The 57185-nt window shown below is 54.8% G+C and carries 54 protein-coding genes and 1 riboswitch (1 of these 55 running past the window's edge); of the genes, 26 read left to right on the forward strand and 28 right to left on the reverse strand.

The window, feature by feature from the left end; all coding sequences use genetic code 11:
• Window positions 1-324: 324 nt before the first annotated feature.
• Both murI and btuB read right to left on the reverse strand, forming a co-directional pair.
• Window positions 325-1176: a glutamate racemase gene (gene murI / locus P3C52_RS00005; RefSeq protein WP_275553204.1), complete on the reverse strand. Its 852-nt coding sequence runs from the start codon at window positions 1174-1176 to the stop codon at window positions 325-327.
• The gene (btuB, locus tag P3C52_RS00010) at window positions 1121-2986 is read right to left on the reverse strand and encodes a TonB-dependent vitamin B12 receptor BtuB (protein WP_275553526.1); all 1866 of its coding nucleotides are present in this window, start codon (window positions 2984-2986) and stop codon (window positions 1121-1123) included. Before btuB ends, murI begins: the two co-directional genes overlap by 56 nt.
• A gap of 70 nt (window positions 2987-3056) precedes the next feature.
• A riboswitch (cobalamin riboswitch) is annotated at window positions 3057-3240 on the reverse strand.
• Window positions 3241-3361: 121 nt separating this feature from the next.
• Between btuB and trmA the strand changes: the two genes are divergently transcribed.
• On the forward strand, window positions 3362-4462 hold the full coding sequence (gene trmA, locus P3C52_RS00015; RefSeq protein ID WP_275553205.1) for a tRNA (uridine(54)-C5)-methyltransferase TrmA: 1101 nt from the start codon (window positions 3362-3364) through the stop codon (window positions 4460-4462).
• Here trmA and P3C52_RS00020 read toward each other — a convergent pair.
• From P3C52_RS00020 to fabR, 3 genes are read right to left on the reverse strand one after another with little or no spacing between them, the layout of a single operon-like run.
• On the reverse strand, window positions 4459-4731 hold the full coding sequence (locus P3C52_RS00020) for a hypothetical protein (protein ID WP_275553206.1): 273 nt from the start codon (window positions 4729-4731) through the stop codon (window positions 4459-4461). The two genes, trmA and P3C52_RS00020, sit on opposite strands and share 4 nt — an antisense overlap.
• A 59-nt stretch (window positions 4732-4790) precedes the next feature.
• Window positions 4791-5138, reverse strand: coding sequence for a YijD family membrane protein (locus tag P3C52_RS00025; RefSeq protein ID WP_275553207.1), 348 nt, complete (start codon window positions 5136-5138; stop codon window positions 4791-4793).
• Window positions 5113-5796 carry an HTH-type transcriptional repressor FabR gene (gene fabR, locus P3C52_RS00030; RefSeq protein ID WP_275553208.1) on the reverse strand — a complete coding sequence of 228 codons (684 nt, stop codon included), beginning with the start codon at window positions 5794-5796 and terminating at the stop codon, window positions 5113-5115. The genes P3C52_RS00025 and fabR overlap by 26 nt, the downstream gene beginning before the upstream one ends.
• Before the next feature lie 193 nt (window positions 5797-5989).
• Here fabR and sthA point away from each other — a divergent pair, with 193 nt between their 5' ends.
• Window positions 5990-7390, forward strand: a complete 1401-nt coding sequence (gene sthA, locus P3C52_RS00035; protein WP_275553209.1) for a Si-specific NAD(P)(+) transhydrogenase — start codon at window positions 5990-5992, stop codon at window positions 7388-7390.
• On the opposite strand, the gene oxyR is transcribed toward sthA, so the two are convergent.
• A complete protein-coding gene (gene oxyR, locus P3C52_RS00040) occupies window positions 7373-8290 on the reverse strand; it encodes a DNA-binding transcriptional regulator OxyR (RefSeq protein ID WP_275553210.1) in 918 nt (305 codons plus the stop codon). The genes sthA and oxyR overlap by 18 nt on opposite strands.
• 140 nt (window positions 8291-8430) lie before the next feature.
• Between oxyR and P3C52_RS00045 the strand changes: the two genes are divergently transcribed.
• On the forward strand, window positions 8431-9165 hold the full coding sequence (locus tag P3C52_RS00045; protein ID WP_275553211.1) for a redoxin family protein: 735 nt from the start codon (window positions 8431-8433) through the stop codon (window positions 9163-9165).
• 126 nt (window positions 9166-9291) lie between these two features.
• Here P3C52_RS00045 and argH read toward each other — a convergent pair whose 3' ends face one another.
• From argH to argC, 4 genes are all read right to left on the reverse strand, one after another.
• Complete coding sequence (argH, locus tag P3C52_RS00050) at window positions 9292-10665, reverse strand: argininosuccinate lyase (RefSeq protein WP_275553212.1); 1374 nt, start codon at window positions 10663-10665, stop codon at window positions 9292-9294.
• Between the two features lie 85 nt (window positions 10666-10750).
• Window positions 10751-11962, reverse strand: a complete 1212-nt coding sequence (locus P3C52_RS00055; RefSeq protein ID WP_275553213.1) for an argininosuccinate synthase — start codon at window positions 11960-11962, stop codon at window positions 10751-10753.
• A gap of 25 nt (window positions 11963-11987) precedes the next feature.
• Window positions 11988-12764 carry an acetylglutamate kinase gene (gene argB, locus P3C52_RS00060; RefSeq protein WP_275553214.1) on the reverse strand — a complete coding sequence of 259 codons (777 nt, stop codon included), beginning with the start codon at window positions 12762-12764 and terminating at the stop codon, window positions 11988-11990.
• A 13-nt stretch (window positions 12765-12777) separates the two neighbouring features.
• Entirely contained in the window at window positions 12778-13782 is a 1005-nt protein-coding gene (gene argC / locus P3C52_RS00065) for an N-acetyl-gamma-glutamyl-phosphate reductase (RefSeq protein WP_275553215.1), read from the reverse strand.
• Window positions 13783-13958: 176 nt separating this feature from the next.
• On the opposite strand from argC, the gene argE reads away from it, so the two are divergent.
• Entirely contained in the window at window positions 13959-15107 is a 1149-nt protein-coding gene (argE, locus tag P3C52_RS00070; RefSeq protein WP_275553216.1) for an acetylornithine deacetylase, read from the forward strand.
• A 243-nt stretch (window positions 15108-15350) separates the two neighbouring features.
• Window positions 15351-18002 carry a phosphoenolpyruvate carboxylase gene (gene ppc / locus P3C52_RS00075; protein ID WP_275553217.1) on the forward strand — a complete coding sequence of 884 codons (2652 nt, stop codon included), beginning with the start codon at window positions 15351-15353 and terminating at the stop codon, window positions 18000-18002.
• A gap of 142 nt (window positions 18003-18144) precedes the next feature.
• Here the strand turns inward: ppc and metF are convergent, their stop codons facing one another.
• The 3 genes from metF to metB form a co-directional block, all read right to left on the reverse strand.
• Window positions 18145-19047 carry a methylenetetrahydrofolate reductase gene (metF, locus tag P3C52_RS00080; protein WP_275553218.1) on the reverse strand — a complete coding sequence of 301 codons (903 nt, stop codon included), beginning with the start codon at window positions 19045-19047 and terminating at the stop codon, window positions 18145-18147.
• Window positions 19048-19458: 411 nt separating this feature from the next.
• Window positions 19459-21894 carry a bifunctional aspartate kinase/homoserine dehydrogenase II gene (locus tag P3C52_RS00085; RefSeq protein ID WP_275553219.1) on the reverse strand — a complete coding sequence of 812 codons (2436 nt, stop codon included), beginning with the start codon at window positions 21892-21894 and terminating at the stop codon, window positions 19459-19461.
• Between the two features lie 3 nt (window positions 21895-21897).
• A complete protein-coding gene (gene metB / locus P3C52_RS00090) occupies window positions 21898-23058 on the reverse strand; it encodes a cystathionine gamma-synthase (protein ID WP_275553220.1) in 1161 nt (386 codons plus the stop codon).
• Window positions 23059-23333: 275 nt separating this feature from the next.
• Between metB and metJ the strand changes: the two genes are divergently transcribed.
• On the forward strand, window positions 23334-23651 hold the full coding sequence (gene metJ / locus P3C52_RS00095) for a met regulon transcriptional regulator MetJ (protein ID WP_038629044.1): 318 nt from the start codon (window positions 23334-23336) through the stop codon (window positions 23649-23651).
• A 91-nt stretch (window positions 23652-23742) separates the two neighbouring features.
• Here the strand turns inward: metJ and rpmE are convergent, their stop codons facing one another.
• Window positions 23743-23955: a 50S ribosomal protein L31 gene (rpmE, locus tag P3C52_RS00100; RefSeq protein ID WP_085069375.1), complete on the reverse strand. Its 213-nt coding sequence runs from the start codon at window positions 23953-23955 to the stop codon at window positions 23743-23745.
• Between the two features lie 216 nt (window positions 23956-24171).
• Between rpmE and priA the strand changes: the two genes are divergently transcribed.
• From priA to rraA, 7 genes are all read left to right on the forward strand, one after another.
• A complete protein-coding gene (priA, locus tag P3C52_RS00105) occupies window positions 24172-26367 on the forward strand; it encodes a primosomal protein N' (RefSeq protein ID WP_275553221.1) in 2196 nt (731 codons plus the stop codon).
• 194 nt (window positions 26368-26561) lie between these two features.
• Window positions 26562-27584, forward strand: coding sequence for a DNA-binding transcriptional regulator CytR (gene cytR / locus P3C52_RS00110; protein ID WP_275553527.1), 1023 nt, complete (start codon window positions 26562-26564; stop codon window positions 27582-27584).
• A gap of 177 nt (window positions 27585-27761) precedes the next feature.
• Window positions 27762-28679 carry a cell division protein FtsN gene (gene ftsN, locus P3C52_RS00115; RefSeq protein ID WP_275553222.1) on the forward strand — a complete coding sequence of 306 codons (918 nt, stop codon included), beginning with the start codon at window positions 27762-27764 and terminating at the stop codon, window positions 28677-28679.
• Between the two features lie 90 nt (window positions 28680-28769).
• Window positions 28770-29300 (forward strand): ATP-dependent protease subunit HslV, encoded by a 531-nt coding sequence (hslV, locus tag P3C52_RS00120; protein ID WP_103060717.1) that lies wholly within the window; start codon window positions 28770-28772, stop codon window positions 29298-29300.
• An 11-nt stretch (window positions 29301-29311) separates the two neighbouring features.
• Window positions 29312-30643, forward strand: coding sequence for an HslU--HslV peptidase ATPase subunit (hslU, locus tag P3C52_RS00125; RefSeq protein ID WP_275553223.1), 1332 nt, complete (start codon window positions 29312-29314; stop codon window positions 30641-30643).
• Between the two features lie 159 nt (window positions 30644-30802).
• On the forward strand, window positions 30803-31723 hold the full coding sequence (locus P3C52_RS00130; RefSeq protein ID WP_275553224.1) for a 1,4-dihydroxy-2-naphthoate polyprenyltransferase: 921 nt from the start codon (window positions 30803-30805) through the stop codon (window positions 31721-31723).
• Between the two features lie 96 nt (window positions 31724-31819).
• On the forward strand, window positions 31820-32305 hold the full coding sequence (gene rraA, locus P3C52_RS00135) for a ribonuclease E activity regulator RraA (protein ID WP_275553225.1): 486 nt from the start codon (window positions 31820-31822) through the stop codon (window positions 32303-32305).
• A gap of 108 nt (window positions 32306-32413) precedes the next feature.
• Here rraA and zapB read toward each other — a convergent pair whose 3' ends face one another.
• Window positions 32414-32653: a cell division protein ZapB gene (zapB, locus tag P3C52_RS00140; protein WP_275553226.1), complete on the reverse strand. Its 240-nt coding sequence runs from the start codon at window positions 32651-32653 to the stop codon at window positions 32414-32416.
• A gap of 440 nt (window positions 32654-33093) precedes the next feature.
• Between zapB and P3C52_RS00145 the strand changes: the two genes are divergently transcribed.
• The 3 genes from P3C52_RS00145 to glpX all read left to right on the forward strand — a co-directional run bounded on the left by P3C52_RS00145 (window position 33094) and on the right by glpX (window position 36599).
• Window positions 33094-33951 (forward strand): MIP/aquaporin family protein, encoded by an 858-nt coding sequence (locus tag P3C52_RS00145; protein WP_275553227.1) that lies wholly within the window; start codon window positions 33094-33096, stop codon window positions 33949-33951.
• A gap of 30 nt (window positions 33952-33981) precedes the next feature.
• A complete protein-coding gene (glpK, locus tag P3C52_RS00150; protein ID WP_275553528.1) occupies window positions 33982-35496 on the forward strand; it encodes a glycerol kinase GlpK in 1515 nt (504 codons plus the stop codon).
• Between the two features lie 92 nt (window positions 35497-35588).
• Window positions 35589-36599 carry a class II fructose-bisphosphatase gene (glpX, locus tag P3C52_RS00155; RefSeq protein WP_275553228.1) on the forward strand — a complete coding sequence of 337 codons (1011 nt, stop codon included), beginning with the start codon at window positions 35589-35591 and terminating at the stop codon, window positions 36597-36599.
• Window positions 36600-36602: 3 nt separating this feature from the next.
• Here the strand turns inward: glpX and emrD are convergent, their stop codons facing one another.
• Complete coding sequence (emrD, locus tag P3C52_RS00160) at window positions 36603-37781, reverse strand: multidrug efflux MFS transporter EmrD (protein ID WP_275553229.1); 1179 nt, start codon at window positions 37779-37781, stop codon at window positions 36603-36605.
• Between the two features lie 305 nt (window positions 37782-38086).
• On the opposite strand from emrD, the gene fpr reads away from it, so the two are divergent.
• Window positions 38087-38833 carry a ferredoxin--NADP(+) reductase gene (fpr, locus tag P3C52_RS00165; RefSeq protein ID WP_275553529.1) on the forward strand — a complete coding sequence of 249 codons (747 nt, stop codon included), beginning with the start codon at window positions 38087-38089 and terminating at the stop codon, window positions 38831-38833.
• Here the strand turns inward: fpr and P3C52_RS00170 are convergent.
• Window positions 38824-39276, reverse strand: coding sequence for a DUF805 domain-containing protein (locus P3C52_RS00170; RefSeq protein ID WP_275553230.1), 453 nt, complete (start codon window positions 39274-39276; stop codon window positions 38824-38826). The two genes, fpr and P3C52_RS00170, sit on opposite strands and share 10 nt — an antisense overlap.
• A gap of 101 nt (window positions 39277-39377) precedes the next feature.
• Here P3C52_RS00170 and P3C52_RS00175 point away from each other — a divergent pair, with 101 nt between their 5' ends.
• Together P3C52_RS00175 and tpiA are read left to right on the forward strand one after the other, a co-directional pair.
• The gene (locus tag P3C52_RS00175) at window positions 39378-39980 is read left to right on the forward strand and encodes a DUF1454 family protein (RefSeq protein ID WP_275553231.1); all 603 of its coding nucleotides are present in this window, start codon (window positions 39378-39380) and stop codon (window positions 39978-39980) included.
• A 124-nt stretch (window positions 39981-40104) separates the two neighbouring features.
• Window positions 40105-40869 carry a triose-phosphate isomerase gene (tpiA, locus tag P3C52_RS00180; protein WP_275553232.1) on the forward strand — a complete coding sequence of 255 codons (765 nt, stop codon included), beginning with the start codon at window positions 40105-40107 and terminating at the stop codon, window positions 40867-40869.
• On the opposite strand, the gene P3C52_RS00185 is transcribed toward tpiA, so the two are convergent.
• The 5 genes from P3C52_RS00185 to cpxP form a co-directional block, all read right to left on the reverse strand.
• On the reverse strand, window positions 40866-41657 hold the full coding sequence (locus P3C52_RS00185) for a CDP-diacylglycerol diphosphatase (RefSeq protein ID WP_275553233.1): 792 nt from the start codon (window positions 41655-41657) through the stop codon (window positions 40866-40868). The two genes, tpiA and P3C52_RS00185, sit on opposite strands and share 4 nt — an antisense overlap.
• A gap of 77 nt (window positions 41658-41734) precedes the next feature.
• Window positions 41735-42724, reverse strand: a complete 990-nt coding sequence (locus P3C52_RS00190; protein ID WP_275553234.1) for a sulfate ABC transporter substrate-binding protein — start codon at window positions 42722-42724, stop codon at window positions 41735-41737.
• A gap of 142 nt (window positions 42725-42866) precedes the next feature.
• Window positions 42867-43829, reverse strand: coding sequence for a 6-phosphofructokinase (pfkA, locus tag P3C52_RS00195; RefSeq protein ID WP_275553235.1), 963 nt, complete (start codon window positions 43827-43829; stop codon window positions 42867-42869).
• Between the two features lie 217 nt (window positions 43830-44046).
• A complete protein-coding gene (fieF, locus tag P3C52_RS00200) occupies window positions 44047-44943 on the reverse strand; it encodes a CDF family cation-efflux transporter FieF (protein WP_275553236.1) in 897 nt (298 codons plus the stop codon).
• A gap of 192 nt (window positions 44944-45135) precedes the next feature.
• Window positions 45136-45651, reverse strand: a complete 516-nt coding sequence (cpxP, locus tag P3C52_RS00205; protein WP_275553237.1) for a cell-envelope stress modulator CpxP — start codon at window positions 45649-45651, stop codon at window positions 45136-45138.
• 151 nt (window positions 45652-45802) lie between these two features.
• On the opposite strand from cpxP, the gene cpxR reads away from it, so the two are divergent.
• Genes cpxR through trmL form a run of 3 tightly spaced genes read left to right on the forward strand, consistent with a single transcriptional unit; the run spans window position 45803 to window position 48380 of the window.
• Window positions 45803-46501 (forward strand): envelope stress response regulator transcription factor CpxR, encoded by a 699-nt coding sequence (cpxR, locus tag P3C52_RS00210; RefSeq protein WP_275553238.1) that lies wholly within the window; start codon window positions 45803-45805, stop codon window positions 46499-46501.
• Entirely contained in the window at window positions 46498-47871 is a 1374-nt protein-coding gene (cpxA, locus tag P3C52_RS00215) for an envelope stress sensor histidine kinase CpxA (RefSeq protein ID WP_275553239.1), read from the forward strand. The genes cpxR and cpxA overlap by 4 nt, the downstream gene beginning before the upstream one ends.
• A gap of 35 nt (window positions 47872-47906) precedes the next feature.
• Window positions 47907-48380, forward strand: a complete 474-nt coding sequence (trmL, locus tag P3C52_RS00220; RefSeq protein ID WP_275553240.1) for a tRNA (uridine(34)/cytosine(34)/5-carboxymethylaminomethyluridine(34)-2'-O)-methyltransferase TrmL — start codon at window positions 47907-47909, stop codon at window positions 48378-48380.
• An 18-nt stretch (window positions 48381-48398) separates the two neighbouring features.
• Here trmL and cysE read toward each other — a convergent pair whose 3' ends face one another.
• From cysE to P3C52_RS00245, 5 genes are all read right to left on the reverse strand, one after another.
• The gene (gene cysE / locus P3C52_RS00225; RefSeq protein WP_275553241.1) at window positions 48399-49220 is read right to left on the reverse strand and encodes a serine O-acetyltransferase; all 822 of its coding nucleotides are present in this window, start codon (window positions 49218-49220) and stop codon (window positions 48399-48401) included.
• Between the two features lie 72 nt (window positions 49221-49292).
• A complete protein-coding gene (gpsA, locus tag P3C52_RS00230) occupies window positions 49293-50312 on the reverse strand; it encodes an NAD(P)H-dependent glycerol-3-phosphate dehydrogenase (protein WP_275553242.1) in 1020 nt (339 codons plus the stop codon).
• Window positions 50312-50773 (reverse strand): protein-export chaperone SecB, encoded by a 462-nt coding sequence (gene secB, locus P3C52_RS00235; RefSeq protein ID WP_275553243.1) that lies wholly within the window; start codon window positions 50771-50773, stop codon window positions 50312-50314. The genes gpsA and secB overlap by 1 nt, the downstream gene beginning before the upstream one ends.
• A gap of 52 nt (window positions 50774-50825) precedes the next feature.
• The gene (gene grxC, locus P3C52_RS00240; protein ID WP_275553244.1) at window positions 50826-51077 is read right to left on the reverse strand and encodes a glutaredoxin 3; all 252 of its coding nucleotides are present in this window, start codon (window positions 51075-51077) and stop codon (window positions 50826-50828) included.
• A 16-nt stretch (window positions 51078-51093) separates the two neighbouring features.
• Entirely contained in the window at window positions 51094-51525 is a 432-nt protein-coding gene (locus P3C52_RS00245) for a rhodanese-like domain-containing protein (protein WP_275553245.1), read from the reverse strand.
• Window positions 51526-51861: 336 nt separating this feature from the next.
• Here P3C52_RS00245 and envC point away from each other — a divergent pair, with 336 nt between their 5' ends.
• The 4 genes from envC to P3C52_RS00265 all read left to right on the forward strand — a co-directional run bounded on the left by envC (window position 51862) and on the right by P3C52_RS00265 (window position 56295).
• Entirely contained in the window at window positions 51862-53169 is a 1308-nt protein-coding gene (gene envC, locus P3C52_RS00250) for a murein hydrolase activator EnvC (RefSeq protein ID WP_275553246.1), read from the forward strand.
• Window positions 53170-53190: 21 nt separating this feature from the next.
• The gene (locus P3C52_RS00255) at window positions 53191-54084 is read left to right on the forward strand and encodes a divergent polysaccharide deacetylase family protein (RefSeq protein WP_275553530.1); all 894 of its coding nucleotides are present in this window, start codon (window positions 53191-53193) and stop codon (window positions 54082-54084) included.
• Between the two features lie 77 nt (window positions 54085-54161).
• Complete coding sequence (locus tag P3C52_RS00260; protein WP_275553247.1) at window positions 54162-55394, forward strand: glycosyltransferase; 1233 nt, start codon at window positions 54162-54164, stop codon at window positions 55392-55394.
• Complete coding sequence (locus P3C52_RS00265) at window positions 55387-56295, forward strand: hypothetical protein (protein ID WP_275553248.1); 909 nt, start codon at window positions 55387-55389, stop codon at window positions 56293-56295. The genes P3C52_RS00260 and P3C52_RS00265 overlap by 8 nt, the downstream gene beginning before the upstream one ends.
• A 48-nt stretch (window positions 56296-56343) precedes the next feature.
• Here the strand turns inward: P3C52_RS00265 and tdh are convergent, their stop codons facing one another.
• Window positions 56344-57185, reverse strand: partial view of an L-threonine 3-dehydrogenase gene (tdh, locus tag P3C52_RS00270; protein ID WP_275553249.1) — the 3' portion only. The gene runs 187 nt beyond the window's last position; 842 of the gene's 1029 nt are visible here — the last part of the coding sequence; its start codon lies beyond the right edge, outside the window; the stop codon is at window positions 56344-56346.

Genomic DNA, 57185 nt, shown 5'->3' on the forward strand with positions numbered 1-57185 from the left:
TGATGCTCAAAGAAAAACGTCGTAATGAATTACGTGTTCACTCTTCAAGACTTGATACTGCAAGATTTTTTTTGCGTATCCCGTCCGTGAGTGCCCACACAGATTGTCTGATAAATTGTTAAAGAGCAGCGCCACATTCTTTAGTGGCGCGGGCTGCGTATACTACGCTTTCCCGCTGAAGAGTCAAGAGTTTATTTTCTTTTCCCTTCCTGAACAGGCCGACCAAGAAGCCGTTGTGCCGTGTCAGTGGAGGCGCATTATAGGGAGTTCTTTCGGGCTGACAAGTACTAATTTCAAAAATAAATTCGACCGTTGCTTTTTTCATCAAACTGCGAGTTTTTCCAGCTTTTCGAAGCCATAACGCTGTAAAACGGGCAATAATTGTTCAGTTTCAGGCGTCAATGCCAGGCAAAAGGCCAAATCAGGATCGGTGGAGCGTGCTTCCGGCGCTTCATGTTCAAGCAGCCAGGCTGTGCGGCGCGCAATTGCTGCGCCCGAATCAATCAAACGCGTCCCTTCGGGTAACACAGCCTGCAACTCTTCTGTTAACAAAGGAAAGTGTGTGCAACCCAGCACCACAGTATCTGGTGGCTCATTCATACGCAGCCAGGGCTGCAGAATTCGTCGAACCGCATCAAGTGAAACCGTCTGGCCGTGGAGCTTCATTTCCGCCAGTTCCACCAGCTCTGCCGAACCCAGCATTTCGGTTTTGCATTCACTGGCAAACTGCGCCACTAAATCGCGCGTATAGGGACGACGCACCGTAGCGCGTGTCGCCAATAACCCAACAATGCCATTGCGGGTAAGTCTGGCGGCAGGCTTTATAGCAGGTACGACGCCAACGACAGGAAAAGCAAACCGCGCACGTAATGCCGGTAAGGAAACCGTGCTGGCGGTATTACAGGCGATGATCACCATAGATAGCGGATAACGTTTTGTCACCGCCTCCACGATGGTCACCACGCGATCAACAATAAATTCCTCGCTTTTTTCCCCATAGGGAAAAGCGACGTTATCGAAAACGTAGAGGTAATGAAGGTTCGGCAATAGCTGCCGAACCTCGTTATAGACAGAGAGCCCTCCCACACCGGAATCAAACACCAGTACGGTAGGCCTTAAATCAGAAGCTATAGGATCCGCTGAGGTAGTACTCACGCCCTGCTGTTGCATAGCCATACGCTGTCTCGTAATCTTTATCGAACAGGTTGGCAATTCTACCACGAACCGTCAGGTGAGAGGTGACTGGATAAGAGGCGGAGAGATCAACGAGGCTATAGCTCGGCATCCGCCGCTGTTCGCTGGCGTACTGGTTAGTATTGTTATAGTAACCTTTTCCGTAATACTGCCAGGCAACATCCATATCGATCCCGAACATAGACCAGTCCAGTTGATACTTAAACTGCTGTTTGGAGCGATGCGCCAGCACCTCATCATCGCTATCGCGACGCGCATCGAGGTATCCGAGCGTCACGCGATGCGAAAAGATGCCGGTATCCAGACTGCCGGTCCACTCTATGCCACGAATGGTGGCTGACTGAATGTTGTAATAACGCCCCTGAAAGGTCGCGTCGTCATAGTAGTAATCGATGAGATTATCGATTTTGTTTTGATAAGCAGAAAGACGCCAGTCAACAGGCCCGGTTAAGCCTTCCAGTCCAATCTCCCACTGCTTCGATTTTTCTGCGTCCAGATCGGGCGAGGCGGAAATATAAAGACGTTGCTGACCATACATTTGCCCCAGCGTCGGCGCCTGGAAAGCGGTGGCATAAGAAAGCGTTGCACGATAATCAGGAATAAACTCCCACGCTGCCGCGGTTTGCCAGGTGGTATTCCAGCCAAACTGGTTGTTATCGTCACCGCGCAATGCTGCTTCAAGCGTGACTTTATTAATCTGCTGCTGTCCCGTCAGGTAGTAACCGGTATTGGTACGCTTATAGCGATCGGAAGCGTAATCATCACGCGAAACCAAACGCTGTTCCTGCCAGTCAAGGCCGGCGCTGATAGTGCCCTGCCCGATGCGATAGCTATTGCCCCATTGCAGATTGCGCTGTTCCATAACATCCAGCGTCGTACCACTGTGATACAGCCCCTGCGTGCTGGCATAATTATAATCTTTATACTTTTGCAGGCTCAGCGTCAGCTGCGAGGCGTAATCGCCCTGATTGAAAGCGAGTCCTGATTCCCAGGTATGGTTATAAAGCTGACGTATATCGCCGCCGTTCACATACCCGGCGTCATACATACTTTTATTGTCGTAGCCGTAGCCGCGGACAAAACCGGAAAACGCGTCATTAAAGCGATGGTCAACGCCCGCCCAGAAGGTTTTGCTGCGAAATCCGTCGCGATCGCTGTCAACCGAATAGGTCGACTGCGGCTGGACGTTAAAGCCTTTAGTATCCTGGAAAGCGCCTGCAACGGTTACCAGCGTATCCTTACCTAAGGCCTGACGCAGCGCGCCATCATACTGCTGATAGTGATTAGAGCCGACGCCGACCTGTAGCTGGCTCACCGGCTGTTCTGCCTGAGTAATAATATTAATCACGCCACCGATCGCATCGGCACCATAAACAGCCGAACGCGCGCCGCGCACGAATTCAATACGCTGTACCAGAGAAATGGGGATCTGATCGTAATCCGCCACGCCGGTAATACTAGGTTTAGCCAGCGGAATGCCGTCAACTAATACCAACGTATGACGCGCTTCGGTACCGCGCACATAGAGCGAACTGACCTGTCCCATGCCGCCGTTTTGTGACACATCAACACCGGGCAAACGCCTTAACGCGTCCGTCAGCGTTTTCGCCTGCCAGCGATCAATATCATCGCGCGTAATAACGTCAACCGGCGCCAATACGCTCGATACAGGCTGCTGAGTGCGGTTTGCGGTAACCACCATTGCGTCATCGTTTTTTGCAGCGCTGACGGGAGACGCCCACAGGTAAACCGCCGTAACAGCCAGTGCTAACGGCGTTCTTTTCATTATCATCATTTTATTTAAGCATCCAAAAACAAAGCAGGATGCCGCAGGCATACGGCCAATAGTACGCGATAGCCGTAAAGTGCGACGTATTACCGGCAGGTCTTCGGGCTTGGAATCGATTAAGTGGCGAAGACTTCCCATCAAATGACAGTGTCTGCTATCAGCAATCGCCACGACATTCCTTACCGCTGCGCGTCAGCTCCAGAATTACACTGGATTCCCTATTAACTCAGCAGGAGGCCGGCTCGCGCAGTCTACAATTGAGGTTTACGGAAGTCCAGACTGCTGGGCCGCCAAAGAACGAGGCAATGACAGGGCTGGACATCGCGCAGTGAATCCCTACAATCGCCCGGCAAGTTTGCCATTCAATCAGGAAAAGCCATGACGCCCGAAAAATTGCCCGTCGACCAGTATGAAACCCAGCTCGCGGAAAAAATCACGCGCCTGCAAAGCATGATGGCGCCTTTTTCCGCGCCCGGTGTTGAGGTATTTCGCTCGCCGGTCAGTCATTACCGTATGCGGGCCGAATTTCGTATCTGGCATGATAAAGACGATCTTTATCACATCATTTTCGATCAGCAGACGCGCGATCGTATTCGGGTTGATCAATTTCCGGCGGCAGGCGAATTAATTAACCAGCTGATGCCAAAAATGATCGCCGCGATCCGCGGTAATGATGTGCTGCGTCGTAAGCTGTTCCAGATTGATTATCTTTCTACATTAAGCGGTCAGGCAGTTATTTCGTTGCTGTACCATCGCAAGCTTGATGAAAGCTGGCAGCTTGCTGCAGAAGCGTTGCGCGATGAACTCCGCGCGCAGGGTTTTGATGTCAACCTGATTGGCCGGGCGACGAAAACCAAAATTTGCCTCGACCGCGATTATGTTGATGAATGCCTGCCGGTTGCAGGCCGCGATATGATCTACCGTCAGATTGAGAACAGTTTTACCCAGCCCAATGCCGCTGTGAATATTCAGATGCTGGAGTGGGCGCTGGATGTCACTAAAGAGGCGACGGGCGATCTGCTGGAACTGTACTGCGGCAATGGTAACTTTTCGTTAGCGCTGGCGCGTAATTTCCGCCGCGTGCTGGCGACCGAGATTGCCAAGCCTTCAGTAGCGGCGGCGCAATACAATATTGCGGCCAACCAGATCGATAACGTGCAGATTATCCGCATGGCGGCGGAAGAGTTTACCCAGGCGATGAACGGCGTACGTACCTTTAACCGCTTACAGGGAATCGACCTGAAGAGCTATCAGTGCGACACCATTTTTGTCGATCCGCCGCGCAGTGGTCTGGATGAGGAAACGGTGAAGCTGGTACAGGGTTATGCGCAGATTCTTTATATTTCCTGCAATCCACAAACGCTGTGTGACAATCTGGCCACGCTCTCGCAGACGCATGACATTTCGCGTCTGGCGCTATTCGACCAGTTTCCTTATACCCATCATATGGAGTGCGGCGTGCTGCTGACGCATCGCTAAAAGTGCAGCGGTAAGGTAATGCCGAGATAGTCAGGATCGATGGTTTGGGAACGTGCAGTACAATGCCTTTGCGCAGCGCTATCGTTCCCTTTGCTGCCAGCAATACAGTCGCTGAATCTTTCCTGTTGGCTACGCTCATCACCATAGATGCGGCCTGAAGGCGCGGTCTGATAAATAGCATCGCCCGGCTGCCAGTCTTTATCACGATAATCGCCGCAGCTGATGCACAATAAAAGCGACAGGACGACTGTCAGAGAATATCTGTTCATTGTTAACCTCCATGTAAATTCTACTCTTTCGGCACCGTCATCCTGACGGCACCCTATGCTCAACGTTTCCGGCGCAGCCTGGTGCCAATCCAGAAGATTAGCGCCACCATCAACACCACAGGCAAAAAGTTAGAGCCGATTTCTGGATAGTCGGCACGCACAATGGCGCTGTACAACAGGATACCCAGCAGGAAAAACGCGGCTGCCAGCGAAGGCATACCTTCAGGCATCGCACGATTAAGATAGCGCTGATGTAAACACCATGCGGCGAGGCCCAGCGCAATAAGCGGAAAAATCGAAAAGGGTACAAAAGCGTTAAAAAGCACGGAAAAAGAACCGTTGATAGCAAGGCCGGTAATAAATGCCAGCACTAAGGTTCCTTTATCGCGTGGGTTCTGTTCGGTCATCTCCTGTCCTTTTTATTTCATTTTGATTATCAAGGGTGGAGGCCATGCGCTCCTGTTCGCGGCGATACCAGTAGTAAGCGCCTTTGGCGATCATGCGCAATTGCAGCACCAGCCGCTCTTCCAGCCTACGCCGCTGCTCCACGTCAATATCCAGCGCTTCAGCGCCAGCGTTAAACACGATAATTACCATCGCTTCCGCCTGGGCTTCAGTAAAACTGCGCGGCATGCGATTTTCCAGCTCAAGGTAGTCAGCTAACTCAGCGATAAAGTGTTGAATTTCACGTGCTACGGCGGCGCGAAACGCGGCGGAAGTGCCGGAGCGCTCCCGCAGCAGCAGGCGAAAGGCGTTAGGGTTGCTGTCGATGAATTCCATAAAGGTAGAGACAGAAGTTTTGATTACGCTACCACCTTTAGCGATGCGCTGACGCGCCTGACGCATGAGCTGCCTTAACATCAGGCCGCTCTCATCCACCATCGTCAAACCCAGTTCATCGACGTCGCGGAAATGACGGTAAAAGGAGGTGGGGGCAATACCGGCTTCACGCGCAACTTCCCGCAAACTCAGGCTGGCAAAACTACGCTCGGCACTCAATTGACTAAATGCCGCCTCAATTAGCGAACGTCGTGTACGTTCTTTTTGCTGTGCTCTGACGCCCATTTTTCTGCCTGTTAGCTTACTGAGCGCTCACTATAACAAATAACTCAGCGTACAGTCCGTCAAAGTTTGTGACCGACTGTTAACCTCACGCTTTAGCAAATTGAGGCTAAAATCACTCGAAGAATTGGGATGTCCGCGCCGTGATGTTAGAATCTCGTTGCTAAAATGTATATAAAATAAAGGAAGTGCCGGTATGCAACATGCTTACGATTACGATGTTATTGTGATTGGCTCCGGCCCGGGCGGCGAAGGCGCCGCGATGGGCCTGGTAAAACAAGGAGCCCGTATCGCAGTTATCGAGCGGTATCACAATATTGGCGGAGGCTGTACCCATTGGGGAACAATCCCATCCAAAGCTTTACGACATGCCGTCAGCCGCACCATTGAATTTAACCAGAACCCTTTATACAGCGATCACTCCCGTCTTCTTCGATCTTCATTCGCCGATATTCTGAACCATACAGAAAACGTTATTAGTCAACAGACGCGGATGCGCCAGGGCTTTTACGAGCGCAACCGCTGTGAGCTGCACCAAGGCGATGCGCGCTTTGTGGATATGAACACCATTGCCTTAACGCGCCCGGACGGTTCCGTTGAACGCCTGACGGCAGAAAAGTTTGTGATTGCCTGCGGTTCACGCCCTTATCATCCGGTTGACGTTGATTTTACCCATCCGCGCATTTACGACTCCGATTCCATCCTCAACCTTCACCATGAGCCAGGCCACGTTATTATCTATGGCGCCGGCGTGATCGGTTGTGAATACGCCTCTATTTTCCGTGGCCTGAATGTGAAGGTGGATTTGATCAACACGCGCGATCGTCTGCTGGCTTTCCTCGATCAGGAAATGTCCGATGCGCTCTCTTACCATTTCTGGAATAGCGGCGTGGTTATTCGCCACAATGAAGAGTTTGAGAAAATTGAAGGCGTTACTGATGGCGTTGTTATCCATCTGAAATCAGGTAAAAAAGTCAAAGCGGATTGCCTGCTGTATGCCAACGGACGCACCGGCAACACCGATTCTCTATCACTGGAAAATGTCGGTCTGGAAGCGGATGGTCGCGGTCTGCTGAAGGTCAACAGCATGTACCAGACGGCGCAGCCGCACATTTATGCCGTCGGCGATGTGATTGGCTATCCGAGCCTTGCTTCCGCTGCTTACGACCAGGGCCGTATTGCTGCCCAGGCGGTCATCAAAGGCGAAGCGACAGCGCACCTGATTGAAGATATTCCGACCGGGATCTATACCATTCCAGAAATCAGCTCAGTGGGTAAAACCGAACAGCAGCTGACGGCGATGAAAGTGCCTTATGAGGTAGGTAGGGCGCAGTTCAAGCACCTGGCTCGCGCGCAAATCGTTGGGATGAATGTCGGCAGTTTGAAAATCCTGTTTCACCGCGATACCAAAGAGATCCTTGGCATTCACTGCTTTGGCGAACGTGCCGCCGAAATTATTCATATCGGCCAGGCGATTATGGAGCAAAAAAATGGTGGCAACACGATCGAATATTTCGTGAATACCACCTTTAACTACCCCACCATGGCGGAAGCGTATCGCGTTGCCGCCCTGAACGGGTTAAACCGCCTGTTTTAACGTGGTTTCCATATGCCCCTGCATATGGCTGCGGATAGCCTCAGCGAGCTGTTCATAACGGCTGCGCAGAGGCGATCCCGGACGATAAACCAGCGCGATAGTGCGTTGCGGCACCGGTTTATAGCAGGAGAGGTAGGTAATGCCGTCGCGCGTACGCTCCTGCGGCACCGCCAGCGCAGGCAGCAGCGTGATGCCACTTCCGGCCGCTACCATATTACGCAGCGTTTCAAGACTGGTTGCACGGAAATGCGTATCTTCGTCAGCGCCTGCCTGGAAACAGAAGCCCATCGCCTGATCGCGTAAGCAGTGACCATCTTCTAGCATTAACAGCTTCTCACCAGAAAGGTCGGACATCGGTACACGATCGCGATCTTTCCACTGATGATCCTGCCAGATCGCTAACTTCATCGGTTCATCAAACAGCGGCACTTCAATAAAGGCTTCGCTCTCCTTCACTAACGCCAGAATAGCGCAGTCGAGTTTGCCGCTGTCCAGCTGGCTCAGCAGTTGCTGTGTTTGCGCCTCATGCAGATACATTTCCAGCTTAGGGAAACTTTGGTGCAGCATTGGAATAATATGCGGCAACAGATAGGGCCCTACCGTAGGAATCAAACCAATATGCAGCGGGCCGGACATCGCTTCGCCCTGCTGGCTGGCCATCTCTTTCAGCACCTTCACTTCACGCAGCACCGTACGCGCTTGATCCACCAACAGCAGGCCAGCCTGAGTAAAGAGTACTTTGCGGCTGGTGCGCTCCAGCAACATAACGCCAAGCTCATCTTCAAGCTTACGGATCTGGCCACTCAGCGTAGGCTGGCTGACATGACAGGCGTCGGCAGCGCGACGAAAATGGCGATGTTCAGCCAGAGCAACAAGGTATTCAAGATCACGAATATTCATTTTATCCTCCGAGCCACGATAGCCCGTGGCAATGAATAGAATAGCAATGAACGATTAGCCCTATCAAGCGTGGATAACAATAATGCACACCAGAAGTTAATCACATCAAACGCAACGTTAATTAAGAGGTATTGATTCTTATGTTTGCAAGTCAGGAAGGTAAACGCGTCCCGCAGGTCACTTTTCACACACGTCAGGGCGATAGCTGGGTCGATGTTACAACTGACGAGCTGTTTAAGGGCAAAACCGTTATCGTATTTTCGCTGCCGGGTGCTTTCACTCCAACCTGCTCTTCCAGCCATTTGCCACGTTACAACGAACTGGCAAGCGTATTTGCTCAGCACGGCGTTGACAGCATTCTCTGTGTTTCAGTTAACGACACCTTCGTTATGAACGCATGGAAAGCCGATCAGCACGCTGACAACATTACTTTTATTCCAGACGGCAACGGTGATTTCACGCGTGGTATGGAGATGCTGGTTGAGAAAGCCGATTTAGGCTTCGGCCCGCGTTCATGGCGCTATTCAATGCTGGTTCGTGACGGCGTCGTGGCGAAAATGTTTGTTGAGCCGAATAAGCCAGGCGACCCGTTTGAAGTTTCGGATGCCGATACCATGCTGCGTTATCTGGCGCCGGAATTTAAAGTGCAGGAATCCGTCTCCCTGTTTACCAAGCCGGGCTGCCCATTCTGTACTAAAGCAAAACAGATGCTGATCGATCGCGGCATTCAGTACGAAGAAATCGTGCTGGGTCAGGATGCAACTACCGTTAGTCTGCGCGCTATGACCGGCCGCGCCACCGTACCGCAGGTCTTCATTGGCGGACGTCATATCGGCGGCAGCGACGATCTGGAAAAATTCTTCCACGTTGCCTGAGAATCCGGGAACCGGCTCCTTACCCAGGCCGGTTTTCAGATGTGCCTATAAGAAGAAATACTTGAAGTCAGAGGTTGGCGGGCTAGCATGCCCGCCTTTTTTATGCCTGCAAAACACAATAGTCCTTTACTGCAGACGCTGTTTCGCCTCGGCGATGGCTTTTGCAACCTGCTGCGGCGCGACGCCGCCTTTCGCATTACGCTTATCCAGGCAAGATTGCAGCGAAAGAACAGCATACACGTCCTGTTCAATCATCGGACTGAACTGTTGTAGCTGCGCCAGCGTTAAGGCTTCCAGCGCCACGCCATGACTGATGGCCGCGACGACCGCTTCACCGACGATATGATGCGCCTCACGGAAAGGGACGCCTTTGGCGACCAGATAATCCGCCAGTTCGGTGGCGTTCGCGTAACCCTGCTCCGCCGCTTCCTGGCAACGTGGACGTTTTACCTGAATGCCATCCAGCACCAGCACCGACATATGCAGGCAGTCAAGCCAGGTATCGAGCGCATCGAACAGCCCTTCCTTATCTTCCTGCATGTCTTTGTTGTAGGCGAGCGGCAGCCCTTTCAGCGTCATCATCATGCCGGTCAGCGCACCCTGTACCCGGCCACATTTGCCGCGAATCAGTTCCAGCGCGTCAGGATTTTTCTTCTGCGGCATCAGCGATGAGCCGGACGTCACCCGATCGGACAGCTCAACAAAGTTCGCTTCGCCAGTATTAAAGAAGATCAGATCTTCGGCGAAACGCGACAGATGTACCATGCCGATGGCGGCATCGGAGAGCAACTCCAGCGCATGATCGCGATCGGAAACGCTGTCCAGGCTGTTGCGTGTGGCAGAAGCAAAGCCCAGCCAACTCGCCAGCTGCTCGCGATCGATTTCATAAGCAGTGCCTGCCAGCGCGCCACAGCCCAACGGGCTAACGTCCAGACGCTTCAGCGTATCCTGTAAACGGCTTTCATCACGTGCCAGCATTTCTACGTAAGCCAGGCACCAGTGAGCAAATGTCACCGGCTGCGCCCGCTGTAAATGGGTATAGCCCGGCATAACGGCATCCTGATTGGCTTCCGCCGTCGCCACCAGCGCCTGCTGCAGTTCACGCACCGCGCTCAGCAGCAGTAAAACCTGTTCTTTACACCAGAGTTTTAAATCGGTCGCCACCTGATCGTTGCGGCTGCGGCCGGTATGCAGTTTTTTGCCCAGTGCGCCGACTTTCTCAATCAGACGGCCTTCAACCCAGCTATGAATGTCTTCGGCATCGCTTTGCAGAATCTGTTGCGGATTAGCGCGCACTTCTTCCAGCAGCGTATTCAACGCAACTTCCAGCTGCTGCTGCTCATCCTGGGTCAGCACGTTAACGGTCACCAACGCTTTAGACCAGGCAACAGAGCCGGTAATGTCCTGTTCCGCCAGACGATAATCAAAACGCAGCGAATCGTTGAACTGTTTAAACCGTCCATCTGCCGCCTGTGTAAACCGTCCACCCCATAATGCCATCTTGAATGCTCCTGAAATCTGTTGCGCGCAAGGCTCAGCCTGGCTTGTTATCAGGGCGGCCACCGCGCGCCGCCCTTACCGTCAGTTATTTTTTCTCGTTCAGCGCACGGATACGTGAAGAGAGTGAGAACAGACGGATAAAGCCGCCCGCATGGCTGTGATCGTAAACTTCATCTTCGCCAAAGGTCGCGAACTCTTCAGAATAGAGGCTGTTAGCGGATTTTTTCTGAATCGCGGTAACCTGGCCTTTATAGAGCTGCAACACCACTTCGCCATTCACTTCGGTTGCCAGCGATTCAGCCGCCGCCTGCAGGGATTTACGCAGCGGAGCGAACCAGCGTCCGTCATAAACCACGTAGGACATCTCCAGGCCCAGCTGCTCGCGCCATTTAAAACTGTCGCGATCCAGAACCAGCTGCTCTACGGCACGCAGCGCGTTAACCATAATGGTGCCGCCCGGAGTTTCATAGCAGCCGCGGGATTTAATGCCGACCAGACGGTTTTCGACGATGTCGATGCGGCCTACGCCATGTTTCGCGCCCAGCGCGTTCAGTTTGTCCAGACACTGGAACGGGCTCAGCTGTTCACCGTTAACCGCTACCACGCGGCCTTTTTCTACGGTGACAGTCACTTGCTCAGGCTGGTCCGGCGCTTCCTGCGGATCGACGGTCCAGACCCAGCAATCTTTGTTCGGCGCATTCCATGGGCTTTCCAGCACGCCGCCTTCAGTAGAAATATGCCAGGCGTTTTCATCACGGCTGTAGATTTTTTCCAGCGAGGCGGTGGTCGGGATATTGCGCTCTTTCAGATAGTCGAGCAGCGCTTCGCGCGAACGCAGGTTCCACTCACGCCAGGGCGCGACCACTTTCAGCTGCGGCGCCAGCGCGGTATAGGTAGTTTCGAAACGCACCTGATCGTTGCCTTTGCCGGTTGCGCCATGACATAACGCATCGGCGCCCACTTTCAGCGCCAGCTCAACCTGCGCTTTAGCGATAATCGGGCGCGCCATCGAGGTGCCCAGCAGATAGCTGCCTTCATACAGCGCGCCGGTTTGCAGCACCGGATAAACGTAGTCACGAATAAATTCTTCACGCAGATCGGCGATATGACATTCTGACGCACCAGATTGCAGCGCCTTTTTCTCTACGCCGACTAAATCTTCACGATCCTGGCCAATATCCGCGACAAAGGCGACCACTTCACAACCGTAGTTCTCTTTCAGCCACGGAATAATAGCCGACGTATCCAGACCGCCAGAGTAAGCCAGAACGATTTTCTTGATGCCTTGGTTTTGCATGTCTTAATCCTTGAATGTTATTGCTTTATGCGTGAATCCGGGTGCCGATCGACACGCCGTTAAAGAGAGAAGGCAGCTGCTCGGCATGACGCCAGCTGGCAATATCGACCGGACGCCCCAGCGTACGCGCCGCATCCAGCGCCGCATGAACCTTAACAATCATGCCGTCGGTAATGATGCCCTGAGCAATCAGCTGCTCCGCTTTCGCCGTCGTCATTTCAGCAATCCGCTGGCCTTTGCCATCAAGAATACCGCTGACGTCAGAGAGTAAAACCAGGTCCGCGCCCAGCGTGGCCGCCAGCGCCGTCGCCGCCTGATCGGCGTTGACATTCATCAGCTGCCCCTCTTCGGTGATGCCAATGGAGCTGATTACCGGCATATAGCCCGCCTGCAACAGAGTATTAAGCAACGCCGGCGAGCCCGGCAATGCATTGCCAACGTGGCCGAGTTCTTCATCAAACTGCGCCACATTCGCCATGCCGCCGTCGCCCAGGCACAGGCCCACCGCCGGAATATGATGTTTCTTCGCCCAGGCCAGCAGCGTCTTATTCGCCGTACCTGCCAGCGCGCCGGTAATAATGTCGATTTGGTCGGCAGGCGTAACGCGCAGGCCGTTTTTCTTCTGCACCGGCAACGCCAGTTTTTTCATCAGTTCATCGACCAGACAGCCGCCGCCGTGAACAATCAGCAGCGGGCGCTGATGCGCTTCCCGGTAAGTCACCAGCGCCGTAAACAGACGCGCCAACGCTTCTTCGCTATCCAGCAGCACGCCGCCGAGTTTGATAATTAATGGAGTCGTCATAATCGTTATCCGCTTAAATAAGTGACTGCGTTTCCGGGAAACCAAAACGAATATTAAGGCACTGCACCGCCTGCGAAGCCGCACCCTTCAGCAGATTGTCTTCCGCCGCTACCACAATCAGATGTTCATCCTGCACAGCGAAGCCAATATCGCAGAATGGCAGGCCGACCACGGCTTTCAGCGCCGGCACGCCCTGCTCATAAACGCGCACCAGCGGTTTGTCCTGATAGGCGTTATGAAACGCTTCGGCTACATCCTCACGGCTGACGCCTGGCTGCAACCGGCAGGTAATGGTGGCCAGAATGCCGCGTGGGAAATTGCCGAGATGCGGCGTAAAAATCACCGGCACGCCAAGGTGCGCGACAATTTCGGGATGATGACGATGATTAAAGATGCCGTAAGGCTGAAGGCTGACTTCGCAGAAGCTGTTGTTGATACTGGCCTTGCGCCCGGCGCCGCTCACGCCGCTGGTGGCATTGATCACCGGCCACTGCGCATCATTCAACAGGTTCGCCTCAATCAGCGGTTTCAGCGCCAGCTGCGCAGCAGTCGGGTAACAGCCAGGCACGGCGATCAGCTGCGCCTCTTTGATGGCGTCATGCTGCCACTCTGCCAGGCCGTAAACCGCTTTATCCAGCCACGCCGAATACTGATGGGTAAAGCCGTAATAGCGCGTATAGAAATCGGCATCGTTCACGCGGAACGCGCCGGAAAGATCGAACACCACGCAACCAGCGGCCAGAAACTGCGGCGCCAGATCGTGACTGACTTCATGCGCCGTGGCGAGAAATACCACATCCACTCGCTCGGCCCAGACGGAGACATCACTCAGCGGCTCCAGCGGCAGGTCGATAATCCCTTTCAGCTGCGGATGCAGATCGGAAAGACGTTTTCCGGCATCCGGGCTTTGCGCTGAAACCGCTAAAGCGGTTATGTTCATATGCGGATGACGATTCAGAAAGGTCGCCAGTTCAACGCCAGCATAACCGCTGGCACCAACAATCAGCGTATTCAACATCAGGCTGTATACCTTTTACAGTCATTCAGATCCGGTGTGCAGCCCTGTCGCCGCGCGCCATGAAGTCTAACGTTAACCCGCGGGTAATTTTATTTCCCATCGCACCAACGTTATTGTATTTTTATTCACTATTACTGCATGAATATTGATACATCCTAACTCAAGGACCGTCAACAGTGAAGACAAAATTACCGCCTTTTATCGAACTTTACCGCCAGCTGATAGCCATCCCATCCATCAGCGCCACCGACAGCGCGCTCGATCAGAGCAATGAAAGTTTAATCACTCTGCTGGCCGGCTGGTTTCGTGATTTAGGCTTCAACGTAGAAGTCCAGCCGGTGCCCGGCACACGCAATAAATTCAATATGCTGGCGAGAAGCGGCGAAGGTACAGGCGGCCTGCTGCTGGCGGGCCATACCGATACGGTTCCCTTTGATGATGGACGCTGGACACGCGATCCTTTTACGCTGGCAGAGCATGACAACAAGCTGTACGGCCTTGGCACGGCGGATATGAAAGGCTTCTTCGCTTTTATTCTGGATACGCTGCGCGACACCGACATCAGCAAGCTACAAAAACCGCTCTATATCCTCGCGACAGCAGATGAAGAAACTACGATGGCGGGCGCAAAATATTTTGCTGAATCCGCCACGCTGCGCCCGGATTGCGCGATTATCGGCGAGCCGACCTCCTTAAAACCGGTGCGCGCGCATAAAGGGCATCTCTCGAACGTGATTCGCGTTGAAGGACAATCGGGCCACTCCAGCGATCCGTCGCGCGGGGTTAACGCCATTGAGCTAATGCACGAAGCGATCGGCCATCTGATGGAGCTGCGCAACACGCTGAAAGAGCGTTATCACCATGACGGCTTCGCAATCCCTTATCCGACGATGAACTTTGGCCATATCCACGGCGGCGACGCGGCCAACCGCATCTGCGCCTGCTGCGAGCTGCATATGGATATTCGACCGCTGCCGGGTCTGACGCTGAAGGATCTGGATGAGTTATTGAATGAGGCGCTGGCGCCGGTAAGCGTGCGCTGGCCTGGCCGCCTGACGGTTGCGGAACTGCATCCGCCGATTCCGGGCTATGAATGCCCGCGCGATCATCAGCTGGTACAGGTAGTGGAAAAGCTGCTCGGTACGCCGACCGAAGTGGTGAACTACTGTACCGAAGCGCCGTTTATTCAACAGCTGTGTCCAACCCTGGTATTAGGGCCGGGATCGATTAATCAGGCGCACCAGCCAGATGAATTTATTGATACCGCATTTATCAAACCAACACGCGAGCTGATCGCGCAACTGGTTAACCATTTCTGTCACTAATTAGCAGCATTTGGGGCAATTGACTGCAAAAACGGTAAATTGCTCCTGCAAAGTTCCAACTTTCCCGATAAGAATAACTTATCCCACTTCGTCATTGTTAAATTTCTTAAATTACCTACATTTAACGGCAGTACGCTGCAGGTTTTACGCAATTGACGAACGAGAAGTTACATGGCTAGATAAAAGGCGGCGTTATACCCGCCAGGGTAAAAATTAAAAGACAAGAAGGGTGTCAGGGGTCATATGAACGAACAATATTCCGCAATGCGAAGTAATGTCAGTATGCTCGGCAAACTGCTCGGGGATACTATTAAGGATGCGCTGGGAGAAAACATCCTTGATCGGGTGGAAACCATCCGCAAACTCTCCAAGTCATCCCGCGCGGGAAATGACGCTCATCGTCAGGAGCTGCTTACCACATTACAAAACCTCTCGAATGACGAGCTACTACCGGTCGCGCGCGCCTTTAGCCAGTTCCTGAACCTGACCAACGTTGCTGAACAGTACCAGACGATTTCGCCGCACGGTGAAGGCGCTAACCATCCTGAGCTGATGAAAAAAGCCTTCGAACGCCTGAAGCAAAAGCCCGATTTGAACGAAGCCGATATTCGCGCAGCGATTGAATCCCTGTCGCTGGAGCTGGTGCTGACCGCTCACCCTACTGAAATTACGCGCCGTACCCTGATTCACAAACTGGTTGAGGTAAACACCTGTTTAAAACAGCTCGATCATAATGATCTCACTGATTATGACCGCAACCAGATTATGCGTCGTTTGCGCCAGCTGGTGGCGCAAGCCTGGCATACCGATGAGATCCGTAAATATCGCCCTTCCCCGGTTGATGAAGCCAAGTGGGGCTTTGCCGTGGTGGAAAACAGCCTGTGGGATGGCGTGCCTGATTTTCTGCGCGAGCTGAACGAACAGGTAGAAGAAACCTTTGGCTATACGCTGCCGGTTGATTTTGTGCCGGTGCAGTTCACCTCATGGATGGGCGGCGACCGCGACGGCAACCCTAACGTCACGGCCAGCATTACGCGCCACGTCATGCAGCTGAGCCGCTGGAAAGCCGCCGATCTCTTTTTGCGCGACATTGGCGTGCTGATTTCCGAACTGTCGATGTCGGAATGTACGGAGGAGCTGCGTGCGCTATGCGGCGATGCGGACGCGCTTGAGCCTTATCGCGTAATTTTGAAACGCCTGCGCGCGCAATTGATGACGACTCAAACTTATCTTGAGCGCCGGCTGAAAGGCGACCGCCTGCCGCGCCCGGAAGGGTTGTTGATTTCCAATGACCAACTTTGGGATCCGCTGTATGCCTGCTATCAATCCTTGCAGGCATGCGGCATGGGCATTATTGCCAACGGGCAGCTGCTCGATACGCTGCGCCGGGTGAAATGTTTTGGCGTGCCGCTGGTGCGTATCGACCTGCGTCAGGAAAGCACACGCCATACCGAAGCGCTGGCCGAGATTACGCGCTATCTTGGCCTTGGTGATTATGAAAGCTGGTCAGAAGCGGACAAACAGGCGTTTCTGATCCGTGAGCTGAACTCCAAACGCCCGCTGCTGCCGCGCCAGTGGGAGCCGAGCGAAGAGACGCGCGAGGTGCTGGAAACCTGTCGCGTGGCGGCGGAAGCACCGCGCGGCTCTATCGCCGCCTATGTCATTTCGATGGCCAAAACGCCTTCCGACGTGCTGGCGGTTCATCTGCTGCTGAAAGAAGCCGGTATTCCTTTTGCGATGCCGGTGGCGCCGCTGTTTGAAACCCTCGATGACCTGAATAACGCTAACGATGTGATGTCGCAGCTGCTGAGCATCGACTGGTATCGCGGCTTTATTCAGGGCAAACAGATGGTGATGATCGGCTATTCCGACTCGGCAAAAGATGCGGGCGTCATGGCCGCCTCCTGGGCGCAATATCAGGCTCAGGACGCGCTGATTAAAACCTGTGAAAAAGCGGGCATTGCCCTGACGCTGTTTCACGGACGCGGCGGCACCATTGGACGCGGCGGCGCGCCAGCGCAGGCGGCGCTGCTCTCCCAGCCGCCGGGCAGCCTGAAGGGCGGCCTGCGCGTTACCGAACAGGGCGAAATGATCCGCTTTAAATATGGTCTGCCGGAAGTGGCCGTCGCCAGCCTGTCGCTTTATACCAGCGCCATCCTTGAGGCGAACCTGCTGCCACCACCGGAGCCGAAAAGCGAATGGCGCGCCATTATGGATCAGCTTTCTGAGGTTTCCTGCGCCATGTATCGCGGCTACGTACGCGAAAATCCAGACTTCGTGCCCTATTTCCGTTCGGCAACGCCGGAACTGGAATTAGGCAAACTGCCGCTGGGCTCGCGTCCGGCGAAACGTCGTCCGACCGGCGGCGTTGAATCGCTGCGCGCCATCCCGTGGATTTTCGCCTGGACGCAAAACCGCCTGATGCTGCCCGCCTGGCTGGGCGCTGGCGCGGCGCTGCAAAAGGCGATGGATGAAGGACATCGGGATCAGCTGGAAGCGATGTGTCGTGACTGGCCGTTCTTCTCAACCCGTCTTGGCATGTTGGAAATGGTCTTTTCCAAGGCTGACCTCTGGCTGGCGGAATATTACGATCAACGCCTGGTGGATGCTTCGCTCTGGCCGCTGGGCAAAGAGCTGCGCGATCGGCTGGCTGCAGATATTAAAGCGGTGCTGACCATCGCTAACGATGCGCATCTGATGGCGGACGAGCCGTGGATCGCCGAATCTATCGCCCTGCGCAACGTTTATACCGACCCGCTTAATGTGCTACAGGCTGAACTGCTGCATCGTTCACGCGCGCAGGAAGCGAAAGGGGAAGAGACGGATCCGCAGGTTGAGCAGGCGCTGATGGTGACCATCGCTGGCGTCGCGGCAGGAATGCGTAACACCGGTTAACCTGAATAGCCGCCTTCCGTAAGCGAGGCGATTAACAGACAACGTCAAAAAAGTTCATGCCCTGAGGGACATGAACTTTTTTTATGCGGATAAATCAGCGAGTTTTATACAGATGAGCAAAAGAACCCAGAAATGTCTTCTGTCAGGCAACCAGCTCCGTTACCGGACGAACGCCCAGCGTATGGCAGATGGCGTAACTCATTTCCGCACGGTTTAGCGTGTAAAAGTGAAAATCCTTCACGCCTTCGCGGCTGAGAATTTTCACCATATCCATCGCGATATTGGCACCGACCATTTTGCGCGTTTCAGGATCGTCATCCAGACCGGCAAACATGCTGTTCATCCAGCCAGGCACGCGCACATTGGTCATGGTAGCGAAGCGCTGAAGCTGTTTAAAGTTGGAAACGGGCAGAATGCCAGGCACGATTTCAACATCAATACCGGTCGCCACGCAGCGATCGCGAAACCGTAAATAGCTTTCAACGTCGAAGAAGAACTGCGTAATCGCCCGGTTCGCCCCGGCATCAATTTTCTTCTTCAGGTTGATGAGATCGGCCTGAGCGCTTTTGGCTTCTGGATGCACTTCCGGGTAGGCGGCCACAGAGATATCAAAATCGCCAACCTCTTTTAGCAGTGCTACTAAATCAGTGGCATACATATCGGGCTTGCCGCCGCCTGCGGGCAGATCGCCGCGTAACGCGACAATATGACGAATGCCGCTGTTCCAGTAATCCTGAGCGATAGTGCGCAGTTCATCGCGCGAAGCGTCAACGCACGTCAGATGCGGCGCAGCTTCCAGACCGGTACGATCTTTAATACCTTTGATAATGCTGTGGGTACGATCGCGCTCGCCAGAGTTGGCGCCGTAGGTGACCGAAACAAATTTAGGCTTCAGGCTGCTCAGACGATCAATAGAACTCCAGAGTGTTTCTTCCATTTCACTGGTACGCGGCGGGAAAAACTCAAAGGAAACGTTAATACGCCCGTTCAGTTCTGCCAGGCTCTGGTTCAGCGCTTCGCGCTGGTTGGCGTGAAAGAAACTCATATCCGCTCTACCTTATCTATCGCTATTAGAAGAAAACAACCCGCGCCTTACAAACATCCATACGTTTAGACGTCTACAGCTCCACAAGATGCAGCCTGGCTGTTTATTTGTCAATCAAAAAGCATTCAACTTGCGCTGAATATCTTTCATCTCATCATCCATACGCGACAGGCAGGTAGAGAAGCGTGTAACCACAACGGTTTAAGGCCTTAGCATCGAATAACGCAGCATTCTCTTTTATTTGGCTCCTCTGAACCACAGGACATTAGCAGTGCCTGTAACTTTTAAAAGGATTTAAAAAGCAGTTAAATGCCGACCCGTTTATTTTGGCCTAAAAGGCTTCGCTCTCTTCTGACGCATGGTTCAAGAAGCGAGAAAGCAAAACGGGTGGCTTGCGCCACCCGTTCCCGTTTACAGCAGTTGCGCCAGCCGGTTAATGTCGGACTGAATCGCCCCGGCGGTCACATCGCGTCCGGCGCCGGGACCGCGGATCACCAGCGGGTTATCGCGATACCAACGGCTTTCAATAGCAAAGACATTGTCACACGGCAGCAGCGCGGCCAGCGGATGCTCAGGACGTACCGCCTCAATGCCGACGCGCGCTTTGCCGTTAGCATCGAAACGGGCGACGTAACGCAGCACCAGTCCCATCTCCTGCGCCGCTTCCAGACGCTGTAACATCTGCTCGTTCAGCGCTTCGCTATTTTCAAAGAAATGATCCACCGAACCCTGCTCACAACCGGCAGGCACCAGCGACTCCACACGCACCTGATCCGGTTCAATATCGTAGCCCGCTTCGCGCGCCAGAATCACCAGCTTGCGCATGACATCCTGACCGGAAAGGTCAACGCGCGGATCCGGTTCAGTCAGCCCCTGCTGCCAGGCCTGATCGACCAGTTCGCTGAAAGGCACCGTGCCGTCGAACTGTAAAAACAGCCAGGAGAGCGTGCCGGAGAAGATGCCGCTGATCGACAGAATGCTGTCGCCGCTTTCCCGCAGGTCGCGCACTGTATGATTGACCGGCAGACCGGCGCCAACCGTGGCGTTATACAGCCAGTGACGATCGGTTTTCGCGAAGGCGTCACGGATCTGCCGCCAGTGGTAGCTATCTGACGCGCCAGCCACTTTATTGGCGCTAATCACATGGAAGCCGTGGCTGGCGAAATCCAGATATTGCCCGGCCAGCGCTTCGCTGGCGGTTACGTCCAGAACCACCAGATCGTCGTAAGGATGCGCGCGCATCCACAAGAATAGCGACTCCTCATCCTGCATGACCGCTTCATCTTCAAAAAACGCCAGCGCCCGACTGGCATCCAGCCCGTCATAGCTCAGCAGGCTGCGGCGGCTGTCTACAACGCCTGCCAGCACAAATTCGAAACCGGTACGGGCAGAGAGGCTTTTCTGCTCGCGGGCAAAGAGTTCCAGCCAGCGCGAGCCGATATTGCCTTTGCCAAACAGCATCAGGCCGATACGTTTTTCCGCGCGGAACAGCGACTGATGTAGCCCCTGCACCAGATGTTCGGTCGGGCCGACGCGCAACACCGCCACCAGACTGATGCCTTCTTCCGACTGCCAGATAAATTCCACCGGCTGATCGTTGATCTGCTGCCAGAAACGATGACTGTGCAGCGGGTTACGGCTAACGCCAGCGCCAACCAACGCTACCAGCGCCAGCCCTTCGCGCAAATGCAGGTGGCCCGGCAGTCCGGCGTCCTGCAACAGAGCGAAGGCGCTGTTAACCACTTCCGAGGTGTAGCAGAGCTGCAGCAGGTTACGGTCGCTGTGGACACCGATCGCCAACGGGCGGATCTGCGCGCGTTTCAGCAGCTGCTCGACTTCTTTATGCAGCGCGGCAAAATCGTGCTGCGGAGCAACTTCAATATCAATCAGGCAAACATCGTCATGGCTGGTCACGATGCGCGCGCCGGTGCCGGACGCCAGCACACGCTCAATACGCGTCGAACCCTGCTCCGGCTGATAGCTACAGCGCAGCTGCAAATCAATATCGCTGTTGGAAACCGGCTGTAGCGTACGTGCGTGCAGTACCGGCGCGGCCAGGCGCGCCAGTTCGCTCGCTTCATCGAGACGCAGCAAGGGCAGCAAACAGGCATCTTTTACTTTGCGGGGATCGGCGCTGTAAACACCGGCGACATCGCTCCAGATCGTCACGCGGCTGACGCCTGCCAGCGCTCCGATCTGCGTGGCGGAATAGTCGGAGCCGTTGCGACCCAGCAGCACGGTTTCTCCGGCGTCGTTTCGGCTAATAAAACCGGTGACCACCAGACGCTGATGCGCATGCTGCGCCATCAACTGCTGTAACAGCGGCCAGGATTTGCCTTCATCTACCTGCGGTTGCGCCGCGCGTTCGGCGCGCAAGAACTCACGCGCATCCAGCCAGCACGCTTCCAGATCGCGCTGTTGCAACACCGCCGCCATCAGCCGCGCTGACCATACTTCGCCGTGACCGACGACTTCGGCATAGACCGCATCGGTAATTTTGCCGTCCAGCAGCGCCGCCAGGCGCTCCAGATCCTGAATAAACTGGTTCAGTAGCGGCTGAGCTAATTCCGGCGACAGCAGACCTTTAATCAGATCGGACTGATAACGACGCAGACTTTGCTGTACCTGATGGGCCGAAAGCCGATCGCTCTGACTGAGCTTTAACCAGCTAATCAGCTGGTTAGTGGTGCTGCCCGCGGCAGAAACCACCATTAAATCTCCTGGCTGGCTGTAATCGGCCATAATGCCTGCGACGCGCTGATAACAGCTAACATCGGCCAGGCTACTGCCGCCAAATTTATGCAGCTGCCTGCTGTGCGGCGCGCCCGCTGCGGCTGAATTACTCATCTCTTAATCCTCGGCTGCCACCCGGAACGCATTATCCAGATCGGCGATTAAATCTTCGTGATCTTCTATCCCAACCGATATGCGCAAAAGCGTATCGGAAATGCCCGCCGCAGCGCGCGCTTCCGCTGACATGCCTGCGTGGGTCATGGTGGCGGTATGGGAAATCAGACTTTCTACTCCACCCAGCGATTCCGCCAGGGTAAACAGTTCCAGCGCTTTCAGGAAACGGCGCAGACGTGGCTCATCGCCATCCAGCTCAAAACTTAACATGGCGCCAAAACCGCGCTGTTGACGTACCGCATGCTGATGACCGGCATTTTCCGGCAGCGAAGGATGATACAGCTTTTTCACCAGCGGCTGCTGCTGCAAATATTCCACGATTGCCAACGCGTTACGTTGCGCCGCCGCCATACGTGGCCCCAGCGTGCGCATGCCGCGTAACAGCAGATAACTGTCGAAGGCGGAGCCGGTTACGCCGATATTATTGGCCCACCAGGCCAGTTCGGTCGCCACCGCCGCATCCTTCGCAATGACCGCTCCGGCAACCACGTCGGAGTGGCCGTTCAGGTATTTGGTGCAGGAGTGCAACACCAGGTCGGCGCCTAACGCCAACGGGTTTTGCAGCGCCGGACTCAAAAAGGTATTGTCTACCACGCTGATGGCGCCCGCCTCGCGCGCCGCCTGACAAATCGCGGCAATATCCACCACGCGCAGCAACGGATTGCTGGGGCTTTCCACCAGCACCAGCTTTGGCTTTTCAGCCAGCGCGTCCTGCAACGCCTCGGCATCACCCTGATCGACGAACTTAACCCGATAAGCGCCACGTTTGCTTTGGCTGTCAAACAGGCGATAGCTACCGCCGTAACAATCATGCGGCGCAACCAGTAAATCGCCAGGCTTCAGGAACAGCGTACAAACCAGATGGATCGCCGACATGCCGGTATTGGTCATTACCGCGCCGGCGCCGTCTTCCAGCTCGGCCAGTGCCCGCTGTACGACATCACGCGTCGGATTGCCGCGACGTGAGTAATCATGGGCGCGCGGCTGGTTGAAATCGGTGAAGTTGTAGGTGCTGGAAAGGTGAATCGGCGGGACAACGCAGCCATATTGCTCGTCATCATTTAACCCGCTGCGCACTGCGATGGTTGCCTGTTTACGCGTCATAGTGCTTACTGTTCCTGAAAGGCCCTGAAAGAAGGCTAACAGGATAGCATTCCACTAGTAGACGTCAATACATCTGGACATCTAAATGTCTTTGCGTATAGATTGAGCAAAAGCGCAATAACCGCTAAAATTGCTGTCAATTGCCCTCTGTAATCCATCCCGCATCCGCCAACAAAGTTACGTATTAAATGCTGACTTTGATTAGTGAGACGTGGGAAGATCGGGCATAATTGGCTGATTTCCGGCATTTTCACTTTTAATAATTAAGGTAACTCATGGCTGAATGGAATGGCGAATATATCAGCCCTTATGCTGAGCATGGTAAGAAGAGCGAGCAGGTCAAAAAAATTACCGTGTCTATTCCGCTGAAAGTACTCAAAATTCTGACAGATGAACGTACGCGTCGTCAGGTAAACAATCTGCGTCACGCCACTAACAGCGAACTGCTGTGCGAAGCATTTCTGCACGCTTTTACCGGCCAGCCGCTGCCGGATGATGTCGACCTGCGCAAAGAGCGCAGCGATGAGATCCCGGAAGAGGCGAAGAAGATTATGCGTGAACTGGGGAAAGACCCGGATACGTGGGAATATTGATAAGCCATTTTTGCGCATAAAAAAACCCAGCCGAAGCTGGGTTTTTTCTTGCATCCGCTCCGTCGAAAAACGGTAGCGTCTGCCGGGAAACTTATTTGCTGCCCGGGATGCTGAAGCGTTTGTTGAAGCGCTCAACACGACCACCGGTATCAACAACACGCTGTTTGCCGGTGTAGAACGGGTGGCATTTACCGCACACGTCCAGGTTCAGATCGTGACCCACGGTAGAGCGGGTTTTGATCACATTACCGCAAGAACAAGTTGCAGTAATTTCAACATACTTAGGATGAATACCTTCTTTCATGGGGTAACCTCAGTAAAGGCCGTGTCGCTCTCCCGTGCCAGGAAAAACCTGCACCGGCACCACACGTGGATTGAACATTCTGGTGATTTTTGATGCTTTGTCCCGCACCAAAGGCGGCAAACTATACAGAAAATAACCGACCGACGCAACAGAATCCGCACATTTATGGCGACACAGTGTACACTACGCCGTTCAACTCTTTTTACGGATAACGTCATGCCCGTTGCTCAGGTCGCGCTGCCCGTTCCGCTCGCACGCCAGTTTGACTACCTGCTTCCAGCCCATCTCCATCCGGCGATCGGCGGACGCGTGCGCGTGCCGTTCGGCAACCGGAAAATGATCGGTATCGTAGTGGGCGTCAGCGAGCAAAGCGATCTGCCGGTTGAGCAGTTAAAAGGCGTGCTGGAAGTCCTTGATAGCGACTCGCTGTTCCCTCCTTCGCTCTGGCGCATTTTGCACTGGGCAGCCGACTATTATCACTATCCGCTGGGCGAAGTGCTGTTTCACGCGCTGCCGGTGCTGTTGCGACAGGGGAAACCGGCACAGGAGACGCCACTCTGGCAATGGTTTATTACCGAGCTGGGACGGGAAACCGCGCCGGAAAGCCTGAAGCGCGCGCCGAAACAGCAGCAGGCGCTGGCCGCGCTGCGCCAGCAGCCGCTCTATCGACATGAAATTGCCCAGCACGAGCTGGCGGACCAGGCGCTTCAGGCGCTGCGGGCGAAAGGATTATGCGATTTACGTGAGCATCTGCCCGCCCGCCAGGACTGGCGCGACAGCTTTGCCGTTAACGGCGAACGGCTGCGGCTGAATACTGAACAGGCGCTGGCGGTTGGCGCGATTCGCAGCGAAGACGAACAGTTTGCGCCCTGGCTACTGGCTGGCATCACCGGTTCAGGTAAAACCGAAGTCTATCTGAGCGTGCTGGAAAATGTGCTGGCCCGCGGGCGTCAGGCGCTGGTGCTGGTGCCGGAAATTGGCCTGACGCCGCAAACCATTGCCCGCTTTCGGGCGCGCTTTAACGCGCCGATTGATGTCCTGCATTCTGGTCTGAACGACAGTGAGCGCATGGCCGTCTGGCTGCGCGCGCGCCAGGGGGAAAATGCCATTGTGATCGGCACCCGTTCGGCGCTGTTTACGCCTTTTGCCCGACCGGGCGTCATCATTATCGATGAAGAACACGACAGCTCTTATAAACAGCAAGAAGGCTGGCGTTATCATGCGCGCGATCTCGCCGTCTTTCGGGCGCGTGAAGAAAACATTCCTATCGTGATGGGATCGGCGACCCCCGCGCTGGAAACGCTGCATAACGTACAGAGCGGCAAATATCGCCAGCTGAACCTCAGCAAGCGTGCCGGTAATGCGCGCCAGGCGACACAACAGCTGATCGATTTAAAAGGCGTCCAATTACAGGGCGGCCTGTCGCCCGCTTTGATTCAGCGTATGCGACAGCATTTGCAGGCTGATAACCAGGTCTTGCTGTTTCTTAATCGCCGTGGGTTTTCGCCCGCGCTGCTGTGCCACGACTGCGGCTGGATTGCGGAATGCCAGCGCTGCGATCACTATTACACGCTGCACCAACAGCAGCGCCAGCTGCGCTGCCATCACTGCGACAGCCAGCGTCCGGTGCCGCGCCAGTGTCCACAATGCGGTTCAACGCACCTGGTACCGGTGGGTTTAGGCACCGAGCAGCTGGAACATAATCTGCAAAGCCTGTTTCCCGGCATTCCGCTCTCGCGCATCGATCGCGATACCACCAGCCGCAAAGGCGCGCTGGAGCAGCATCTGGCGGATGTCTTTCGCGGCGGCGCGCGTATTTTGATCGGCACGCAGATGCTGGCTAAAGGCCACCACTTTCCCGATGTAACGCTGGTTTCTTTGCTCGACGTCGATGGCGCGCTGTTCTCGGCGGATTTCCGCGCCGCCGAACGCTTCGCTCAGCTCTATATACAAGTTGCCGGACGCGCCGGACGCGCCGGAAAACAGGGCGAAGTGCTGCTGCAAACTCATCACCCTGAACATCCGCTGCTGCAGATCTTGCTGCATCAAGGTTACGATGCGTTCGCCAGCCAAACGTTGAACGAGCGTAAAAGCGTGCAGCTTCCCCCGTTTACCAGCCACGCGCTGTTTCGCGCGGACGATCATGACAACCAGCAGGCTGCCGCCTTTTTACATCAGCTGCGTAATTTGCTTGAGGCCAGCCCGCTACGGGATGAGGCGTTGTGGATTATGGGGCCGGTGCCTGCGCTGATGGCCAAACGCGGTGGCCGCTATCGCTGGCAACTGCTATTGCAGCACCCTTCCCGCCTCAGATTGCAGCAGCTGTTAAAAAGCAGTTTGCCGTTAATCTCCACCCTGCCTTTGTCACGCAAGGTAAAATGGACGCTGGATATTGATCCGACGGAAAACTAACCCGTCCGCAGAATTAAGGTTTGCGAGCTGGATCGAAAAACGTCGAATAACTCACAGTTTTTATGCAATTAAAGTAACGGCACCTCATACAATCTGTTAAAAATGTGATGGCCGTCAGCTTTAGCCGCAACAGGCGCAGCATGACAAGACATCCAGATGTTCAGGCCGGTGGTACCGGTGTGAGGAGAAAAGCGTTGGAGCAGAACCAGGAGTCAACGGCAGCCACAATGAAAGATGTGGCTGAGCGTGCGGGAGTCTCAACCGCCACCGTATCCCGCGCGCTGATGAATCCTGAAAAGGTCTCAGCGGCAACCCGGCAGAAAGTTGAGCAGGCGGTAATGGATGTGGGGTATTCGCCTCATGCCCTGGCGCGTAATGCTAAACGCAGTGAATCACGCACCATTCTGGTTATCGTTCCCGACATCTGCGATCCCTTTTTCAGTGAAATTATTCGCGGCGTCGAAGTGACGGCGGCGGCTGAAGGTTATCTGGTCTTGATTGGCGACTGCGCGCACCAGAACCAACAGGAAAAAACCTTTATGAATCTGATGCTGACGCGTCAGATTGACGGCATGGTGCTGCTGGGCTCTCAGGTGCCTTTCGACACTGGCGTGGAAGAGCAGCGCAGCTTACCGCCGATGGTCATGGCGAACGAATTTGCGCCTGACCTGGAGTTGCCAACGGTACATATTGATAACCTGACCGCGGCCTTTGAAGCGGTTAACCATCTCTGGCAGTTAGGGCATCGCCGCATTGCCTGTATCGCGGGCCCGGAGGAGATGCCGCTCAGCCATTACCGTTTACAGGGCTATATTCAGGCGCTGCGCCGCCATGGGCAGACGGTGGAGCCACGCTATATTGTGCGCGGCGATTTTACCTTCGAAGCAGGCGCCACCGCATTTAAACGCCTGATGGCGCTGCCGCAGCCGCCTAAAGCGCTCTTTGCCATAATGATATTATGGCGCTGGGCCATGTCGCAGGCAAAAAGTATGGGCCTGCGCATTCCTCAGGATCTTTCCGTGGTCGGCTTTGATGATATCGAACTCTCTCGCTACAGCGATCCGCCGCTAACCACCATTGCGCAGCCGCGCTTTGCGCTGGGCCGGGAGGCGATGCTGTTGCTGCTGAAGCAGCTTCAGGGGCGAATCGTGAATAACGGCTCGCGCCTGCTGGAATTTGAACTCAAGCTGCGCGGAAGCACAAGACACGCCAGTTAGACAATAAAATGCCACTTTCCAGGCAGTTTCAGCAGATTCTTAAACGACTCACTGCTGGTCAAACTTCCAGCCCTTGAGTAACATGGCGGGCTGATAGCCGGATAGCGGAAGCATCACGCTGACTTAGCGTCTTTTTGTCCGGCAGGCATTTTCTTCTTTGAATTAGCGGAACGATTAGTGGCACAAAAAGATTATGTAGGCCGCGGCCGTTCGACAGGGACGCGTCGCAAGAAAAGTAATAGCCGCAGCAAGAAACGCAACGGTGGCTCCGGCGTTTCGAAAATTATGATAGGGCTGGCGGTGGCAGTGCTGGTGACTTTCGTGGGCGGCTTGTGGTTTATCGCACATCATAAAAAAGAAGAGACGCCGGTCATCCCGGATCATAAAGCTAACGGCAACGGCCTGCCGCCAAAGCCGGAAGAGCGCTGGAAATATATTAAAGAGCTGGAAAACCGCCAGATCACCGTGCCCACGCCAAAAGAACCTTCCGCAGGCGGGGAAATTCAGTCGCAGACACAGCTTACTGATGAACAGCGCCAGTTACTGGAGCAGATGCAGGCCGATATGCGTCAGGCACCTACCCAGCTGAATGAAGTGCCGTGGAATGAGCAGACGCCGATGCAGCGTCAGCAAACGCTTCAGCGCCAGCAACAGCAGCAATTGCAGCAGCAGCGCCTCGAACAGCAGCAACAGCGCCTTCAGCAGCAGCAACAGCAACAACAACGCATTGAGCAACAGCAACGCCAGCAACAACGCGCCCAGCAGCAAACGACGCAACAAACGCATATGCTGCCGCAAAATGCGCCAAAACCGCAGGACAACCGCGCTAAACAGCCGGAAACGGCTAAAGCCAAAGCGGCGGAGAAGCCGCAGCGCTGGATGGTACAGTGCGGGTCGTTTAAAGGCAGCGAACAGGCGGAATCCATCCGCGCTCAGCTGGCTTTTGAAGGCTTTGAAAGCCGTATCACGAACGGCGGCGGCTGGAATCGCGTCGTTATCGGCCCTTATAACAGCCGCGCCAGCGCCGACAGCACGCTGAAGCGTCTGCGTAGTTCCGGCCATTCAAGCTGTATTCCTCTTGCCGTCGGGGGTTGAAACCCTCTAAACCCGCCCCATATCTTGTTGCAATATGCTCCGCGCCACGCTGCGCGGAGCCCTCTTTCCACTGTAACAAGGGGTCTGCCCGTGACAACGATAGTAAGTGTACGACGCAACGGCCACGTAGTGATTGGCGGTGATGGCCAGGCTACGCTCGGCAATACCGTAATGAAAGGCAACGTCAAAAAAGTGCGTCGTCTCTACAATGACAAAGTGATTGCGGGTTTTGCTGGCGGCACAGCAGATGCCTTTACGCTATTTGAACTTTTCGAGCGTAAGCTGGAAATGCATCAGGGCCATCTGGTAAAAGCCGCGGTGGAACTGGCGAAAGACTGGCGTACCGATCGTATGCTGCGCAAGCTGGAAGCACTGCTGGCGGTAGCGGACGAAAACGCGTCTCTGATCATCACCGGTAATGGCGATGTCATCCAACCTGAAAACGATCTGATCGCGATTGGCTCTGGCGGCCCGTATGCTCAGGCAGCGGCGCGCGCCCTGCTGGAAAATACCGAGCTTAGCGCTCGCGACATTACCGAAAAAGCGTTGGGTATTGCAGGCGATATCTGCATTTACACCAACCACAATCTGACTATTGAAGAATTAGCGTCCAAAGCGTAAGGATCGAAACTATGTCTGAAATGACTCCGCGCGAGATTGTCAGCGAACTGAACAGATTTATCATTGGCCAGGATGGCGCCAAGCGTGCTGTGGCGATCGCCCTGCGCAACCGCTGGCGTCGCATGCAGCTGGAAGAAGATCTGCGCCATGAAGTTACGCCAAAAAATATTCTGATGATCGGCCCGACCGGCGTCGGTAAAACCGAAATTGCCCGTCGTCTGGCCAAACTGGCTAACGCGCCGTTTATTAAAGTTGAAGCGACCAAATTCACCGAAGTGGGCTACGTCGGTAAAGAAGTGGATTCCATTATCCGCGATCTGACCGATGCGGCGATGAAGATGGTACGCATGCAGGCGATTGAGAAAAATCGCTATCGCGCCGAAGAGATGGCGGAAGAGCGTATTCTTGATGCGCTGATCCCGCCGGCTAAAAATAACTGGGGCCAGCCGGAACAGAGCGCTGAGCCGTCTGCGGCGCGTCAGTCCTTCCGTAAAAAACTGCGTGAAGGCCAGCTGGACGATAAAGAGATCGAAATCAACCTGGCCGCCGCGCCGATGGGCGTAGAAATCATGGCGCCTCCGGGGATGGAAGAGATGACCAGTCAGCTGCAATCGATGTTCCAGAACCTGGGCGGCCAGAAGCAGAAACCGCGCAAACTGAAGATCAAAGAAGCGATGAAGCTGCTGATTGAAGAAGAAGCGGCGAAGCTGGTTAACCCGGAAGAGCTGAAAGAAGAAGCTATCGAAGCGGTTGAACAGCACGGCATCGTCTTTATCGATGAGATCGATAAAATCTGTAAACGCGGCGAAACCTCCGGCCCGGACGTCTCACGCGAAGGCGTACAGCGCGACCTGCTGCCGCTGGTAGAAGGCTGCACCGTTTCCACCAAGCACGGCATGGTGAAAACTGACCATATCCTGTTTATCGCCTCTGGTGCATTCCAGGTTGCCAGCCCGTCAGATCTGATCCCGGAACTGCAGGGTCGTCTGCCGATTCGCGTTGAGCTGCAGCCGCTGACCGTGAATGATTTCGAGCGTATTCTGACCGAGCCGAGCGCGTCAGTCACCGTTCAGTACAAAGCGCTGATGGCGACCGAAGGCGTTAATATCGAGTTTACCGACGACGGTATTCGCCGTATTGCCGAAGCCGCATGGCAGGTGAACGAAACCACTGAAAATATCGGTGCGCGTCGTCTGCACACGGTGCTGGAGCGCCTGATGGAAGATATTTCCTACGATGCCAGCGATCGTACGGGCGACAGCATTACCATTGATGCTGCGTATGTTTCTCAGCATCTGGATCAGCTGGTCGCTGACGAAGATCTTAGCCGCTTCATTCTGTAACCGGCGTTTTTCTGATGAAAGGAGGCTGCGGCCTCCTTTTTTATTGCTGTCCGGCTATTCCTAAACGGCGGCAACTTGACGAAGATTAAGATGCTCGTACCTGCCTCGCCGTAGACTTCCCCTACCTCTTTCTGATTACATTCATCGGCGGTCACGCTTATGGAACATATTCAACGGGCAACCTTCTTTCATTTCCGCGCCTGGCTGGAAAGCCTGCGTCTGCGTACGTTGCCGCTGGCGTTCGCTTCCATTCTGACCGGCTCTGCGCTGGCCTGGTGGCAGGGGACATTTAATCTCACCGTGGCTTTACTCTGCTTTCTGACCAGCGGTTTGTTACAAATCCTCTCTAACCTGGCGAATGATTATGGCGACGCGCTAAAAGGCAGCGACGGTAGCGAACGGCTTGGCCCGTTACGCGGCATTCAAAAAGGTGCTATCTCATTAATGCAGCTGCGCGCAGCGATTTTTTTGACTACCGGACTGGCGCTGATTTGCGGCATTGTTCTGATCACTTATGCCTGTAATACGCTTAGCGATGTTTTTAGCTTCCTGCTGCTGGGCGCGCTGGCGATAGCGGCGGCCATTGCCTATACCGTGGGAAAAAAGCCTTACGGCTATCTGGGGCTGGGCGATCTCTCGGTATTAATATTTTTTGGCTGGCTGGGCGTCAGCGGCAGCTTTTATCTGCAAAGCCATAGCCTCGAACCACTGGTTTTGCTGCCGGCAACCGCCTGTGGCCTGCTGGCAGCGGCGGTTTTGAATATTAATAATCTGCGGGATATTGAAACTGACCGCCAGTGCGGAAAAATGACGCTGGCCGCGCGGTTGGGTGCCGATAACGCGCGTCGCTATCACTTGCTGCTGCTAAGCGGCGCACTTCTCTGCTTCGCCCTGTTTGCCTGTATCACACGTCCCGGCTGGGGAAGCTGGCTTTTCCTGCTGTCGGCACCGCTTTTCTGGCAACAAGGCCAATATATTTGGCGGGAAAAGTCCCCTTACGCGATGCGTCCCATGCTGGAGAAGACGGTAAAAGCGGCGCTGTTGGCAAACGTGCTGTTTTCTGTTGGCATGCTGTTTTGATTGATGTACCGCAACTTTTGCGCCGTTGATGATTTTGCCAACAACTTAAATAAAGCGATATACTTACCGCTCCTGTGGCAAACAGACGAAAATCCTATGAAATACGATACTTCCGAACTCTGCGACATCTACCATGAAGATGTAAACGTGGTGGAACCACTCTTCTCCAACTTTGGGGGGCGCACCTCGTTTGGCGGCCAAATCACGACGGTGAAATGTTTCGAGGACAACGGCCTGTTATACGACCTGCTGGAAGAAAACGGCCGGGGACGTGTGCTGCTGGTAGATGGCGGCGGCTCGGTACGCCGCGCGCTGGTTGATGCCGCGTTGGCGCAGCTGGCGGTGCAGAATGAATGGGAAGGCATTGTGGTTTACGGCTCGGTGCGCCAGGGTGACGATCTGGAAGAGCTGGATATCGGCATTCAGGCTATCGCCGCGATTCCGGTAGGCGCAGCGGGCGAAGGTATCGGCGAGAGCGATATTCGCGTCAATTTTGGCGGCGTCACCTTCTTTTCCGGCGATCACTTATATGCGGACAACACCGGCATTATTCTCTCGGAAGATCCGCTGGATATTGAATAACGCGTCTGGCTTCACCCTGGTTTATTCCGCAAGAGTGAATTGCTGACAGCAAAAACGGGTGCCTGGGCACCCGTTTTTTGCGTTCGATGAAAGCCGTATCTCAGCAGATTACACTTCTTCCATCTTACCTAACAAAGCCCGCAGGCGCTCCTGCCACTGAACCTGCTCTTCTTTCAGGTGCTGATTTTCACGAACCAGCGCTTCGCTGTTTCCTGATGCCTGCTGCACTTCATTCTTCAGGTTATTGTTCTGCTCTTTCAGCTCTTCGATTTCCATTTGCAGCAGCGTAATGGTATCAATCGCCTGCTGTACTTTCGCTTCCAGTTTCTCGAATACTTCAAATGACATTCTATGACTTCTCCTAATCGCAAGGCGTTGATGATGCCAGCCGCAGACGACGAGACATCACAAAAATTCGTAAAAGAACTAACTCCCCGATTGTAAGTAGCCACACAGTTCAAGTCCAGCGGCGAACTACCACGAAGCGCAGTCTGTAACAATTTTCAGCATATGCTGAAAGCGAACTTTGACGCCAGTGCGTGATAAAGCGGGATTTGTTAACAAAATGAGCGTAACGCGCCGTCCCCGGCGGCAAAAATGATGTTTAAGGAAAGGCAAAAGACGCGAAAACGCGCATTTTTTTGATGGAGTACACAGTTTTTAAGTTCGCTATTTCTCGTTTATGCGCGTTAACGATAAATTCACATCAGCCCTACATTTGTTTGGGCAGCTCAATGGAATGAAAACAACGATTGATAAAATTTAACCTCGCCTTCAGGAATTTCATTATGAGTCAGACAGCAACTAGCACACTCAAAGGCCAGTGCATTGCCGAATTCCTTGGAACCGGCATGATCATCTTCTTCGGCGCTGGTTGTGTCGCCGCAATGAAGCTGGCTGGCGCCGCTTTTGGACAGTGGGAAATCTGTATTGTTTGGGGACTTGCCGTTTCTATGGCGGTTTACATGACGGCGGGCGTCTCCGGCGCGCACCTGAGCCCAGCCGTTACCGTTGCACTTTGCCTGTTCGGGACTTTCGAAGGGCGCAAAGTGCTGCCGTATATTGTGGCGCAGGTCGCCGGCGCTTTCTGCGCGGCTGCCCTGGTTTATGGCCTCTATTACAATCTTTTCCTCGACTATGAAAGCAGCCACCACATGGTACGCGGCAGCGTAGAAAGTCTCGATCTGGCCGGTATCTTCTCGACATATCCTAATCCACATATTAGCGTGGGTCAGGCATTTTTAGTGGAGATGGTCATTACGGCGGTATTAGTGGCGGTCATTATGGCGCTGACCGATGACGGCAACGGCGTACCGCGCGGCCCAATGGCGCCGCTGCTGATCGGTCTGCTGGTCGCGATTATCGGCGGCGCAATGGGCCCACTGACCGGGTTTGCCCTTAATCCGGCGCGTGACTTAGGGCCGAAAATTTTTGCCTGGATGGCTGGCTGGGGCAGCGTCGCCTTTACCGGCGCACGTGATATTCCCTACTTCCTCGTGCCGATTTTTGGCCCGTTGATCGGCGGCTGCCTCGGCGCCTGGGGCTATCGCTCACTGATTGGTCGTCATCTGCCCGTTAACCTTACCGTCACGCAGGACACCAACGCGAAAAAGCCGGTGACGCGCGCTGAGCAGCGTAAAGCGTAACAGTGTTCAATCTTTGCACATCAGGAATTGATTATGTCTACAGATAAAAAATATATCGTCGCGCTCGATCAGGGCACTACCAGCTCCCGCGCCGTGGTGCTTGACCATGACGCTAATATCGTAGCGGTTTCACAGCGTGAATTTACCCAAATCTATCCCAAAGCGGGCTGGGTTGAACACGATCCGATGGACATTTGGGCTTCCCAAAGCTCCACGCTGGTAGAAGTGCTGGCGCACGCGGATATTCGCTCTGACCAGATCGCCGCTATCGGTATTACCAACCAGCGCGAAACGGCAATCGTCTGGGACAAAGAGACCGGCAAACCGATCTATAACGCTATTGTCTGGCAGGATCCGCGCACGGCGGATTATTGCGAGAAACTGAAAAAAGAGGGGCTGGAAGAGTACATCCAGCACACCACCGGCCTGGTGATTAACCCTTACTTCTCCGGTACCAAGGTAAAATGGATCCTCGATCATGTGGAAGGCGCACGTGAGCGGGCAAAACGCGGCGAGCTGCTGTTCGGCACCGTTGATACCTGGCTTATCTGGAAAATGACGCAGGGCCGGGTACATATTACCGACCACACCAATGCCTCCCGCACCATGATGTACAACATTCACAAACTGGAATGGGATCAGCGCATGCTGGAGATCCTGGATATTCCGCGTGAAATGTTGCCGGAAGTGAAATCCTCTTCAGAAGTGTACGGCCAGACCAACATCGGCGGTAAAGGCGGCACGCGTATTCCAATCGCCGGTATCGCTGGCGACCAGCAGGCGGCGCTGTACGGCCAACTGTGCGTTCAGCCGGGCATGGCAAAAAATACCTACGGCACCGGCTGTTTTATGCTGATGAATACCGGTACTGAGGCGGTAACCTCGACGCATGGCCTGCTGACCACCATCGCCTGCGGCCCGCGTGGCGAAGTGAACTACGCGCTGGAAGGCGCCGTCTTTATCGGTGGCGCGTCGATTCAGTGGCTGCGTGATGAAATGAAGCTGATCAGCGATTCCGCTGACTCCGAATATTTCGCGATGAAAGTGAAGGATTCCAACGGCGTTTATATGGTGCCAGCCTTTACCGGCCTGGGCGCACCTTACTGGGATCCCTATGCGCGTGGCGCGCTGTTCGGCCTGACGCGCGGCGCTAACGCCAACCATATTATTCGCGCTACTCTGGAATCGATCGCCTATCAAACGCGCGATGTGCTGGAAGCGATGCAGAATGACGCCGACACACGTCTGCAGTCCCTGCGCGTTGACGGCGGCGCGGTAGCTAACAACTTCCTGATGCAGTTCCAGTCCGACATTCTCGGCACTCGCGTGGAGCGTCCGGAAGTACGCGAAGTCACGGCGCTGGGCGCGGCTTACCTGGCCGGTCTGGCGGTGGGCTTCTGGAAAGATCTGGAAGAGGTTCGTGCGAAATCGGTGATTGAACGTGAATTCCGTCCAAGCATCGAAACCACCGAGCGTAACTATCGCTACGCTGGCTGGCGCAAAGCTGTCGCGCGCGCTCAGGCATGGGAAGATCACGACGAATAATGCGCAACGCCCGTACCGCCAGCCGGTGCGGGCCTTCCTCCCCTCACTGCTGTGATACACTTCCGCCTCCTTCGTTTTTTCAGAGGCCGGTCATGAAACGAGAACTCGCCATTGAATTTTCCCGCGTTACCGAAGCCGCCGCTCTGGCTGGCTATAAATGGTTAGGTCGCGGAGACAAAAACCAGGCTGACGGCGCAGCGGTAAACGCCATGCGCATCATGCTCAATAACGTCGATATCGACGGACAGATTGTTATCGGTGAAGGTGAAATCGATGAAGCGCCGATGCTCTACATCGGTGAGAACGTCGGCACCGGCAACGGCGATGCGATTGATATTGCCGTCGATCCGATTGAAGGCACGCGGATGACCGCGATGGGCCAGGCGAATGCGCTGGCGGTGTTGGCCGTTGGCGATCGCGGCACCTTCCTGCACGCGCCCGATATGTATATGGAAAAGCTGATTGTCGGCCCGGCCGCCAAAGGGCATATCGATCTTAATCTGCCGCTGGAAACCAACCTGAAAAATGTCGCGGCAGCGCTGGGTAAAACCCTTAATGAGCTGACGGTGACGATTCTGGCGAAGCCACGCCATGACGGCGTGATTAAGCAGATGCAGCAGCTGGGCGTGCGCATTTTCGCTATTCCTGACGGCGACGTCGCCGCATCGATTCTGACCTGTATGCCCGACAGCGAGGTTGATGTGCTGTACGGTATCGGCGGCGCGCCGGAAGGCGTGATTTCCGCAGCGGTGATCCGCGCGCTGGACGGTGATATGCAGGGTCGCCTGCTGCCTCGCCATCAGGTGAAAGGCGATAGCGAAGAAAACCGTCGTCTGGGCGAGCAGGAACTGACACGCTGTAAAGAGATGGGCATCAACGCCAATCAGGCGCTGACGTTAGAGATGATGGCGCGCAATGATAATGTGATTTTCGCCGCCACCGGTATTACCAGCGGCGACCTGCTGAAAGGCATTACGCGCCAGGGTAATATCGCCACCAGCGAAACGCTGCTGATTCGCGGTAAATCCCGCACCATTCGCCGTATCCAGTCGATTCACTATCTCGACCGCAAGGATACGGCGCTGCATCAGTGGATCCTGTAAATATCAAACGGCCTGCGGTTCCGGGCCTTTTGACAGCGGCCACCAGCAGATCAGCATCAGGATGGCGGTCGCAAACATCAGCATTCCCAGACTAAACTGGCTGTTCTGCGGCAGCATTGCCGACAGCCAGGCCACCAGCCCGGAGCCCAGATTTTGCAAGCCGCCGATCAGCGCGCCAGCCGTTCCCGCCAGCCAGGCATAAGGTTCCATCGCGCCTGAAGTTGCCAGCGGAAACATCATGCCCGCGCCGAAGAAAAACAGCGAGGCAGGCACCAGCAGCGTCCAGATATTCATAATGCCGAACCAGGCAGGCAGCCACATCAGCACGGCCGCCAGCAGACAGCTGTTCACCGCGTACCACATCAGCGTATGGAAGCTTTTATCATCACGACCGGCAAACCAGGCGCCAAAAAAAGCCGCCGGTATCGGCAAAATGAACAGCACGCTGACCGTCATCGCATCCAGACCCAGTACGCCGCCCATCAGAACACCGCAGCTGGCTTCATAAACCGCAATACCGGCCAGCGCGCCGATAAGCATAATCAGATAGCGCACAAAAATGCGATCGCTCAACAACGGACGATAGCGCGAAAACAACGGACGCGTTTCGCTAACCGGCGGACGGGTTTCCGGCAGCCAGCGCGCCATTGCCCCCGCCACCAGCAGGCACAGCAGCAGCAGGAAGGCGAAACAGGCGTGCCAACCAAACATCTTCGTCAGCAGCGCGCCAATTAACGGCGCCGCCAGCGGGCTGAAAAGAATCCCCATATTTAACAGGCTGTTCGCCTGACGCAGCGCGCTGCCGCTGTAAAGATCGCGCGGCATAGTGCGCGCCATGACGCCTGCAACGCCGGTGCCTAATCCCTGTAAAGCGCTGGCGGCCACCAGCCAGTCGATGGTCGGCGCAAACAGTGCGCCAAGCGCGCCCAGCATAAAAATCGCCATTCCCGCCAGGATCACCGGTTTACGGCCAATGCTGTCGGAAAGCGGTCCGTAAATGAGCTGCGAGCCGCCATAGGTCATCAGATACGCGGCCATCACTCGCTGCATTACGCCATCGCGCACATTAAACGATGCGGCAATGTCAGCCATTGCGGGGACATAAATGGTTTGCGCCATTTGTCCTACCGCAACCAATACAATCAGCATCAGTAACAGATGTCCGTTTTCTATTCTTTTCATAGCTATTTACAGGAAAAATACAGAAGAAAAGCCCGCCGTCAGGCTATTAGACAGCAAATCAGCAGGCATATTGGGTTTGACGGAGGCAAAAATAGCACTTTGCCTGTGGAAAGGAATACGTTATTCATAAGTTTTTTTGTTATTCCGTCAGCAGAAATTGCCCATCTTTGTAAAACTAACTGTACGAGCTACGCAAACCCGCCCCTCATTTTGTCGCTCAGAGCTTTTCTAAACTTCACAGGCTGGAAAAAGCGCCTTTGAGTGGCGAAGATAAGCGCAGGGCTAACTGGAAAGAGGAAAAGGTCATGGCGGAATGGGTTAACGGCAGCGTGACAGAGGTTACGCACTGGACAGAGAGTTTATTCAGCATCAAGGTTAATGCGCCCGTCACGCCATTTACTGCCGGACAGTTCGCCAAGCTGGCGCTGGAAGTCGAGGGAGAACGCGTACAGCGCGCCTATTCCTATGTGAATGCGCCCACCAACCCGGCACTGGAATTTTATCTGGTGAACGTGCCGGAAGGTAAGCTCAGCCCAAGACTGCACGCCTTACAGCCTGGCGATACGATTATGGTGACTAAAGAGGCCGCCGGCTTTTTCGTGCTGGATGAGATCCCTGAGTGCCAGACGTTATGGATGCTGGCGACCGGCACCGCGATCGGTCCTTATCTCTCTATTTTGCAACAGGGCGAAGGGCTGGAACGATTCCAGCATATTGTACTGGTTCATGCGGCGCGCTATGCCGCCGACCTGAGCTATCTGCCGCTGATGCAGCAGCTGGAACAGCGCTATAACGGTAAATTGCGCATTCAAACGGTCGTCAGCCGTGAGGAGAGTCCCGGCTCGCTCACCGGCCGCGTGCCGGCGCTGATCGACAGTGGCGAACTGGAGCGGGCGGTCGGGCTGCCGCTGGATGCAGAGAGCGGCCACATTATGTTATGCGGCAATCCGCAGATGGTGCGCGATACGCAGCAGCTATTAAAAGAGACGCGCGGAATGAATAAGCACCTGCGCCGCAAGCCAGGCCATATCACCAGCGAGCATTACTGGTGAGTATGATTTTCCGCGCCGCGCTTACGGAAATAGATTACCGACTGCGTGGCCCGGCCATAACGGTTTTCGCCCGCCGAACCGGAAAAGAGGCCTAACTCCACCAGCATAGCGATCAGGATCAGTGCCGGAATAAATCGGCCCAGCCCCAGCTGCCAGCCGGCACCGATCACATTCCAGTTACCCGCTAACAGTATCCAGGCCGCCACCAGTAAAAACGCCCAGTAGCCGCGCTTATTGCGATCGTGCAGGCGTTTTACCAGCACCGCGCTGGCTGGCCACAGCAGACAGACCACGCCGAAAGCGGCCATCTGCGTATCCAACAGGCCATTCCCCGCTAACGTAAAAAGCGCAATCATGGTTAACAGCCAGACTATCTGCCAAATCCAGAAGTCCCGACGTCCCAGACGGCCACGATAAGAGAAACACCATTGCTGTAGCGTCATGTTTTCATCCCAAGGAAAACGAAAAAGGGTGCCGCAGTTTTGACTTTGGCGGGTAAAAACCGTTCTAATCTGGGCTGAGTTTACTGGACAGGGCAGAAAAAATGAAGAAAGCGCCAGGCTCTTTGCTGACGCCATTCCCGCTATTGTTTGCGCTGCTCACGGGCACCGTCGCGCATGCCGATGAGGTATCGCCACGGAGTGAAGCGTTACCTACCGCGCCTTATCTGCTGCCAGGTGCGCCGACCTTCGATATGAGTATTGCGCAGTTTCGGGAAAAATATAACGCGGCAAACCCTGATTTGCCGCTCAGTGAATATCGCGCCATCGACAGCCGGCTGGATAAAAGCAATTTAACGCGCGCGGCCAGTAAGATCAGCGAAACGCTCTATGCTTCCACCGCGCTGGAGCCCGGAACCGGAAAAATTAAAACGCTACAGATAACCTGGCTGCCGATTCCCGGCCCTGATGAAAAAGCGGCCCAGGAAAAAGCACAGGCTTACATGGCAGCGCTCATGCGCTTTTTCTCGCCGACGCGTTCGGCAGAAGATACCAAAAAACGGCTGAATGAACTGCTGAGCAAGGGCAAAGGTGCGCGATATTATGCGCAGACCGAAGGCGCGTTACGCTTTGTGGTGGCCGATAACGGCGACAAAGGGCTGACCTTTGCCGTAGAGCCGATAAAACTGGCGCTCGCCGCGCCCTAAGCGTTGCGGCAAAAATGACGAAAAGCAAAGCCATTCAGGTTTAACATCTCTATACTGTCTGGCAGACATCGCTGCCCGGCGGGCAGTGTACTTTACTGGTATTGCGTTACACGTGGAGGATATGATGCGACATCCATTAGTTATGGGTAACTGGAAGCTGAACGGCAGCAAAAAGATGGTCAGCGAGCTGATCGATGGCCTGCGTAAAGAGCTTAACGCCGTTCAGGGCTGTGGCGTTGCCATCGCCCCGCCAGTGATGTATCTGGATCAGGCGCAGCAGGCGCTGGCCGACAGCCAGATCGTACTGGGTGCCCAGAACGTTGATGTGAACCTGTCCGGCGCGTTTACCGGTGAGGTTTCTGCCGACATGCTGAAAGATATTGGCGCGCGCTATATCATCATCGGCCATTCAGAGCGCCGTACTTATCACAAAGAAAGCGATGAGTTTATTGCGAAAAAATTTGCCGTGCTGAAAGATGCGGGCCTGATCCCGGTGCTGTGCATCGGTGAAACCGAAGCAGAAAACGAAGCGGGCAAAACTGAAGAAGTGTGCGCGCGTCAGATCGACGCCGTGCTGGAAAGCCAGGGCGCTGCCGCCTTTAACGGCGCGGTAATCGCCTACGAGCCGATCTGGGCTATCGGCACAGGCAAATCAGCGACGCCTGCGCAGGCGCAGGCAGTTCATAAATTCATTCGTGAACATATCGCGAAGAAAGATGCAAAAGTCGCTGAACAGGTCATTATTCAGTACGGCGGTTCCGTTAATGATAAAAATGCCGCTGAACTCTTTGCTCAGCCGGACATCGACGGCGCGCTGGTTGGCGGCGCTTCACTGAAAGCGGACGCCTTTGCCGTTATCGTGAAAGCCGCTGCGGCAGCGAAAGCCTAATCATCTACGGGCGACATGACTGTCGCCCGTTTTTTTTGCAGGATGGTACAGCGATGATCCTGCAGCTCTTCCGCTGAAGCCCGGTTCATTCGCAGCCAGTCACGCTCAATCGCCAGTAATGCCAGCCTGCCATCAGGCAAGGTTGCCAGCGCCAGACCAAATCTCCCCATCTCCTGCTGCGCCTGCGGCACTTCCTGCATCAGACGAATAAAACTGCTCTGCTGTTCCAGTTCGGCAGACGTCAGTGAGCGCACAAGCCAGCGATGCTGATTCAGCGTTACTGGCTGCCAGCGCGCGTTAAGCGCTGGTGTTAACCGATCCAGTTGCTGACGGACATCAGGCCGCAAGCAGGAAATATGAATATGCAGCTGGTTTTGCGTGCGGCCATATTCAGAATTAATGGTGAGCGACAGCGCGTTGTCGTTTATCGGTGCGCCGCGCCGCTGGCTTAGCAGGCCGCGCTGCTGCCAGGCGAGCGCAAAAAAGTTAGGTGTAGCGGGATTACTGAGCGCCGCGCTTTCGATGCCGCTAATACGGGCCACGGGCATCAGCAGATACTGCAAAGGGCCGTTACGATCTTTGAGCGTAACATAACCTTGCGCCATATCGACGCGCTGACAGGGGCTGGGATTATTTTTTTGCTGCTGGCCCGGGACGCACTGCTGGCTGATAATTTGCCACAGCGCGTTGCCGTTATGATGGAAGCGCCATGCCGCGAAGGCCAGCGCAATAAGCAGAAAAGCGATAACAGCCGTAACGATTTTTACCGCGCGAGCAGGCGACGACATGCAAACTCTCCCTTAATAACCTGCGACAATCCTCGCCATCTTCATGAGGATTGTCACGGTAAATTATCGGGAGCGAACTAGCGCTTCATCACCTGATCGTACGTGCCGCCTTCAGCAAAGTGCGTTTTCTGCGCCTGCGTCCAGCCGCCGAATTTGTTATCAATGGTAAACAGTTTCAGCGGTGTAAAAGTGCTGGCATATTTTTTTGCGACCTCAGGATCGCGCGGACGATAGAAGTTTTGCGCTGCGATAGCCTGCCCTTCCGGCGAATAGAGATAATTCAAATACTCGTTAGCCACTTTGCGCGTATCACGTTCATCTACCACGCGATCGACAACGGACACCGTCGGCTCAGCAAGGATAGATTCACTGGGCGTCACGATTTCAAACTGATCTTTGCCCAGCTTGTTAACCGCCAGGTAGGCTTCGTTTTCCCAGGCAATTAAGACATCGCCAATGCCGCGTTCAACAAAGGTGTTGGTTGCGCCGCGCGCGCCCGAATCCTGCACCTCTACGTTCTTAAACAGCGCTTTGACAAAGTCCAGCGCCTTCGCCTGATCGCCTTTGTTCTGATCGAGCGCGTAGCCCCAGGCAGCCAGATAGTTCCAGCGCGCGCCGCCAGAGGTTTTCGGGTTCGGCGTAATCACCGAAACGCCAGGCTTAAGCAAATCGGGCCAGTCGTGAATCTGTTTGGGATTGCCTTTGCGTACCAGGAAAACAATGGTGGAGGTATAAGGCGCGGCGTTATGCGGCAGACGTTTTATCCAGCCCTTATCAATACGGCCACGTTCGGCGATGGCGTCAATATCGGAAGCCAGTGCCAATGTCACGACATCGGCCCGAATACCGTTAATTACCGAGGTTGCCTGCTTGCCGGAGCCGCCGTGCGACTGACGGATAACCACGTTATCGCCGGTTTCCTGTTTGTAATGTGCGCTGAACGCTTTGTTATATTGCTCATACAGTTCACGCGTCGGATCGTAAGAGACATTCAACAGCTGAATATCTTTCGCCAGTACGCTGGTTGACGCCAGTAACACCGCCAGGCCCACACTCCACTTATTCATCACGCGCTCTCCCAAAGTTTAATTAACAGAAGCGTGACATAATCCTGATGGCGTTTTAAAGAATTAAAAATAGGAGGTTATTACTTAATGGAATATATGCGGAGATAAAAAAGGCGCCGCGAACGCAGCGCCCTGAATAGCATTAGTAAAGCTTTTTCGCCGTTTCCAGCCAGTCGCGCTTGAAGGGGCGCTTCATGTTTTCAATGGCATCAATGATGTCGTGATGAACCATTTTTTCGTTCTGGATACCGACGCAGCGTCCACCATAGCCCTGCAGCAGCAGTTCAATAGCATAAGCGCCCATACGGGAAGCCAGAATACGGTCATAGGCAACCGGCGCACCACCGCGTTGAATATGGCCCAGTACGGTAGCACGGGTTTCACGCTTGGTTTCGGCTTCGATATATTTAGCCAGCTCGTCAATATCACAGATATGTTCGGTGATCGCGACGATAGCGTGTTTCTTACCTTTTTCGATACCGGCTTTGATTTCCTGTACCAGCTCTTCGCGGGTGTACGGAATTTCGGGCAGAACGATAAATTCACAGCCGCCCGCAATCGCCGCCGCCAGCGTCAGATCGCCGCAATAACGGCCCATCACTTCTACGATGGAAATACGCTGATGCGAAGAAGAGGTATCGCGCAGACGGTCAATCGCCTCAACCACGGTTTCCAGTGCAGTGAAATAGCCGATGGTGTAGTCAGTACCGGCAACGTCGTTATCGATGGTGCCCGGCAGACCGATACACGGGAAACCCATTTCGGTCAGGCGTTTTGCACCCATATAGGAGCCGTCGCCACCAATAACCACCAGCGCATCGATGCCGCGCTTTTTCATGTTCTCAATAGCAACCTGACGCGTCTCTTCGTTACGGAATTCAGGAAAACGCGCAGAGCCCAGGAAGGTGCCGCCGCGGTTAATCATGTCAGAAACGCTATAGCGATCGAGGTTGATCATGCGGTCTTCATACAAGCCGAGATAGCCATCATAAATGCCACATACTTCCAGGCCTTCACTCAGGGCGGAACGGACAACCCCACGAATAGCTGCGTTCATCCCTGGGGCGTCGCCGCCGCTTGTCAGTACACCGATTTTCTTGATCATGGCTACCTCTGGACTCAATACTTGATGATGAATTCGTTACGCCGGGAAGGTTCGACGCCCGCTCAGTGTCCGATCTTACCGACTCATAATGGCAAATAGTATATCAAACCCCTGATGCTGAATTGATTCAGGTCAGACTAGTTTCGGGTAAATCTTTTGCACAATCTGGCTTCGCGCTCTGCTTAAAAGCAAGGCTGATATTATTTCATACTTCTGGCTATAAAAAACCCTGCGGCTCAGTTCGGGCAACCGAACAGGGATCCTGATGGATGATAATGTCGGAGCCGGGAAACTGCTTTAACAACGCCTGCTCAACCTGTTCCGCAACTCTGTGCGCCTGTATTAACGGCAAATTATCTTCAATCTCCAGATGCACCTGAATAAATCGGGTGGGCCCCGATTGCCTGGTGCGCAAATCATGCGCCCCCTGCACGCCCGGCCAGGTAGTGATGATTTTAACGATCTGTTGCCGCTCTTCATCGGGCAGCGCGCGGTCAAGCAACGACTGTACGGCATCATAGCCCATACGTAACGCACTAAACAGAATCCATACGCCAATCGCTAACGCAAACAGCGCATCGGCACGCGGAAAGCCATACCAGCTCAGCGCCAGCGCCAGTAAAATGGCGCCGTTCATCATCACGTCAGACTGATAGTGCAGCATATCGGCGCGTATCGCCTGGCTTTGCGTTTTACGTACCACCCAACGCTGAAAAGCAACCAACAACAGCGTAGAAACGAGCGCAATAAGCGTGACCACCATCCCGACCAGCGGCGCGTGCAGTTCGCCAGGGCTTGCCAGATGCTGAATGCCGGTCAAAAACAGAAACAGGGCAGAGCCGGAAATAAACATGCTTTGCGCCAGCGCCGCCAGCGATTCTGCTTTGCCATAGCCAAAAGTATGTTCGGCATCCGCAGGCTGTAACGAATAGCGCACTACCAGCAAATTGGTCAACGAAGCGGCGGTATCCACCAAAGAATCCACCAGCGCCGCCAACACGCTGACCGATCCGGTATACCACCAGGCGAAAATTTTGATAAACAGCAGCAGCACTGCCAGTACCGTTGCCGCCAACGCTGCCCGGCTAACCAGCCGCGCATAAGAAGCCAGCATGCGCCCCCCACGAAAAGTAAAAGCTAAGTATAAGAGCAGTATCGCAAAATTGGGCAATGCAGGCGCAAGGTTATAGCGATCAGGTGAATTTGAGAAGGACAGGGGATCAAAACAATAAGGCAAAAAAAACCCCCGCGTCATGCGGGGGAAGACAGGGATGGTGTCTATGGCAAGGAAAACAGGGATACTATGTTACTGGTTACTGCCGGTACTGCTCGCGTCATGCAGCGATGGAACCTGCTGCAGATTCGTTAGCCTGCGCAACTCATTCATCCGTTGCTCATGCTTTTTCTGCAAAACAGCCTGTTGCTGCGGCGTTAGCAGGTGATACATCTGATTGCGGATCCTGGACATTTCGACCTGCCGCGCAACCTGCGCCTGTGCTAACTTTTCGGCCTGCGCCTTTACAGCTGTTTCGTTAAACTTTTCTGCAATCACTAAATTGTGCAGAGTTTCTAAATCATTCACGTTTACGGGAGGACGCTCATATTGCGTTTGCTGCATCAGATCCCGCATTTGCTGACGCTGTTGCTCCGAAAGCTGAATGCCGTCAAACATATGGCTTTGCGGATTTTGCGCTATGCTGCCAGTCATCAATTCACTCGGCTGATGCATCCCGTCAATCGTCGTAACGTCTGCTGCCCACGCGCTGGAGTAACTTAAAACCACCGAGGCTGAAGCAAAGACGGCGGCGGTTACTATGCGCATCGTTTACTCCCACATTCGTTTGCATCATTTGATTCAACGAGGTTCAGACTACAGAGATGGCTGCAAACTAGCGTCAGGGGGTGTAAAACTACGTAAAGCGATGGAATGGGGTGTGCGATCACGCTATTTTGCCTGCGGAGGGCTTAAGAAAATGAATAAAATCCTGTTGGTAGATGATGACCGCGAATTAACTTCGCTGCTTAAAGAATTACTTGAAATGGAAGGTTTTCATATCGTTGTCGCCTCAGATGGCGAACAGGCATTAAGCCTGCTTGACGATTCGATTGACCTGTTATTACTGGATGTCATGATGCCGAAGAAAAACGGTATCGACACCTTAAAAGAACTACGTCAGCAGTACCAAACGCCGGTCATTATGTTGACCGCACGCGGCAGTGAACTGGATCGTGTTCTGGGCCTGGAACTGGGCGCGGATGACTATCTACCCAAGCCTTTTAACGATCGCGAACTGGTGGCGCGCATCAGAGCCATTTTGCGTCGTTCCAGCTGGAGCGAACAGCAGCAACAACATGACAACAGTTCCCCCACGCTGGAAGTGGATTGTCTGCGTCTGAATCCGGGACGTCAGGAGGCAAGCTTCGATAACGTTACGCTGGATCTCACCGGCACGGAATTTACCCTGCTCTATCTACTGGCGCAGCATTTAGGCCAGGTTGTCTCCCGCGAACATCTCAGTCAGGAAGTGTTAGGCAAGCGCCTTACGCCTTTCGATCGCGCGATTGATATGCACATCTCTAACCTGCGTCGCAAGCTGCCTGAACGCCGTGACGGGCATCCCTGGTTTAAAACCCTGCGCGGTCGCGGATATTTGATGGTTTCCGCGTCATGATAAGCAGTCTGACCACCCGCATCTTTGCCATTTTCTGGTTAACCCTGGCGCTGGTGCTGATGCTGGTGCTGATGCTGCCCAAGCTGGACTCACGTCAGCTCACGTCGCTGCTGGAAAGCGAGCAGCGACAGGGCACCATGATTGAGCAGCACGTTGAGGCGGAACTGATGCAGGATCCGCCGAACGATCTGATGTGGTGGCGTCGCCTGTTTCGCGCCATTGATAAGTGGGCGCCGCCGGGACAGCGCCTGCTGCTGGTCACCAGCGAAGGTCGCGTTATCGGCGCACAGCACAATGAAATGCAGATTATCCGTAACTTTATCGGGCAATCTGACAATGCCGATCATCCCCAGAAGAAGAAATATGGCCGCGTCGAACTGGTCGGCCCGTTTGCCGTACGTGATGGCGAAGATAACTACCAGCTCTATCTGATGCGCCCCGCCAGCAGCTCCCAGCTCGATTTTATCAACCTGCTGTTTGACCGACCGCTATTACTGCTGATTGTTACCATGCTTATCAGCTCGCCGCTGTTGCTGTGGCTGGCCTGGAGCCTGGCGAAACCGGCGCGTAAGTTAAAACATGCGGCCGATGAAGTGGCAAGCGGAAACTTGCGTCAGCATCCCGAACTGGAAGCGGGGCCGCAGGAATTCCTCGCCGCTGGCTCCAGTTTCAACCAGATGGTGAGCGCGCTGGAGAGAATGATGACGGCGCAGCAGCGGCTGCTTTCCGATATTTCTCACGAGCTACGCACGCCGTTAACGCGCCTGCAGCTGGCTACCGCGCTGATGCGTCGTCGCTATGGCGAAGGTAAAGAACTGGGACGTATTGAGCTGGAAGCACAGCGCCTGGACGGCATGATTAATGATCTGCTGGTGCTGTCGCGCACGCAACATAAAAATGCGCTGGTCAGCGAAGCAATGAAGGCGAACCATCTGTGGAACGGCGTCCTGGAAGATGCGAAGTTTGAAGCCGAACAGATGGGGAAAAAGCTGGAGGTGCCTTATCCGCCTGGGCCCTGGCCGCTGTACGGCAACCCGCATGCGCTGGAAAGCGCGCTGGAGAACATCGTTCGCAACGCGCTGCGCTACTCCAATACGCATATTTCTGTCAGCTTCTCGGTAGACAATCAGGGCATTACGGTTCATGTGGATGATGACGGCCCCGGCGTCAGTCCGGAAGATCGCGAGCAGATTTTCCGTCCCTTCTATCGCACCGATGAGGCTCGCGATCGGGAATCAGGCGGCACCGGTTTGGGCCTGGCGATTGTTGAAACGGCGATCCAGCAACATCGCGGTTGGGTAAAAGCGGACGACAGCCCGCTCGGCGGCCTGCGTCTGACGATTTGGCTGCCGCTGTACTCTGTGCGCTAATTTGTTATGCTTCGGCCCTCGTTATCGGGGGCCTTATGCTGAACATCGTCTTATTTGAACCTGAAATTCCACCTAACACCGGCAACATCATTCGCCTGTGCGCCAATACCGGCTTCCAGCTGCATCTGATTGAACCGCTTGGCTTCGCCTGGGATGACAAACGTCTACGCCGCGCCGGGCTTGATTACCACGAATTTACCGCCATTAAGCGCCACGCCAGCTACGAGGCTTTCTGCGCCAGCGAACAGCCGGAGCGACTGTTTGCGCTGACGACCAAAGGCACACCTGCGCACAGCGCCGTCAGCTATCAGACCGGAGATTATTTGCTGTTCGGGCCGGAAAGCCGGGGATTGCCCGCCACCATTCTGGATGCGTTGCCACCGCAGCAAAAAATCCGCATTCCGATGCTGGCGCAAAGCCGCAGCATGAACCTGTCGAATGCAGTTTCAGTAGTGGTGTATGAAGCCTGGCGGCAGCTGGATTATTGCGGCGCCCTGCTAAAAAGCTGATGCCGATCGCGGGCGACGTTAAATGCCGTCGCCGAACTCAAAACCGGGAATGGTGCCGTTAAAGTGCTGATCCATATCCATTGATGGCTTATCGCTGGCCGGTTTGCCAACGATGCGCGCCGGGACGCCAGCGGCGGTAGTATGCGGCGGCACCGGTTGCAGCACCACCGATCCGGCGCCGATTTTTGCCCCGCGCCCCACTTCGATATTGCCAAGGATTTTCGCGCCTGCGCCGATCATCACGCCTTCACGGATTTTCGGATGACGATCGCCGCTGGTTTTACCTGTGCCGCCCAGCGTTACCGACTGCAGAATAGAGACATCATTCTCCACTACCGCCGTTTCGCCAATAACGATGCCGGTAGCATGGTCGAGCATAATGCCGCAGCCGATGCGCGCCGCCGGATGAATATCGACGGCAAAAGAAACGGAGATTTCATTTTGCAGATAAACCGCCAGCGCGCGGCGCCCTTCATTCCACAGCCAGTGGCCGATGCGATAGGCCTGCAGCGCGTGAAAGCCTTTCAGATAGAGCAGCGGCGTAGAATATTTATCTATCGCCGGGTCGCGCTGGCGAACCGCCAGAATATCGCGCGCCGCAGCGGCTATCATGGAAGGATCGTTCCGATAGGCTTCTTCCACAATTTCACGAATGGCGATGGCGGGCATAATGGCGTTAGCCAGCTTGTTGGCTAACATATAACTGAGCGCGCTGCCGAGGTTTTCATGCTTCAGCAAGGTCGCATGGAAAAAGCTGGCCAACATGGGTTCACAATCCGCAAGGGCACGCCCTTCCGCTTTGATGTTCTTCCAGACCAGATCTAATTCATCATCCGACATCGCTCTCTCCCGATAAAAAAATAGCGTTCGGATCACCCGAAACGCCACAGGTATCTCTGCCGGGCCTCCGCCTCAGCGACTGCTGTTTTCATCCTTGCGGGCACGCCCCAGCAAGTTCAATGCTGCCTCGCGCGCCGATTTTTCGCAATACAATACCTGATAAATTTGCTCGGTTATTGGCATTTCAACGCCGTAGCGCGCCGCCAGCGCCCGCACCTCTTTGGTGTTGCGATAACCTTCGACAACCTGGCCAATCTGCTGCTGCGCGCTTTCCACATCCACACCCTGGCCCAACATAATGCCGAAACGGCGGTTGCGCGACTGATTATCCGTACAGGTCAGCACCAGATCGCCCAGTCCCGCCATGCCCATAAAGGTGGTGGGATCGGCGCCCAACGCCTCGCCTAAACGGCTCATCTCCGCCAGGCCGCGCGTAATCAAAGCGGTACGCGCATTGGCGCCGAAGCCAATGCCGTCAGACATGCCCGCGCCGATAGCAATCACGTTTTTTACCGCTCCGCCCAGCTGTACGCCGATAAAGTCGGGATTGTTATAAACGCGGAAGCTTTTGCCGCAGTGCAGCAGCTGTTGCAGATCTTCAGCAAATTGCGGTTCGGTGGCGGCCAGCGCGATGGCGGTAGGCAAACCGGCAGCCAGCTCTTTGGCAAAGGTCGGCCCGGAGATCACCGCCAGCGGCAGCGCATCGCCCACGATTTCGCGCGCAACATCCTGCAATAAACGACCGGTTTCGCGCTCCAGTCCTTTCGTTGCCCAAACGATACGCGAGTCGGCGCGCAGATACGGCTTAACCTGTTGCAGCACTTCGCCAAATACATGGCTGGGAACAACAATCAGCAAGTCGCGGCTGGCGCGAACGGCCTCGGCAAGATCGGATTCGGTCGAAAGGGTATCGGGAAAAGGAACATCTGGCAGAAAAGCCACATTGCAGCGATCGGCTTCCAGCTGCGCCAGATGTTGAGGATTATGGCCCCACAACAGCACTTGATGGCCGTTGCGGGCTAAGGTAATGGCCAATGCGGTGCCGTAAGATCCGGCACCCAGCACGGTCACTGACGCGTTACGCTTATTCATCAGGCATCCTGACGAGGTTCGGCGCCTTCCTGCTGCTGCAAATAGTTCATAAACAGCGCATCGAAGTTAACTGGCGCAAGGTTAAGCTGCGGGAAGGTACCGCGAGAAACCAGGCTGGTAATGCATTCACGGGCATACGGGAACAGAATGTTCGGGCAGTAAGCGCCGAGGCAGTGCGCCATCTGGGTGCCTTCGATACCGGAAATGGTGAAAATACCCGCCTGCTGAACTTCACACAGGAACGCGGTATCGGTGCCCATTGAGGCGGTAACCGTTACGCGCAGCACCACTTCATAGATGCCTTCGGCCAGCTGGCTGGAAGCGGTATCCAGATCCAGTTTAACTTCCGGCTCCCACTCTTTCTGGAAAACCTGCGGTGCGTTCGGGGCTTCAAAAGAAATATCTTTCGTATAGATGCGCTGGATCTGGAATGACATTTCGCTGGTGTTTTGTTCTGACATTATGCTTGAGTCCTGTTAGTTAAAAAAATCCATCGTTACGCCAGTAACGCCATTACTTCAGCAACGGATCGAGCCCTTCACGGCTGTCCAGCGCGTAAAGATCGTCACAACCGCCGATATGTTGCGCATCGATAAAAATCTGCGGTACGGTGGTACGACCGCTGCGCTTAATCATCTCTTCGCGTTTTTCCGCATCGCCGTCAATCGGGATTTCCTGGAAAGCGACGCCTTTCTGAGCCAGCAGCGCTTTCGCCCGGTGGCAGTAAGGACAGGTTGCTTTGGTATACACTTCTACGTTAGCCATTTTCAGCACCTTTAGGTTATTTGCCGCGCACCAGCGGCAGATTTTCACTGCTCCAGCCAGCGATACCGTCTTTCAGTACGCTCACCTGCTCAAAACCTGCTGCGCTCAGTTGGGAAGCCGCTTCAAAAGCTGAATTACCCGTCGCGCAAACTACAATTATGGGCTGAGCCTTATGCTTTTCCAGTTCGCTGAAACTGCCCTTTTTAATGTCCGCTGCCAGAATATTATGCGCACCGGAAATATGACCTTTACGAAACTCGTCGCGAGAGCGGGTATCCACAACCACCGCGTCTTCTTTGTTAATCAGGCGAGTCGCTTCGCCGCGGCTGATGGTTTTAACTTTGGAAAACATGCCTTTAAACGTGGTCACGATCACCAAAACCAGCAATACAACCCATGCCAGACAAAGAATGAGGTGATTGCTTGCGAACTGCATAATTTCTTGCATGAGGGGTAACAACTCCCGACAGGGTTAATAAGCGAAAAATAGGTTTCTGAGTATACCTACGCCACCTCGCATGTACAGTCGCGAAGCGGTTAGAGTGTCGTTTTCTGCCGCATAAAACGGAAAAAATTTGCCCCGGCGCAAACAACGCGAAGACGAAAGGATAAAAAGGCGCGGCAGAGGGTGCAATTATCCGCTAATGTCCTTTTAATAAAGCGAATTGCGTGTCTTTCTGCTGCATATTGCGCAGTTCTGAAAACACGTTTGACATGAACAGAAACGGAAAAGCCTTGCCCTTTGCTGGCAAGCGGCTATTCATCATGGAATAATCGGCCTCTTATGAGGGAAAAAGCAGCAGTTTTACATTCATGGACTTCAGGTAACTTTATGGCCTGCTATTCGCCGTTACGCAGCAGCCTGTCCGCGCTTTCCGCCAGCCTGTTATGTGCTGGCGCGCTGCTGTTGCCGCTGCACGCCAGCGCTGCGGATGACAATAAATCCCAGCTAAAATCCATTCAGCAGGACATTGCCGAAAAAGAAAAAAGCGTCCGCTTACAGAAAGAGCAGCGCAGCAAGCTATTGGATCAGCTGCAGGGCCAGGAAAAATTGATTGCTGACGCCAGCCGCAAACTGCGTCAGATGCAGCAATCGCTCACCCGTCTGAATAAAGAGATCGATTCCCTTAACCGCTCCATCGCCCAGCTGCAAAAGCAACAGGCGCAGCAGGAAACCCTGCTAGCGCAGCAGCTGGAAGCAGCGTTCCGCCAGGGCAAGCACAGCGGCTTACAGCTGCTGCTTGGCGGCGAAGAGAGCCAGCGTAGCGAGCGCATCCTCTCTTATTTCGGCTATCTCAACGAAGCGCGCCAGAAAACTATCGGCGATCTGCAGCAAACGCGCCGCGATCTGGCAACGCAAAAAACCGATCTCCAAAATAAGCAGAACCAGCAAAAAACGTTGTTAAGCGATCAGCAAACGCAGCAGACGCGGCTGGAAGAAGCGCGCGCCGCACGCAAGAAAACGCTGACAACGCTGGAAAACGCACTGGAAAAAGACCAGGCCGATCTGGTGGAAATGCGCCAGAACGAAAGCCGCCTGCAGGATAAAATCGCCCGCGCCGAACGCGAGGCCAAAGCGCGCGCTGAACGTGAAGCGCGCGAAGCAGAGCAGGTACGGAAGCGTCAGGCGCAGGCTAAAGCTAAAGGTTCCACCTATAAACCCACCGCCAGCGAGCAATCGCTGATGTCGCGCACCGGCGGCTTGGGCCGTCCTGGCGGACAGGCATACTGGCCGGTACGCGGCCGCATTGAACACCGCTTCGGCGAAGCGCTACAGGGTGAACTGCGCTGGAAAGGTTTAGTCATTGACGCGCCAGAAGGCACCGAGGTGAAAGCAATCGCCGATGGCCGCGTGCTGATGGCCGACTGGCTGCAGGGTTACGGTCTGGTGGTGGTGGTCGAACACGGTAAAGGCGATATGAGCCTGTACGGTTATAACCAGAGCGCGCTGGTGAGTACCGGAGCCCAGGTGAAAGCCGGACAGCCGATTGCGCTGGTCGGCACCAGCGGCGGTCGCGGTACGCCATCGCTCTATTTCGAAATCCGTCGTCAGGGTCAGGCGGTCAATCCACTCCCGTGGTTAGGAAGATAAGTTTTGTTTTCAGTTAAAAAAATGGCCGCTGCGCTAAGCGGCCTGCTGCTAGGCTGCTCGGCCAGCGCCGCTAAGCTGGCGATTGTTATTGATGATTTTGGCTATCGGCCGCAGCAGGAAAACCAGGTCTTACAGATGCCGAATGCCATTTCGGTCGCGGTATTGCCCACCGCGCCGCATGCGCGCGAAATGGCGACCAAAGCCCACCAGCGCGGACACGAAGTGCTGATCCATCTGCCGATGGCGCCGCTCAGCAAACAGCCGCTGGAGCGCGATACTTTACAACCGGAAATGAGCAGCGAGGAGATCGCCCGCATCATTCATAACGCCGTGAGTAACGTGCCTTACGCTGTCGGTATGAACAACCATATGGGCAGTAAGATGACCTCCAGCCTGCCGGGCATGCAAAAGGTAATGCAGGTGCTGGATCACTATAACTTCTACTTTCTCGACAGCATGACCATCGGCAATAGCCAGGCGACGCGCGCCGCCGCCGGCACCAGCGTAAAAGTGATCAAGCGCCGCGTCTTTCTGGATGATAATCAGAACGAAGCGGAGATCCGTAAGCAGTTTACCCGCGCCGTACATCTGGCGCAGCGCAATGGCTCAGCAATTGCCATTGGCCATCCGCATCCTTCCACTGTGCGTGTGCTGCAGCAGATGCTGCCCAACCTGCCCGCCGACGTCACGCTGGTGCGGCCCAGCCAGTTGTTGAACGAGCCGCAGATCATTCGACCCACGCTGCCGCCACCGCCGTCTAAAGCCGCGCCGAAACCGCGTAATCCGTTCCATGGCGTCGCCGTTTGTCCTCTGCCGCAGCCGGTTGCGCCAGTCCCGGCAACCCAGGCGCTAACGGTGATTAAGGAAAGCATTGAGCAAAGTACGTTGGTGAAAAAGATCGGCAGCCTGTTCTGACATATTGTGCATCGTCAGGGCGGCGGTAAGCCTCTATAATGCCGCCCTGATAATTCACCTTCCGTGAGCGTAAGGATATGACGCAAGCTCGACAAAAAATCCTGTTGCTGGATAACGGCAGAGAATGGGGCGGCGGCACCAATAGCATGCTGGAATTGCTCAGGCGCATCGACCGCAATCGTTTCGATATAACCTGCTGTTTTTACTACAACTATAAGCGCGGTGAAGGTGAAACCATTGAATCAGTGCTGAACGCCATCGGCATTCCGGTCATCTTTATTCCCCAGCGCAAACAGCCCGTCTCCGCCAAGCTGCAAAAAGAGTTGCTGCGTTCGCTGCTGTTTTTCAGCCGCGCGCTGAAAAAGCGGGTCGTGGATGCGATCGATCGTCGTTGGCGCGTTGAGCCTAACGCGAGTCGGCTGCGCGAACTGCTGGTTCAGGACGGCTACGATACGCTCTATATGAATAACCAGCCCAGCACTAATGTGGAAGGTTATCTGGCGGTTGCCGATCTGCCGATTGGCCTGGTGCAGCATTGCCGAATCGAACCGCTGCTGACGCCGCAGCTGGTGAAAATGATTAATCAGCGGGTAGACGCGGTGATTGCCGTTTCTCACGGCGTGAACCAGACGTTGCGCGACGGCGGCGTTGATGCCGCGCGTTGTTTTACCGTCTCTAACGCCATTGATATTCATCAGCCGTTGCCCGATCGCCAGACCGTTCGCGCGCGCCTCGGCCTGCCGACGGACAGCTTCTTATTCGGCAGCATCGGCTCACTGATCGCGCGTAAATCAACGCATCATACATTGCAGGCGCTGGGCGAATTTCAGCGCGCCTGCCCGCAGGTGAACTGGCACATGGTGATTGTCGGCGCTGGCCCGGAACTGCATAACCTGCAGCAGCAGGCGGCGCAGGAAGGTATCGCCGATCGCGTGATATTCACCGGTTTCCGTAACAACGCGCTCGACTATCTGGCAGCCATGGATGTTTTTGTGCTGGCGTCGAAAAGCGAGGGCCTGCCGCGCGTAGTGCTGGAAGCGATGCTGGTCAATACGGCGGTTATTGGCTCGAAAGTGGTCGGCACCGCGGAACTGGTGGACGACGGTCGCACAGGCTTGCTGTTTGATTACGGCGATACGGCGCGTCTTTGCGCTCATATGCAGGCGCTTTGTCAGGACGCCGCGCTGCGTCAGACTTTGATTTCACAGGCAAATGCCAACGTTAAAGCCCACTACGCCATTGAAAATTACGTCGCAGGCGTCGAAGCTCTGCTGCAAAGCGTGGTCAAGGAACCTTCTTCTCATGTTTAACTTTCTTAATCCGCAATATCGCTATATCCAGTCGCGTCACAATATTCCTTACGGCCAGGCCGATGCGCAAGGCAGCGTACCGGTAACCTCGGTCGTAATTCCCTGTACCGGCGCTGACTTTATCGAAGAGGCGGAACTAAGCGCGCTGTTCGCCGCCCGCTACGCCGATCGGGTAGAAGAAATTGTTATTGTGACCGACCAGTCCGCCGCGCTGTTTCGCAACCTGCCGGAAAAGGCGCGCGTGGTCACGCTGGAAGTGCCGAATCGCGAAGAGAACTATCGTTATAAGCAGATTTACCGCAGCCGGTTAATCAAGTTGCAGGCGCCGCTCCAGGCGCAGACTGACGGCATTTTGATGATCGATTCCGATCTTAATCTGCTGCAAATGCCGGTTATCAATATGAAGGAAGGCCATATCTACTCCAGCTTTCGTCAGGGGAAAATGATCGCCAAGCTGGATAAGGCTGCGCCGGAAAATCGGCCCGCCTACTATGCGCGCACAGTACGTCCTTTTCTGGTCGATCACGTTAACGGCGCTTTCCTCGCCGCGACGCGCCAGACATGGAAACGTATCTGCCCGCTCTGGCTGACGCTGTTTCAGGATACCTGGGAATTAATGGATGACTCGCAGCCGCCGACCGATCAGCTGCCGCTGGCAGCCCTGCTGGATCTGCTGGATATCAGAACGGTCAATCTGGGCGAATGGATGAACTGGCCGGTTTCCAAGCGGATCGGCGGACAGGAAGCGGTCATTCCGAAAGAGGTCATCGGCGCGCACGGTGGATTCCCGCTCGCCGAATGGCAGAAATATCTTCACTCATCTGACGCGCCGCTGCTGTTTAAAGGCCAGGACTATACGCGCAAGGTGCGCTACCTGACCGATGCGGAAAAGAAACAGTAAGCGAACAATCCGCACCGACGCAGGCCGGTGCGGATGTTTGCAGAACAGTTAATCCCAGCTCAGCACCACTTTTCCGGAACGGCCGGAACGCATTTCATCGAATCCCTGCTGGAAATCATCGATTACGTAGCGATGGGTAATAATCGGCTGCAGATCGAGCCCGGACTGAATCAGCGCGGCCATTTTGTACCAGGTTTCAAACATCTCCCGGCCATAAATTCCTTTGATAAATAGCCCTTTAAAGATCACCTGATTCCAGTCGATCGCCATATCGGAAGGGGGAATGCCCAGCAGCGCAATGCGTCCGCCGTGATTCATCGCCTCCAGCATGGTGCGAAACGCCGGCGGCGCGCCGGACATCTCCAGCCCGACATCAAAACCTTCGGTCATGCCCAGCTCGCTCATCACCTGCGTCAGCGATTCACGGCTGACATTTACCGCGCGCGTGACGCCCATCTGACGCGCCAGATCCAGGCGGTACTCATTCACATCGGTGATCACCACATGGCGCGCGCCAACGTGTTTACAGACTGCCGCCGCCATAATGCCAATCGGCCCGGCGCCGGTAATCAATACATCTTCGCCGACCAGGTCAAAAGAGAGCGCGGTATGTACCGCATTGCCGAAGGGATCGAAGATCGCTGCCAGCTCGTCGGAGATATTGTCCGGGATTTTAAACGCGTTAAATGCCGGAATAACCAAGTATTCAGCAAAACAGCCCTGCCGGTTCACGCCCACGCCGACGGTATTGCGGCAAAGATGCGTGCGTCCGGCACGACAGTTGCGGCAGTGACCGCAGGTAATGTGTCCTTCGCCAGAAACGCGATCGCCGATGGCAAAGCCTTTGACTTCCTGCCCTACGGCAACCACTTCCCCCACATATTCATGGC

The sequence above is a fragment of the Mixta sp. Marseille-Q2659 genome, from assembly GCF_940807255.1.
In the GTDB taxonomy this organism is placed as follows: domain Bacteria; phylum Pseudomonadota; class Gammaproteobacteria; order Enterobacterales; family Enterobacteriaceae; genus Mixta.

Excerpts from the sequence above, each read along its gene's own strand:
- P3C52_RS00175 (WP_275553231.1), top strand. The coding sequence starts at position 39,378 with ATGAAGAAAGCGCCAGGCTCTTTGCTGACGCCATTCCCGCTATTGTTT.
- P3C52_RS00045 (WP_275553211.1), top strand. The coding sequence starts at position 8,431 with ATGTTTGCAAGTCAGGAAGGTAAACGCGTCCCGCAGGTCACTTTTCAC.
- ppc (WP_275553217.1), top strand. The coding sequence starts at position 15,351 with ATGAACGAACAATATTCCGCAATGCGAAGTAATGTCAGTATGCTCGGC.
- P3C52_RS00130 (WP_275553224.1), top strand. The coding sequence starts at position 30,803 with ATGGAACATATTCAACGGGCAACCTTCTTTCATTTCCGCGCCTGGCTG.
- priA (WP_275553221.1), top strand. The coding sequence starts at position 24,172 with ATGCCCGTTGCTCAGGTCGCGCTGCCCGTTCCGCTCGCACGCCAGTTT.
- fabR (WP_275553208.1), bottom strand. The coding sequence starts at position 5,796 with ATGGGCGTCAGAGCACAGCAAAAAGAACGTACACGACGTTCGCTAATT.
- P3C52_RS00190 (WP_275553234.1), bottom strand. The coding sequence starts at position 42,724 with ATGAATAAGTGGAGTGTGGGCCTGGCGGTGTTACTGGCGTCAACCAGC.
- cpxR (WP_275553238.1), top strand. The coding sequence starts at position 45,803 with ATGAATAAAATCCTGTTGGTAGATGATGACCGCGAATTAACTTCGCTG.
- P3C52_RS00145 (WP_275553227.1), top strand. The coding sequence starts at position 33,094 with ATGAGTCAGACAGCAACTAGCACACTCAAAGGCCAGTGCATTGCCGAA.
- emrD (WP_275553229.1), bottom strand. The coding sequence starts at position 37,781 with ATGAAAAGAATAGAAAACGGACATCTGTTACTGATGCTGATTGTATTG.
- P3C52_RS00265 (WP_275553248.1), top strand. The coding sequence starts at position 55,387 with ATGTTTAACTTTCTTAATCCGCAATATCGCTATATCCAGTCGCGTCAC.
- glpX (WP_275553228.1), top strand. The coding sequence starts at position 35,589 with ATGAAACGAGAACTCGCCATTGAATTTTCCCGCGTTACCGAAGCCGCC.
- murI (WP_275553204.1), bottom strand. The coding sequence starts at position 1,176 with ATGGCTATGCAACAGCAGGGCGTGAGTACTACCTCAGCGGATCCTATA.
- argC (WP_275553215.1), bottom strand. The coding sequence starts at position 13,782 with ATGTTGAATACGCTGATTGTTGGTGCCAGCGGTTATGCTGGCGTTGAA.
- metJ (WP_038629044.1), top strand. The coding sequence starts at position 23,334 with ATGGCTGAATGGAATGGCGAATATATCAGCCCTTATGCTGAGCATGGT.
- fieF (WP_275553236.1), bottom strand. The coding sequence starts at position 44,943 with ATGCTGGCTTCTTATGCGCGGCTGGTTAGCCGGGCAGCGTTGGCGGCA.
- metF (WP_275553218.1), bottom strand. The coding sequence starts at position 19,047 with ATGAGTTTCTTTCACGCCAACCAGCGCGAAGCGCTGAACCAGAGCCTG.
- P3C52_RS00185 (WP_275553233.1), bottom strand. The coding sequence starts at position 41,657 with ATGTCGTCGCCTGCTCGCGCGGTAAAAATCGTTACGGCTGTTATCGCT.
- P3C52_RS00025 (WP_275553207.1), bottom strand. The coding sequence starts at position 5,138 with ATGACCGAACAGAACCCACGCGATAAAGGAACCTTAGTGCTGGCATTT.
- hslU (WP_275553223.1), top strand. The coding sequence starts at position 29,312 with ATGTCTGAAATGACTCCGCGCGAGATTGTCAGCGAACTGAACAGATTT.
- trmL (WP_275553240.1), top strand. The coding sequence starts at position 47,907 with ATGCTGAACATCGTCTTATTTGAACCTGAAATTCCACCTAACACCGGC.
- rpmE (WP_085069375.1), bottom strand. The coding sequence starts at position 23,955 with ATGAAAGAAGGTATTCATCCTAAGTATGTTGAAATTACTGCAACTTGT.
- oxyR (WP_275553210.1), bottom strand. The coding sequence starts at position 8,290 with ATGAATATTCGTGATCTTGAATACCTTGTTGCTCTGGCTGAACATCGC.
- argH (WP_275553212.1), bottom strand. The coding sequence starts at position 10,665 with ATGGCATTATGGGGTGGACGGTTTACACAGGCGGCAGATGGACGGTTT.
- trmA (WP_275553205.1), top strand. The coding sequence starts at position 3,362 with ATGACGCCCGAAAAATTGCCCGTCGACCAGTATGAAACCCAGCTCGCG.
- P3C52_RS00085 (WP_275553219.1), bottom strand. The coding sequence starts at position 21,894 with ATGAGTAATTCAGCCGCAGCGGGCGCGCCGCACAGCAGGCAGCTGCAT.
- secB (WP_275553243.1), bottom strand. The coding sequence starts at position 50,773 with ATGTCAGAACAAAACACCAGCGAAATGTCATTCCAGATCCAGCGCATC.
- sthA (WP_275553209.1), top strand. The coding sequence starts at position 5,990 with ATGCAACATGCTTACGATTACGATGTTATTGTGATTGGCTCCGGCCCG.
- gpsA (WP_275553242.1), bottom strand. The coding sequence starts at position 50,312 with ATGAATAAGCGTAACGCGTCAGTGACCGTGCTGGGTGCCGGATCTTAC.
- cysE (WP_275553241.1), bottom strand. The coding sequence starts at position 49,220 with ATGTCGGATGATGAATTAGATCTGGTCTGGAAGAACATCAAAGCGGAA.
- P3C52_RS00170 (WP_275553230.1), bottom strand. The coding sequence starts at position 39,276 with ATGACGCTACAGCAATGGTGTTTCTCTTATCGTGGCCGTCTGGGACGT.
- rraA (WP_275553225.1), top strand. The coding sequence starts at position 31,820 with ATGAAATACGATACTTCCGAACTCTGCGACATCTACCATGAAGATGTA.
- btuB (WP_275553526.1), bottom strand. The coding sequence starts at position 2,986 with ATGATAATGAAAAGAACGCCGTTAGCACTGGCTGTTACGGCGGTTTAC.
- argB (WP_275553214.1), bottom strand. The coding sequence starts at position 12,764 with ATGACGACTCCATTAATTATCAAACTCGGCGGCGTGCTGCTGGATAGC.
- fpr (WP_275553529.1), top strand. The coding sequence starts at position 38,087 with ATGGCGGAATGGGTTAACGGCAGCGTGACAGAGGTTACGCACTGGACA.
- cpxP (WP_275553237.1), bottom strand. The coding sequence starts at position 45,651 with ATGCGCATAGTAACCGCCGCCGTCTTTGCTTCAGCCTCGGTGGTTTTA.
- P3C52_RS00020 (WP_275553206.1), bottom strand. The coding sequence starts at position 4,731 with ATGAACAGATATTCTCTGACAGTCGTCCTGTCGCTTTTATTGTGCATC.
- tpiA (WP_275553232.1), top strand. The coding sequence starts at position 40,105 with ATGCGACATCCATTAGTTATGGGTAACTGGAAGCTGAACGGCAGCAAA.
- P3C52_RS00260 (WP_275553247.1), top strand. The coding sequence starts at position 54,162 with ATGACGCAAGCTCGACAAAAAATCCTGTTGCTGGATAACGGCAGAGAA.
- pfkA (WP_275553235.1), bottom strand. The coding sequence starts at position 43,829 with ATGATCAAGAAAATCGGTGTACTGACAAGCGGCGGCGACGCCCCAGGG.
- P3C52_RS00245 (WP_275553245.1), bottom strand. The coding sequence starts at position 51,525 with ATGCAAGAAATTATGCAGTTCGCAAGCAATCACCTCATTCTTTGTCTG.
- envC (WP_275553246.1), top strand. The coding sequence starts at position 51,862 with ATGAGGGAAAAAGCAGCAGTTTTACATTCATGGACTTCAGGTAACTTT.
- cpxA (WP_275553239.1), top strand. The coding sequence starts at position 46,498 with ATGATAAGCAGTCTGACCACCCGCATCTTTGCCATTTTCTGGTTAACC.
- grxC (WP_275553244.1), bottom strand. The coding sequence starts at position 51,077 with ATGGCTAACGTAGAAGTGTATACCAAAGCAACCTGTCCTTACTGCCAC.
- metB (WP_275553220.1), bottom strand. The coding sequence starts at position 23,058 with ATGACGCGTAAACAGGCAACCATCGCAGTGCGCAGCGGGTTAAATGAT.
- zapB (WP_275553226.1), bottom strand. The coding sequence starts at position 32,653 with ATGTCATTTGAAGTATTCGAGAAACTGGAAGCGAAAGTACAGCAGGCG.
- P3C52_RS00255 (WP_275553530.1), top strand. The coding sequence starts at position 53,191 with ATGGCCGCTGCGCTAAGCGGCCTGCTGCTAGGCTGCTCGGCCAGCGCC.
- P3C52_RS00055 (WP_275553213.1), bottom strand. The coding sequence starts at position 11,962 with ATGCAAAACCAAGGCATCAAGAAAATCGTTCTGGCTTACTCTGGCGGT.